The organism is Curtobacterium sp. MCBD17_019 (assembly GCF_003234555.1).
GTDB lineage: Bacteria > Actinomycetota > Actinomycetes > Actinomycetales > Microbacteriaceae > Curtobacterium.
On record NZ_QKTT01000011.1, the window covers coordinates 57,672 to 112,415 of the forward strand.

Here is a 54,744-nt window from a genome sequence, read left to right on the forward strand (position 1 = left end):
ACTGGATGGTGAAGTACCCGAAGAAGTCCCACGGTCGGAACACGTCCCCGCGCACGAGCACCACGAGCTGTCCCACCACCGCGGTCACGATCGCGATCGCGACGACGAGCCGGACGGCGGACACGACGGTGAGGCTGGTGCGCACGTGGCTCACAGTAGTGGCCCCGGCTGCTGCACCGGGCCTCCCGACAGCTGCCTGTGGACGTCTGCGGAGCGCGGGCGGTGCTGTGGGCGGACGGTCCCTGTCGGCGGATGGTCCCCGGCGGCTCGGACGGCGCAGGAACGCGGAACGGCCCACACCGCGTGCAGCGGTGTGGGCCGTTCGGGTCCTCCGGGACTCAGCCGATCGCGTTGACGTCGAGCGGGATGCCCGGGCCGAACGTCGTCGAGATGGCGCCCTTCGTGATGTAGCGGCCCTTCGAGGCGCTCGGCTTGAGGCGGACGACCTCGTCGAGTGCGGCGGTGAGGTTCTCGTTCAGCTGCTCCGGCGTGAACGAGGCCTTGCCGACGACGAAGTGCACGTTGGCGTGCTTGTCGACGCGGAACTCGATCTTGCCGCCCTTGATGTCGTTCACCGCACCCGCGACGTTCGGGGTGACGGTGCCCGTGCGGGGGTTCGGCATGAGACCACGCGGGCCGAGGACGCGGCCGAGACGACCGACCTTGCCCATGAGTTCCGGCGTCGCGACGGCGGCGTCGAACGAGGTGTAACCGCCGGCCACCTTCTCGATGAGCTCGTCGCCACCGACCTCGTCGGCACCCGCGGCGATGGCGGCCTCGGCCGCCGCACCCGTCGCGAAGACGATGACCCGGGCGGTCTTGCCGGTGCCGTGCGGGAGGATGACGGTGCCGCGCACCATCTGGTCCGCCTTGCGGGGGTCGACGCCGAGCTTCAGCGCGACCTCGACGGTCGAGTCGAACTTGCTCGAGCCGGTCTCGCGCGCGATGTCGACGGCCTCGGACGGGGTGTAGTACCGGTCGGCCTCGATCTTCGCGGCCGCGGCCCGGTAGGCCTTGGAATTCTTCGCCATGGTGGTTCTCCTAGTCGAGAGTGTGGTTGACGAGCCTGGCGAGGCTCTCCCACGGGGGTGTCGGAAGGGGTGCGGGGCCTCAGGCCTCGACGGTGATGCCCATGGAGCGGGCGGTGCCGGCGATGATCTTCGCCGCGGCGTCGACGTCGTTGGCGTTGAGGTCGGCCTGCTTCGTCTCGGCGATCTGACGGACCTGGTCCATCGAGATGCGCGCGACCTTGACCGTGTGCGGGGTCGCGGACCCCTTCTGGATCCCGGCGGCCTTCTTGATGAGCTCGGCGGCCGGCGGGGTCTTGAGGACGAACGTGAACGAGCGGTCCTCGTACACGGTGATCTCGACCGGGACGACGTTGCCGCGCTGGGACTCGGTCGCCGCGTTGTAGGCCTTGCAGAACTCCATGATGTTCACGCCGTGCTGACCGAGCGCGGGACCGATCGGCGGGGCGGGGTTGGCCGCGCCGGCGTTGATCTGCAGCTTGATCAGGCCCGTGACCTTCTTCTTCGGAGCCATGTCTCTTCCTTCTCCTGGGTTCGAACGCACGGGGACCCGTGCACTCTCCCGCTCGTCCGGCCGTTCCGGACCGCGGTGGCGAGCTCGGTCCGCGATACGGATCCGAGCCCAAACTCGAACAGTCTACTAGAGCTTCGTCACCTGGTCGAAGCTGAGTTCGACCGGCGTCTCGCGCTCGAACAGCGAGACGAGGACCGTGAGCTTGCCGCTCTCCGGCTTGATCTCGGAGATCGACCCCGGCAGACCCGCGAACGAGCCCTCCTTGATGGTGATCGTCTCGCCGATCTCGAAGTCGACCTCGGCGGGGGTGACGCGCTGTGCCGCGGCACCACCCTTCGCGCCGCCCTTGGCCGGGGCCACCTCGGCCACCTGCACCAGGCTCTTCAGCATGCCGAAGGCCTCGTCGAAGCGGAGCGGCGTGGGGTTGTGCGCGTTGCCGACGAAGCCCGTGACGCCCGGCGTGTGACGCACGACCGACCAGCTGTCCTCGTCGAGGTCCATGCGGACGAGCACGTAACCCGGGATCCGGACACGCGTGACGAGCTTGCGCTGGCCGTTCTTGATCTCGACGACGTCCTCCATCGGGACCTCGACCTGGTAGATCGCGTCCTCCATGGACATCGACACCATGCGGTTCTCGATGTTGGACTTCACACGACGCTCGAAGCCGGCGTAGGAGTGGATGACGTACCACTTGCCCGGCTTCATCCGGAGCTCGGTCTTGAACGCCTCGTACGGGTCGACCTCGACCTCGTCCTCGTCCTCGTCGCCCAGCGCGTCGGCGGCCTCCTCGGCGGCCAGGTCCGCGTTGGCGGCGACGAGGTCACCCTCGGCCTCCTCGGCCTCGAGCTCGAGCTCTTCCTCGTCCTCCACCGCCTCGACGGCGGCCTCGGCCTCTTCCGGCGTGTCGATCTCGAGCGCGTCGTCGACGATCGCGTCGGCCTCGGGGTCGCGCGACTCGGCGAGGGCGGCGAGCGCCTCGTCGAACGCGTCGCCGTCGGTCGCGCCGGTGGCGAGGGCCTCGTCCTCGTCCTCGACGGACATGGCGCGCTCCTCGGCGGACTCGATCGAGCGGCCTTCGGAGGTCTCGACGTTGCCTTCCTGGTTCTCCTCGACCTCGGAGCCCTGCTCGGCGGCGGTCGAGAGGTCGATGTCGTCGCGAGCGCGAGAGTTGTCAGACACTGTCGGTTCTTTCCGTTCGGTTGGCGGATCGGGTGTTCGTTCGGTCCGGTCCGGCGGTGCGGCGCGGCCCCGGGGAGCCGACGCGGATCAGGACTCCGGTCCGGAGCCCGTGGTGGTCGTCAGGAGGTCGCGCCGTTCCCGAAGACGTAGCCGACGCCCCACCCGAACACGAAGTCGAGCACGGACACGAGCACCATCATCACGACGACGAAGACGAGCACGACACCGGTGTAGCTGAACAGCTCCCGACGCGTCGGCGTGACGACCTTGCGGAGTTCAGCGATCACCTGGCGGATGAACAGCGCGACGGCGGCGACGGGACCGCGACGCTTCTCGCGGTCACGCTTCGCCTTGGTGACGACGTCGTCGGTCGTCGTCGTCTCCAGGTCTCTTCTCGCCACTTCACACCCTTCGGAGGCCAGATCGCAGACGGTGCGCCTGCTGACCCGTCGTCCGGTCCGCACCGGATCGTGCGGACCGAGCTGCAGGGCGGACAGGACTCGAACCTGCAACCTGCGGTTTTGGAGACCGCTGCTCTACCAATTGAGCCACCGCCCTTCGGAAGGGCTCGCCCTTCCGTCGGTGAGGGAATCCATCCGCTCGACCGTGTCACCCTACCGGGTGCCCGACCGAGGGGCGATCACACGGCGAAGAGGCGCGCGAGAGCGTGGCGGATTCCGACCACCGCGCATCAGTCTACGGGAGCGGCGGAGGCGGTGTCCACTCGGGTGCCTCCAGCCGGGCGGGGCGCCCCGGTAGGCTGACCGCGTGAGCACCGAAGCCCCCCGTTCCGCGCCCCGCATCGCCTCCCGTGTCGCCGCCATCGCCGAGTCGGCGACGCTCAAGGTCGACGCCAAGGCGAAGGCGCTCAAGGCCGAGGGGCGCCCGATCGTGTCGTTCGCGGCGGGCGAGCCCGACTTCGCGACGCCGCAGCACGTGGTCGACGCCGCCGTCGACGCCGCCCGCGACCCCCGCAACCACCACTACACACCGGCCGCCGGGCTGCCCGAGCTGCGGGAGGCGATCGTGGCGAAGACCCGGACCGTGTCCGGCGCGGACGTCACCGCCGGACAGGTGATCGTCACGAACGGTGGCAAGCAGGCGGTCTACCAGGCGTTCGCGACCCTCGTCGACGTCGGCGACGAGGTCCTCCTGCCCGCCCCCTACTGGACCACCTACCCCGAGGCGATCCGTCTCGCGGGCGGCGTGCCGGTCGAGGTCTTCGCCGGGAGCGACCAGGACTACCTCGTCACGGTCGAGCAGCTCGAGGCCGCCCGCACCGACCGCACGAAGGTGCTCCTGTTCTGCTCGCCGTCCAACCCCACGGGCGCCGTGTACTCCCCCGAGCAGACCCGCGCGATCGGCGAGTGGGCGCTCGAGCACGGCATCTGGGTGATCAGCGACGAGATCTACCAGGACCTCGTCTACGACGGCACGGTCGCGACGGGGATCCTCGCCGCCGTGCCCGCGCTCGCGGACCAGACGGTGCTCGTCAACGGCGTCGCGAAGACCTACGCGATGACCGGCTGGCGCGTCGGGTGGATGATCGGCCCGGCGGACGTCGTCCGCGCCGCCGGCAACCTGCAGTCGCACCTCTCATCGAACGTCTCGAACGTCTCGCAGCGTGCGGCGATCGCGGCGCTCACCGGGCCGCAGGAGCCGGTCATCGCCATGCGCGAGGCCTTCGCCCGTCGGCGCCGACTCATCGTCGACGGTCTCAACGCCATCCCCGGGTTCACCACGCCCACGCCGCAGGGCGCCTTCTACGCCTACCCGGACGTCACGGCGCTGCTGGGCCGCACCTGGCGGGGCGTGACGCCGACCACGTCCCTCGAGCTCGCGGACATGATCCTGGACGAGGCCGAGGTCGCTGTCGTGCCCGGGGAGGCGTTCGGACCGAGCGGGTACCTGCGCCTGTCCTACGCACTCGGCGACGACGACATCCGCGAGGGCGTCGCACGTCTGACGCGCCTGTTCTCCTGATCCACCGCGGCCCGCGCCCCGACGAACGGGTCGCCGGCCGGGAGGCCCGACACGTGCCCGGAACGTGCGTCCCGGCGAGCGGTCAGTCCGGCACCGAGTCGAGCAGGTCACCGACGACGACGGGTTCCGGCACGAGGGCGACGCCGAACCGGGTCATGACCATCGTCTGGACGTAGCGCGCGAGCTCGGCGACCTCGCTCGCGCTGGCGCCACCACGGTTCGTCAGCGCGAGCGTGTGCTTCGACGACACGGCGGCCCGCGACCCGGGCAGGGCGAACCCGCGGTGCACGCCGGCGTGCTCGACGAGCCAGGCCGCGCTGAGCTTCACCCGCTCGTCGGCGACCGTCGGGGGCGCCGCCGGAGCAGACCCGAGCGGGACGACCGCCGGAGCGGCGTCCGGTGCGACCGGCCAGCGCGGTGCGTCGAGCGGCAGGGTCGCGGCGAACGTGGGCGACACGATCGGGTTCGTGAAGAACGACCCCGCGCTCGCGGTGTCCGCGTCCGTCGGGTCGAGCACCATGCCCTTCGCGGCGCGGAGGCCGAGGACCGCCGACCGGACCGCGGTCGGGGCGACGGCCGCGCCGAGCTCCACGGCGAGCGCGGTCGCGAGCTGCGGGTACCGCACGGGGACGCCACGGTCGTCGGCGAGACCGAGGCGGAACTCGACGGTGAGCACGACCCCCCGGCGTCCGCGCTTGAACACGCTCGTGCGGTATCCCAGGCCCAGTTCGTCGACGGGGAGCCAGGCCCGCTCTCCGGTGTCGGCGTCGAGGAACTCCACCGCGGCGAGGACGTCGCCGACCTCGACTCCGTACGCGCCGACGTTCTGCACGGGACTGGCACCCGTCGTCCCGGGGATCCCGGAGAGCGCCTCGAGTCCGGTCCAGCCGCGTTCGACGGTCCGGGCGACCAGGTCGTCCCAGGGTTCGCCCGCCGCGACGCGGAGCCGGACGGCGTCCGAACCGTCCGGGACGACCTCGACCCCGCGGGTCCGGACCAGCAGGACCGTTCCGGGGAACCCGGCGTCGGCGGCGAGCAGGTTGCTCCCGCCGCCCACCACGAGCCAGTCGTCGCCGTCGGCCCAGGTCCGTCGGGCCGCCTCGACCAGCTCGTCCGTCGTCGCACACACGACGAGCCGGGTCGGACGGCCGCCGACGCGCAGGGTCGTGAGCTCCGCGAGTGCGGTCACCGACTCGGTCAGCGGAACACCACCCACACCTGGGCCTTGCCGAGCACGGTGACGCCCGCCGCGGTGACCGTGAGGTCGATGCGCTCCGGGCGGCCGTCGTCGTCGAGCAGCCCGATCGTCGCGACGACCGCGACGTCGGCGCCGCCCTCGGCGTCGACGACCACGGGACGGGTGAAGCGCACCCCGTACTCGCGGACCCACCCGCGGTCACCGAGCCACTCGGCGACCGGCTGCACGGCGAGCCCCATCGTGAGCATGCCGTGCGCGAGCACACCGGGGAGCCCGACCGCCGCCGCGACGTCGTCGCGGTAGTGGATCGGGTTGAAGTCGCCGGAGGCCCCCGCGTACCGCACGAGGGCATCGCGCGTCAGGTGCACCGTCCGCTCGGCCACGACGGCACCGACCTCGCTCGCGCCGGTGGTGTCGACCGCGCTCATGCGACGTCCCCCCGCACGACCAGGGTCGACGTGGCGGTCACGACGTGGGCTCCCGAAGCGTCGACGACGGCGGACTCCGCCGTGACCATCGCGTTGCCGCCGAGGGTCTTGACCCCCGTCACCGTCAGGGTGGCCGTGAGTTCGTCGCCGGCGACGATGGGTCGCTCGTAGCGGAAGCGCTGCTCGCCGTGCACGACCCGCGCGAAGTCGAGCCCCGCGTCCGGCTCGGCGAGGAGCTGCGCGAGCGTGGCCTCCTGCACGACGACCGCGAACGTGGCCGGCGCGACGACGTCGGGGTACCCGGCGGCGCGGGCGGCCGCGGCGTCGAGGTGGACGGGGGCGGTCGCGAATACGGCGCGAGAGAACTCACGGACCTTCTCGCGACCCACGAGGTACGGCGCTGCCGGCGGGAACGTCCTGCCGACGAGCTCGGGGTTCACTGACACCCGGGCAGTCTACCGAGGACCGCGTGCGCGGCACCCTGCCCGGCTCGGAGCCAGTGAACGAAGACGGTTGTCCCGTGCGCGCACGGCTTCTCCGCGTGCGCGCTCCCCGGCGGTCCCGACGTCCGTCCCGCTCCTAGGATTCCGGGGCAGGAAAGCGAGGGCGAGTGACGCAAGTGTCGGGGCAGCCCCGGTCGACGGAAGAGGACGGTGTCCCCACCGGTCGGCAGGCGAGCACGGACCACGTGGGGTCCGATCACGTGCGCGTGCTCCGTCTCCGCCACGTGGTCAGCCCCGAGGACCACGGGAGCGATCACCACCTCCTGCTCCTCCCGCCCGGCGATCACGATCTCCCCGCGACGCTCGACGTGCTCGAGGCGGTCTCGATCCAACTCGCCGTCCTGCACCGCGTGGCACGGACGACCACGGGCAACGAACGACTCCGGCTCCCCCGTCAGCCCGCGCGCCCCGTCGGCACCGCCCTGGCTCGCTACTGGGCCAGTGCCGCAGCACACGCCCGTGCCGCGGCAGCGCTGCCCGGCGTGGAGGCCGGCAGCATCGTCCGGACGACGGCCGAGGAGTCCCTGGCGGCGGCCACCATCGCGGCCTTCGAGCTCGCGCCGGTCGACGCCGGGCTGACCGAGGCCCCCTTGGCTGTCCGGCGCGCGGTGGCGTTCATGGAGGAGCACGCCGGCGCACCGATCACGATCACGGACGTCGCCGCGGCCGCGCACATGAGCGTCCGCGGACTCCAGAGCGCCTTCCGCCGCGCGCTCGGGTCGACCCCGCTCGAGTACCTGCGGTCCTACCGCCTCCGGAGCGCGCACGCCGACCTCGTGGCCGCGGATCCGTCCCGCGGCGACTCGGTGGCGGCGATCGCGACGCGGTGGGGCCTCATGCACGCCGGGCGGTTCTCGCAGCGCTACCGCGAGCGCTTCGGCGAGTCGCCGATGACGACGTTGCACCGCTGAACCAGCACGTTCGGGACCGTGGTGCCCGCACCACGCCTCGTCAGTGCCGCAGGGTCTCGCCCGGCGACCGGCCGTACTCCTCGCGGTAGGCACGACTGAACCGGCCGGCGTTGCCGAACCCCCAGTGCCCCGCGATCTCGGTGACGGTCGCGCCGGTCCCCGGATCCGCTGCCTCCAGTTCCTCGTGAGCGGCGGCGAGCCGAGCCCGCCGGAGATGGTCGAGCGGCGTCGTGTCGAGGTGCCGACGGAACGCGAGCTGCAGTCCGCGCACCGACATCCGGGCCTCCGCGGCGATGTCGGCCACGCTCATCGGACGGCCGGGGTCGTCCTCGATGAACCGGACGGCGCGCCGCACGGACGACGGGAGCGAACCCGTCCCGCGGACCGTGCCCGACACGACCTCGATCGGGAACGTGTGGAGCGCGGCACCGATGAGCGCGCGGAACGCCTGCTGCCGGACCAGGTCGAAGCCGCCCGACAACTCGTCCTCGCCATCGTCCATGACTCCGCTCGCAGCGAAGTCGACCACGCTGGACCAGAGCGCCGCCGCCGCGGCCGACACGGGCGCCGTGCCGTGGAACCGGACGACCGCCGTCTCGGCGCCGAGGTGCTCCGCGGCGAGCCGCTCGACCGCGGCCGTGGTGACGTTCACGACGAGGAGTCGCGAGTCCTCCGCGTGGCTGCGGACGGCGCCGTGCCACAGGGACGGGCCGGCGGTGGGTCCGGTGTCGACGTTGTCGTAGCGGCCCTCGAGCGTGTGGACGATGCTGAAGCCGTCCGTCAGATCGCTGGCGAGGTCCATGATCGATCCGAAGCGGATCCGGGCGAAGGTGACGTCCTGGTCTCCGTCGACGTGTTGGGTGAACCGGAAGCCACCTCCGGCGGGCACGTCCTGCACCCGCACCGTCGGGTAGACCGTGCGGAGCGCCGCCAAGGCCTCGTCCGGATCGCTCGTGTCGAAACGCGCGTGGATGAGGGCCATGATCCATCCTGCCTGTCGGTCGCACCGCGACTGCAGGGGATGGAGCGGCCGCGGCCAGGACCGGCCGGACCGACGCCAGCGGCGTCGACCGAGCCGGAGAACGGTAGCGAGGGCGGGACTTGAACCCGCGACACCACGATTATGAGCCGTGTGCTCTAACCAACTGAGCTACCCCGCCGCGGACACCGCGGCGCCGGGAGCGCTGCGGGTCGGAGCCCCGAGTCAGGATTGAACTGACGACCCCTTCCTTACCATGGAAGTGCTCTACCACTGAGCTATCGGGGCGTGGCCGCGGACGGGAACCCGGCGCGCGGCACCGTACGAGGATAGCAGAGCCGGCGCGCCGTGCGTGCACCGGTCACGCCCCCCGGGCGTGCCGAGCGTCAGTCCGCGTTGGCCCGGAGCCAGGCGATCGGGTCCACCGCGACGCCGTCGACGTGGACCTCGAGGTGCAGGTGCGGACCGGTGGAGTTACCCGTGCTCCCGACCAGGCCGAGTTCGTCCCCGACCGCGACGTGCTGCCCCTCGACCACCTCGAACGAGTCGTCCTCCATGTGACCGTAGACGCTCACGAACCGCTTGCCGTCGACGTCGTGCTCGACCCACACGTCGTTGCCGTACCCGCCGTCGTCCGCCTGCACCTTGGTCACGGTGCCCGCGGCGATCACCCGGATCGGCGTGCCCGCGCCCGGCGCGAAGTCCGCGCCCTCGTGGAACGTGGAACAGAACGAGCAGCCCTCGACGTTGCGGGCGCCGAATCCGCTCGTGATCGGCACGCCGGTCATGAACGGCCACTGGATGGTCCCGTTCGGGTCGTTCGTGAACGTGTCGCTCGTGTTCGCGGACGCGGCCGCGGGTTGGGAGACCGTGTAGCCGTCCCGACCGGTCTCGGCATCCGAGGCGCCGTCGCCGACGGTCAGGGACTGCGCGGTCGTGCCGGCGGCCGCGTGTCCCGGGAGGGGCATCGGGGACCAGGACGCCTGCGCCGGCAGGGAGGTCGACACGACGAGTCCTGCCACGAAGAGCAGCGCCACCGCACCGGTGACCCGCTCGGCCGCGCGCCGCAGCGCGCCGTCCGTGGCGACCCCGGCCCCGCGGCCCCGCCCGGCACGCCGGGGAGCCGCCACGGCCGCGCGACGCTGCGCCACGACCGGGACCGAGCCCGTCCTGCTCCCCCGCACCCGGGCCGACGTGGCCGCGGCGAGCGGGACACCCGCACCGCGGACGGGCGGGACGACGAGCGGCCGGTGGGCCGGCGTGACCGCCGGACCGTCGGCGGCCTCCGTGTGCGGAGCGGAAGCCGCTGGACGCGACGCGGATCGGACGCGAGCCGACCTGCGTCCACCGCTCCGGGCCTCCCGGCGTTCTGCGTCGATGCGCTGACGCCGGGTGGTCGGAGCGACCGGAGCGTCGGGACCGGTGACGGACGGGGCGGTTGCACTGGCGTCGAAGGGCATGGCGGCGTGGACGAGATCCTCAGGACGGGGCGGAACGCGCTCGCGGGGCGAGCAGTGACGGAACTGGAACGGTACCAGCGGCCGCAGAGGGCCCGCCAGTCACGCACCCCCGACCTGGGGACGGCCGCCGGAGTCCGAGGCCGCCGTCAGGCCGCGCCCTCGAGGCCCCGCACGAGGTCCACGAGCGCTCGGGCGATGACCGGCGCGGCGACGACGTAGCCCCGGGCGTCATCCGATTCCCAGCTCTCGACCGTCGCGCCGGCCTCCGCCGCGACGAGGGCGCCGGCGGCCATGTCCCACGGGTTGATCCCCCGCTCGTAGTAGGCGTCGACGGTCCCCGTGGCCACCGCGCAGAGGTCGAGTGACGCCGCTCCCCCACGTCGGATGTCCCGGATCTCGGTGATGAGTCCCGCGAGCACCCGGACCTGGTCGCGGCGGCGCTCGGCGGTGTACCCGAACCCGGTCGCGACGAGGGACTCGGCGAGCGACGCCGGTGCGCCGACGTGCAGCGGCCGCCCGTTCAGCCACGCTCCGCGACCGCGTTCGGCCCGGTGGACGTCGCCCGTGGCCGGCGCCACGACGACCCCGGCGAGCGCCGACCACCGCGCGGGGTGCGGCTCGCCCTCGACCACCGCGATGCTGACGCCGTACGACGGGCTGCCGTACAGGTAGTTGACGGTTCCGTCGATCGGATCGACCACCCAGGTCAGCCCACTCGACCCCACGCTCGTGCCGGTCTCCTCGCCGAGGAACCCGTCGTCCGGTCGCACCTCGGCGATCCGCCGTCGGATCATCGCCTCGACCTCACGGTCGGCCGCGGTCACGACGTCGACGAGGCTCGACTTGCGGTCGGTGACCTCGACCCCCTCGGTCCGCCGTCGATGCGCGAGGGCTGCGGCGTCGCGCCCGATCGACTCGGCGATGTCGGCGAGTTCCGGGACGCTGACGGTGGCGCTGGCTCCGGGCACGGGGGCCTCCTCGGGACGGACGGGGCCCGGGACGGACGGACCCGTCGGGACGACGAAGGGTCCGTCCGATGCGGACGGACCCTCGTCGCGTGGGTGGCGAGTGAGGGATTCGAACCCCCGAAGGCTACGCCGGCTGATTTACAGTCAGATCCCTTTGGCCGCTTGGGTAACTCGCCATGTGCGCACCCGACCCGTGTGATCACCGACCGGAGGCGCCGTACGAGCATACCGTGTCGGCGGTGCCGCTCGGGACCATCCGGGGCCCCGCCGCGTGGTGCCGCATTCGTTAGGCTGTCGGGCATGGCAGACAGCTCCTTCGACGTGGTCAGCAAGGTCGACAAGATGGAGGCGGAGAACGCCCTCAACCAGGCCGCCAAGGAGATCGAGCAGCGCTACGACTTCAAGGGCGTGGGCGCGTCGATCGCGTGGAGCGGCGAGGACGTCCTCATCAAGGCCAACTCCGAGGAGCGCGCCAAGGCCGTGCTCGACGTCTTCGAGTCGAAGCTCATCAAGCGCGGCATCAGCCTGAAGAGCCTCGACGCCGGCGAGCCGTACGCGTCGGGCAAGGAGTTCCGCATCGAGGCCGCGCTCAAGAACGGCATCGAGCAGGACGTCGCCAAGAAGGTCGGCGCGCTCATCCGCGGTGAGGCCCCGAAGAGCGTCAAGAGCCAGATCCAGGGCGACGAGATCCGGGTCTCGTCGAAGAGCCGGGACGACCTCCAGGCCACGATGGCCCTGCTGCGGGGGGCCGACTTCGACGTGCCGCTCCAGTTCGTCAACTTCCGCTAGCCGGCATCCCCCGACCGCCGAGACCGGAGGCCCGCTGTGGAGCACTGGCTCGACGTCGCCGTCATCGTCCTGCTCGTCCTGCTCGACCTCGCGATCCGCGCGTTCTCGATCATCTACGTGCCGATCAACCGCAAGCCACAGACGGCGACGGGGTGGCTGCTCGCGATCTTCCTGATCCCGTACCTCGGGTTCATCGTCTTCCTGCTCATCGGCTCGACGAAGCTGCCGAAGGCACGCCGCGAGAAGCAGGCCGAGATCAACCAGTACATCCTCGACCAGACCGAGGGCATGGACCGGGTGCGGCGGGAACCGAGCTGGCCGTCCTGGCTGCACGGCGTCAGTGAGCTGAACCGCAACCTCGGGTCGATGCCGCTCGTCGGCGGCAACTCCGCGGAGCTCTACCCGGACTACGAGGAGTCGATCGCCGAGATGACCCGTGCGGTCGACACCGCGCGGCGCTTCGTGCACGTCGAGTTCTACATCGCGACGCTCGACGAGACGACCGCCCCGTTCTTCGACGCCCTCGGGCGAGCGGTGCAGCGCGGTGTGACGGTCCGGTTCCTGCTCGACCACATCGCGAGCCGCGGCTACCCGGGGTACCGGGCGACGCTCGCGCGCCTCGACGAGATCGGGGCGCAATGGCATCTCATGCTCCCCGTGCAGCCCCTGCGCGGGAAGTACCAGCGTCCGGACCTCCGGAACCACCGCAAGCTCCTCGTCGTCGACGGCGGGCTCGGGTTCACGGGCTCGCAGAACCTCATCGACTCGAGCTACGACACGGGGATCAACCGCCGACGGGGTCTGCATTGGAAGGACCTCATGGTCCGGTTCGAGGGTCCGGTGGTCGCGGGGATCAACGCGCTGTTCGTGACCGACTGGTACTCGGAGACGGACGAGCTCCTCGTGCGCGAGAGCGACCCGGTCCACCGCGCCGACCGGCAGGACGCCCTCGACTGCCAGGTGGTCCCCTCGGGCCCCGGGTACGACGGCGAGAACAACCTCCGCCTCTTCAACGCGCTGCTCTACGCGGCGCAGGAGCGCGTCGTGATCACGAGCCCGTACTTCGTGCCGGACGAGTCGATGCTCTACGCGATCACGACGACGGCGCAACGCGGCGTTGCGGTCGAGCTCTTCGTCGGCGAGATCGGTGACCACGCCCTGACCTGGCACGCCCAGCGCTCCTACTACGAGGGGCTGCTGCGCGCCGGCGTCCGGATCTACCTGTACAACAAGCCGACGATCCTGCACGCCAAGCACTTCACGATCGACGACGCCGTCTCGGTCATCGGATCGAGCAACATGGACATGCGGTCGTTCAGCCTCAACCTCGAGATATCTGTCATGGTCCGAGGACACCGCTTCGTCGACGCGCTCCGCGAGGTCCAGGACGCCTACCGCCGTGACGCGTTCGAGATCACGCTCGACGAGTGGCTCGAGCGGCCCACCCGTTCGCAGGTGCTCGACAACGTCGCGCGGCTCACCGCGGCCCTGCAGTAGCCGCGGCGAGGAGCATCTCGAGCGGACCGCGCCGGAACCGGTGCCGCCAGAGCACGGCGACGAGCACGGCGCCGAGCAGGAACGAGGCCGCCACGGCGGGACCCTCGGTCGGCCCGAGGGTGTGCGCGAGCACGGCGATCGCGACGATGTGCAGCGCGTAGACGGACAACGGCATGCTGCCGACCGCCACCGCGGGCCACACGATCCGCGCCAGCCGGGCTCGGCGTTCGGTCAGGAGCAGACAGGCGCCGAGGACCGCGACGGCCACCCCGGTCGAGCCGAGGACGTCGACGACCGACGACGAGTGGGCCCGCGGCGACAGCCACTCCTGCACGACCGCTGACGGTCCCGTCGCGCCGTCGGCCGAGGGCACCCCGGTGACGACGGCCACCGCGGGGTCGACCGGCGCGACGACCGCACCGACCGTGTACGCGGCGACGGCGAGCGCCGTCCCCATGACGACGAGCAGCATCTGCGTCCGGCGAGCGGGGAGGTCGCTCCGCCCCACCGCGAGTCCGACGAGCAGGAACCCGAGGAACGTGAGGACCGGGTACGTCCGGCCGAACTGCGCCGTCGCGGCGTCCGCGTGGGCGAACAGCGCGGCGGTCGCGAGCGCGACCGGGACCGACAGCGCGACCGCCCCCGCGGCGAACGACAGCAGGACCGACCGGGGACACCGCAGGACCGGGACGACCAGCAGGAACAGCGCCCCGTACGTCGGCAGGATCACGGCCACGGACGTGCCGAGTGCCACGAGCAGCACCCCGAGCGCGACCAGGAGGACCGCCCGGACCACCAGCCGGATCCGGGCGGCGGCCATCGCGGGCGGAGCGAACGGGCGCGTCCGACCCGTGACGAGCGCGACCGACACCCCCGCGAGCAGCGCGAAGAGTGCGGAGGAGCGCCCGTTCACGACGGCGGACCAGGTGGACGGGTCCGACCACGCCACGGTCTGGGGCACCGCCCCGACGTGCGCCACGACCATGCCGGCGAGCGCGAGTGCCCGCGCGAGGTCGACCCCCACGAGGCGGCCGCCGGACGGCGCCACGGGTCGGTCAGACCCGCTGTGTGGCGCCCCGGCGGAGCGAGACGTCCACCATGTCCTCGCGCGGGACCACCTTGACGCGCGCACGCCCCGCCGGCTCGCCGAGCGCGATCTCGTGCGCGTCGAGGGCGTGCCAGCCGTCGAGGTCCGTGTACTCGACGCCGCGCTCGCGGAGCAGGGCCGGGACGGCCTCCTCCGACGGGTCCTCCGGACTCCACCAGCTCGCCTGGTCGGTGACGAGGTGCTGGACGGTCTCCATCGCGTCGGACTTCGTGTGCCCGATCAGTCCGACCGGTCCGCGCTTGATCCACCCCGTCGCGTAGACACCCGGCATCTGCTGGTTGTCGTCGTCGAGCACCTGACCCTCGTGGTTCGGGATGACGCCGTGGCGCTCGTCGAACGGGACACCGGGCACCGGCGACCCGAAGTAGCCCACCGCGCGGTACACGGCCTGCACCGGGACCTCGCGGAACTCGCCGGTGCCCTCGACGCCGCCCTGACCGTCGGGCCGGGTGCGCTCGTACCGCAAGGCGGTCACCTTGCCGTCGGCACCGACGATCTCGACCGGCCGCGCGTGGAAGTGCAGGTGCAGCCGGCGTGACGCCGTGCCGGGCTCGCGCTTGCGCCACTGCTGCAGGACGCGGTCGATCACCATGACCTGCTTGTTCGTCGCCACGGCGGCCTTGGACGCCTCGTCGTAGTCGAAGTCCTCGTCGTACACGACCATGTCGACGTCCGGCACCTCGCCGAGCTCGCGGAGCTCGAGCGGCGTGAACTTGACCTGCGCGGGGCCGCGGCGCCCGAAGACGTGCACGTCGGTGACGGGCGACGCCTTGAGGCCCTCGTACACGTTGTCCGGGATCTCCGTCGGGAGCAGGTCGTCCGCGTGCTTGGCGAGGATCCGCGCGACGTCGAGCGCCACGTTGCCGTTGCCGATGACCGCGACGCTCTCGGCCTCCAGCGGCCAGGTGCGCGGGACGTCGGGGTGGCCGTCGAACCAGCTCACGAAGTCCGCGGCGCCGAACGAGCCCTCGAGGTCGACGCCCGGCACGTCGAGCTCGGCGTCCTTGATCGCCCCGGTGGAGAACACGACCGCGTTGTAGTGCCGCTTGAGGTCGTCGAGGGTGATGTCCTGGCCGAACCGGACGTTGCCGAACACGCGGACGGCACCGCCGTCGAGGACGTCGCGGAGTGCGTTGATGATGCCCTTGATCCGGGGATGGTCCGGTGCGACGCCGTACCGGACGAGGCCGTACGGCGCGGGGAGCTGCTCGAACAGGTCGATCGAGACGTCGAACCCGCGTGCCTCGCGCTTGAGGATGTCGGCGGCGTAGATGCCGGCGGGGCCTGCACCGACGATCGCGAGTCGGAGAGTGGTCACCGTGTGCTCCAGTTCTTGTTCGGCGTGCGACGAGCGTCGCGGGTCAGCGGGTGCGGTCGACGACCGACTCCGCGAAGCGGGTGAGGGCGCGCTTGACCGGCCCGGACGGCAGCGGTGCGATGGCCGCGACGGCCTCGTCCGCCCAGCGGTGCGCGACGGCGCGGGTGGCCGCGGTGGCCTCGTGCTCGCGGAGGTCCGTGACCGCCGACAGGTACGGCGCGCTCGTCACCGCGTCGTCCGCGGCACCGGTGACGTCGCGTTCGATGCGCCGGACGAGGTCCGCCGCCGCGGCGTCCGTCGCCGCGGCGCGCCGCAGGTGCAGGAGCGGCAGCGTGACGACACCGGCGCGGAGGTCGTTGCCCGTGATCTTGCCCGTGCGGTCACCGGCGGGGGCGAGGTCGATGACGTCGTCGACGAGCTGGAAGGCGACCCCGACCTTCTCGCCGAACTCCGCGACGGCCGGCAGGTACGTCCGGTCGGCTCCGGAGAACATGATCCCGGCGCGGGCAGCGGTGGCGATGAGGGACCCCGTCTTGTCGCTCAGCACCTGGATGTAGTGCGCGACCGGGTCGTCGTCCGGGCCGGGGCCGGTCGTCTCGTGGAGCTGCCCGAGGCACAGGCGGGCGAAGGTCTCGGCCTGCATGCGGATGCCCTCGACGCCGAGCTCGGCCGTGATGAGGCTCGCGCGGGCGAAGAGCAGGTCACCCGTCAGGATCGCGACGTTGTTGCCGTAGGTCACGTGGGCGCTCGGCACACCCCGTCGGACCGGCGCCTCGTCCATGACGTCGTCGTGGTACAGCGAGGCGAGGTGGGTCATCTCGACGCTCACGGCGGCACGGACCACGGCGTCGGTCACGCCCTCGCCGAGCTGCGCGATGAGCAGGGTCAGGGTGGGGCGGATGCGCTTGCCGCCAGCCGACAGCAGGTAGCGGCTCGTCGTGTCGGCGAGGGTGTCGGCCGACCGCATGGCCTCGTCGAGCTGTTGTTCGACGAGTTCGAGCCCGTCGTCGATCCGGCCGACGAACCGGCGCTCCGCGGGGGTCGCGAACATCCGCTCACCGACGCCGAGCGAGGCACGCAGGCTGGGCGCGCGTCGGGCGACGGGGACACTCGGGTTCACTGCTGCTCCGTACTGGGGACTGGGTCCGACGCGGACCGTTCGTCGTGGACCGGATCGGTGGGCTCGGCCGCGGGGCTGGCCCCGGCGGTCACGCTCCCGGTCGTTCCGCCGCGGGCGCGTCCGGCTCCGTCCCGACGCGGGGCTGCTCCCCCGTCGGCTGGTGGGCACGCCGTGCCTTCGCCCGGCGTGCGGCGGACTCGCGCACGGCACCCGCGACCGGCTTGCGACCGCGGTGGAGTGCCACGATACCGGCGGTGAGGTTCCGGTACGCCACCATCGTGAACCCCACACCGCGCAGCCACTGGCTCAGCACCTGCTGGTCGGGCCACGCGGAGATCGACTCGGCGAGGTACCGGTACGCCGCCGGGTTGCTGCTCGACAGCCGCGCGATGCCCGGCAGGACCCGCTTGAGGTAGGCCGTGTACGACAGGCGCAGGACGGCGAGCGGCGGGGTCGAGAACTCGCAGATGACGACGCGGCCCCCGGGCTTGAGCACCCGGTACATCTCGGCGAGCGCCACGGACGGCTCGTTGACGTTGCGGAGCCCGAAGGAGATGCTGACGGCGTCGAACGAATCGTCCTCGAAGGGGAGTTGCTCGGCGTCACCGTGGACGAAGGTGATCTCGGGGTGACGCTGTCGGCCGACCTCGATCATGCCCGCGGACAGGTCGAGCGCCGTGACCTCGGCGCCGCGCTTGGCGAACGCGACCGAGCTCGTCCCGGTGCCGGCGGCGAGGTCGAGCACACGTTCGCCGGGCCGGGGGTCCACCGCGCGGGTCGTCGCCACGCGCCAGAGCGCCGCGTTGCCCGCCGAGAGGATGTCGTTCGTCAGGTCGTACCGTGCCGCGACGTCGTCGAACATCGCCGCCACCTCGTCCGGCCGCTTCTCCATGTCCGCCCTGCTCACGAGGAGCCATCCTAGTTGGTCGACGCCGGACGGCAGCCGTACGACGGCGGGCCCGCGGAGGCCGGACGCGTACCATCGTGGGGTGCCCCTGACCGCCGTCGAGACCCCCCGTCTGACCGTCGCGACCCGCATGCTGGACGACCCGGGGGACGTGCTGGCCGCGACGCTCCCCGACCGTCCCCTCGCCTTCGTCCGGCGCGGTGACGGCATCGTCGGCATCGGCGAGGCCGTGCGGTTCGTGTTCACCGGCCCGGCCCGGATGCGCGACGCCTCCGCCACCTGGCGCCGCCTCGTGGAGCGCGCCACCGTCGAGGACGGCCTCCGGGTCCGCGGGACCGGACTCGTCGCGTTCGGGGCCTTCGCCTTCGCCGACGACTCCGCCGCCCCGAGCGTGCTCGTCGTGCCGCGGATCGTCATCGGTCGCCGTCACGGGCGGGCGTGGATGACGACGATCGACCCCGAGCCCCTCGACGGTGACGCGTTCCCCGCGGTCGTGGCGGACGTCGTCCCGACCACCGCGACCGCGTCGATCACCCTGCCCACCCCGGCGCCCGCCCACCTCTCGGCCGCGTTCGGTCCCGGTCGCATCGACGAGGACGCCTACGCGGCCGCGGTCGCCGAGGCCGTCCGGGTGATCCGCGCCGGCGGGGTCGAGAAGGTGGTGCTCGCCCGTGACCGCGTGGCGCGCCTCCCGGCCGACGCCGACCGCCGGGGCGTCCTCGTCGACCTCGCCGCGGCGTACCCGGACTGCGTGACGTTCGCGGTCGACGGCCTCGTCGGCGCGACGCCGGAGACACTCGCCCGTACCGACGGGCGGACGCTCACCGCGCGGGTGCTCGCGGGTAGTGCCGCGCGCGGTGCGGACGCCGAGTCGGACCGCCTCGCCGCGGAGTCCCTGGCCGCCGACCCGAAGGACCTCGAGGAACACGCCTTCGCGCGGGCGAGCCTCGTCGAGGCGCTCGGCACGGTCGCCACGGACGTGCGGGCCGATCCCGCACCGTTCCGCCTGCAGCTCCCGAACCTCTGGCACCTCGCCAGCGACGTGTCGGCCACGCTGCCCGAGGGCACGACCGCCCTCGACGTCGCCGACGTCCTCCACCCCACCGCGGCGGTGGCCGGGACGCCGCGAGCGGCTGCGCTCGACCTCATCGCCCGACTGGAGGGCACGGACCGCGGCCGGTACGCCGGACCCGTGGGATGGATGGGTGCCTCCGGCGACGGCGAGTGGATGCTCGCGCTGCGGAGCGCGCAGATCGACGACGACGGCACCGTGACCGCGTGGGCCGGTGCCGGGATCGTCGCCGGGTCCGTACCGGACCGCGAGGTCGCGGAGACGGCGTTGAAGCTCCGGCCCGTCACCGACGCGCTCGCCTGAGCCGGACCTCCCGGCCACCCCAGGAGGCGGTCAGACCTGGAGCGGCACCTCGATGACGAGTCGGTCGGCCGGATCCGTGAGGACCTGCTCGAGCTCGGCCCAGGTGGCGGCGCGACGGTACTCCCACCCGAGGCCACGGACGACGGGCTCGATCTCGACCACCTGCGGTGTCGCCATCATCCGGCGCATGTCCGCCGGGTCGGTCGTCGCGGCGACCTCGAGCCCGCCGAAGATCGCACCCCCGCCGTCGTTGCCGACCACGATCTGGAGGCGCTGGCGCCGCTCCTCCACGCCCGTCACCAGCCCGCCGAGGTCGTGCAGGAACGTCAGGTCGCCGACGAGGACGCGGGTCGTGCCCCCCGTCGCGCCCGAGGCCTCGACTCCGGCGGCGATGCCGAGCGCGGTCGAGATCGTGCCGTCGATGCCCGCCAGCCCGCGGTTCGCGTGCACCCGCACCTTCTTGCCCGGGACGCGGCCGTCCGCCACCCGGATGAGCAGCGACGCACCGAACACGAGGCGGTCGTGCGGCCAGGTGGCACCCCAGACCGCGTCGACGAGCATCGCCCGGTCCACGGGACGCCGCCGCACCGCGAGCTCGTCGCGGAAGAACTGCGCCCGTTCCGCGCGGTCGGCGGACCGCTTGGCGTCGAGATCGGGGGCGGTGTCCCCGTCGCCGAGGAGGGCACGGCTCGCACCCACCCAGGTGCCCACCCATGCGCGGTGCTCCGGCCCCGGGCGCCCGTCGACGCGGATGCCCGGGACGACGACGGCCGGGTGCGGAGGACGGGCGGCGCTGCCGGGGTCGTACGCCTCGGCCGCTGCGCCCCGCACCACGACGACCTCGACGTCCGCGCGCTGGAGGAGCGCCGGGACCTCACGACTGAGCGTCGGGTGCCCGAGCACCACCGCGCGGCGGACGCGACCGCCGAAGGCGGGGTCACGGAGCAGCTGACGGTAGGCCACGACGAGGTTGCGACCGAAGTGGGCGCCGCTCGAGACCTCGGCCAGGAGGGAGGCGCCGAGCTCCCACGCGATGCGCTCGGCGTCCGCGCCGGCGTCGTGGCCCGCGACCACCACCGTGGCGGGGTCGGCGTCGACGACCAGGTCGTGGTCGCGCTCGGGTGCGGGTCCGGTGCGACGGGTGGCGAAGTCGGCGTCGACCTCGTGCGGCTCGGGGGCCGTCACGGCCCCGACCGCGGCCGAGAGCGGCTCGCGGAAGGCGAGGTTCACCTGCACCGGCCCGGGAGGCCCGTCGTGACCGGCCGCCGCCGCGACGGCCTGGCGGACGAGTGCCCGGAGCGTGGCCCGGGTGGAGTCGTCCACTCCGTGGGTGGTCGGCGCCTCGACGTCCCGGACGAACCGCGTGGCGGCGCCGAAGACCCCCGGCTGGTGCGTGGTCTGGTTGCTGCCGATGCCACGGAGCTCGTCGGGTCGGTCGGCGCTCACCACGATCATCGGGACGCCCGAGTGGTGGGCCTCGAGCACGGCCGGGTGGAGGTTCGCCACGGCCGTCCCGGACGTCGTGACGACCGCGGCCGGCCGTTGCGTCTCGACCGCGAGTCCGAGCGCGAAGAACGCGGCGGTCCGCTCGTCGAGCCGGACGTGGACCCGGAGGGCACCGGCGCGCTCGACGGCGGCCGCGGCCAGGGCGAGGGCCTGCGACCGCGACCCCGGGCTCACGACGACGTCCGTGACGCCGGCGCGGGCCAGCTCGAGCAGGAACGCCACCGCGAAGTCGGTCGCCGGGCTCCCGGATCCTGCGGGCCGGATCGGGGAATCGCTGCCGGGACTACCGGTCAGGGCGGTCGCCGCCGGGGCCGCCGCTGGCGCCGGGGTCGTCGTCGAGGTCGGCGAGCTGTTGTTCGAGGTGCCGGAGGGTTGCGTCGCTCTGCTCTTTCTCGCTGCGGGTCATCCCGGCGCGCGCGGTGGCGCCGAGGAAGTCCGGGTCGTCGTCCGGCCCACGGTACCGCTGCCGGGGCACCGCCCGTGCCGGGGCCCGCCCGAGCAGGTACCAGAGCACGGCGCCGATGATCGGCAGGACGACGACGAGGACGATCCACAGGGGCTTGTTGAGGGCACGGACCCGATCGCGCGGCACCCATGCACAGTCGATGACGGCGTACACGGTGAACGCAACGGCGGCGACGACGACGCCGATGAGGAACTTCACCATGGACGGAGTGTAGGTCGCTCCGGCTGGGACGCGCCGGGACGTGCACACCGGTCGCCGGACGCTCAGCTCCCGCGTCGTCGCCCGACCGTAGAATCATCGGGTGAAGTCGTGGCTGGTGTACTCCCTGGCGAGGATCGGGATCTTCGCGGTCCTGCTCGCGGTCTTCCTCGTCATCCGGCTGCCGTGGCCCGTGGCGACGATCGGCGCCGCGCTCGTCGGGCTGCTCATCTCGTACATCGCGCTGCCGAAGCTGCGGTGGCAGGTGGCGACCAGCTTCGCCGAGCGGCGACGCGGGCCCGACCACGACGAGGACACCGACTTCGAGGACGACTTCGTCGACGCCGAGGACTCCGCTGCTCCGTCGGTCGACCCGGCCCGGAGCGCTGAGCCGGGCGTCGTCGAGCGTCCCGCGTCGCCCCGCGCCGACGCCTGATCCCGCTGACGCCTGATCCCGCCGGGGCCTGATCCCGCTGGAGCCCGGCCCCCGCTGCCGCAGACCTCCTGGCGGAGGCAGCCGCCCTGGCAGCGACGTCGCGATCGCTGTCCGCCCTAGGGCTGCAGCGCGAGCGCGATGCCGAGCACGATGCCGTACGCGAGCGCCGAGAACGACGACAGCTGCAGCGCCGTGATGAGCTCTCGCGGGCGGTTCGACGTCGCGCCGATGATCGCGGCCGGCAGCGCCAGGAGCAGCGTGAAGTACGTGTAGCCCGTGCGGAAGTACAGCACGACGAACCACACGAGCACGACGTACGGCAGGACGAGGAACAGGACGTACAGGGTCCGCGCGGCGCGGCTGCCGAGCACGACCGCCAGGGTGCGCTTGCCCGCCAGACGGTCCTCGTCGATGTCCCGGATGTTGTTGACCATGAGCACGGCGCATGCGAACAGCCCGGCGGCGACCGCCGCGGCCCAGGCGTTCAGGGTCACGTGGTGGATCTGGACGAACTCGGTCCCGAGCACCGCGACGAGGCCGAAGAACACGAACACGAAGACCTCGCCGAGCGCGTTGTACCCGTACGGCCGCTTGCCGCCCGTGTAGAACCACGCGGCCAGGATCGCCGCGGCGCCGACCGCCAGGAGCCACCAGAGCCCGGTGAGCACGACGATCACGACACCCGCGACCGCCGCGAGCCCGAAGAACGTCAGCGCGACGGTGAGCACCGTCCGCGGACGCGCTCTGCCGGAGCCCGTGAGCCGCGCCGGGCCGACGCGGTAGCGGTCGGTGCCGCGGACGCCGTCGGAGTAGTCGTTGCTGTAGTTCACCCCGATCTGCAGGAACAGGGCGACCGCGAGGCACAGCAGCGCGATGCCGAGGTCGTACCCACCGTCGACGTACGCGACGGCGGTCCCGAGCACGACCGGGACGACGCCGAGCGTGAGGGTGCGGAGCCGGGCGCCGCCGATCCAGTCGCGTGCGGTCGCCTTCTGAGGGCGCCCGACCGGTCGGCCACCGGGCCGTCCGGATCGGCGCTTCGACGTCGGTCGGGGTCCCTTGCCTCGTTGTGCCACGGCCACCGATCGTATCGTCAGGTGTCCATCGAGCCGCTGGGAGCGGCGTCGGCGGCGAGCCGCTGCACCGCGCGTCGGTCCGGCTTGCCCGTCGGGAGCATGGGCACGGCGTCGACCACCACGACGGCGGCCGGCCGGGCGGCACGACCGAGCACGGCGCCGACGCGCTCCCGGAGCACCGCGACCTCCACCGCGACGTCGGTCACGACGACGGGCACCTCGCCCCAGCGGTCGGAGGCGCGGCGGGTGACGACCGCGCCGGACTGGCCCGGGGCCTCCCGGACGACCCGTTCGACCGCGCCGAGCGCGACCTTCTCGCCGCCGGAGATGACGACGTCGTCGAGGCGGCCGACCACACGCACCGTGCCGTCGGCCGCGATCTCGGCGGCGTCCGCGGTGCGGTACCAGCGGAGCCCGTCGCCCTCGACGAACGCGGCGGCGGTGCGCTCCGGGTCGTCCAGGTACCCCTCGGCGAGCATCGGACCGGACAGTTCGAGGCCGCCGTCGACGAGCCGCGTGCGGACCGGGCCGAGCGGGACACCGTCGTACACGCAGCCGCCGCTCGTCTCGCTCGCGCCGTAGGTGGTGACGATCCGGGCACCGGCGGCACGCGCGCGGTCGCGCAGCGCGATCGGGGTCGCCTGTCCCCCGACGAGCACCGCGTCGAGCCCGGCCAGCGCGGCGGTCGCACGGGCATCGTCGAGCACGCGTGCCAGCTGCGCCGGGACGAGCGACGTGTACCGGCGGTCGGCGTGCAGGCGGTCGACCGCGTCGGCGAACGCCGTCGGGTCGAAATGCCCGGGCGGCACGACGACGGGGCTGGTGCCCGCGGCGACGGAGCGGGTGAGGACGTTGAGACCGGCGATGTAGTGCGTCGGCAGCGCCAGCACCCAGCCGCCCGGGCCGCCGAGCGCCGCGTCCGCCGCCGCGGCGCCGGCCAACAGCGCCTCGGACGACAGCGCGACCCGCTTCGCGGCGCCGGTCGATCCGCTCGTCTCGACCACGAGGGCGACCCGACGCGGCACGACGGCGGGCGGTGTGGAGGACGTCGGGTCCGACGACGACGGCACCGACACCGACCGGGGCGACGGCGTCCGCGGCAGGATCGCCGGCCCGCCCGACAGCGCGGACTCGAGCGCCCGCAGCACGTCGAACGGGTCGTCGGTGGGGACCGGGAGGAGCGGCCGCGTCATCGGTGTCGGCTCACCGCCGTCACGCCCCACCGATGCATCAGTAGTGCCACGGGTACGCGGTCCACTCCGGCGTGCGCTTCGCGAGGAACGCGTCACGCCCCTCCACGGCCTCGTCCGAGGCGTACGCGAGCCGCGTGGCCTCGCCGGCGAACACCTGCTGCCCGACCAGGCCGTCGTCGACCGCGTTGAACGCGTACTTGAGCATCCGGATCGCGGTGGGTGACTTGCCGAGGATGGTCTCGCCCCACTCGATCGCGGTCCGCTCGAGGTCCGCGTGCGGGACCACGAGGTTCACCGCGCCCATCTCGTAGGCACGCTGGGCGCTGTACTCCCGGGCGAGGAAGAAGACCTCGCGCGCGGCCTTCTGGCCGATCTGCCGGGCGTAGTAGGCGCTGCCGTACCCGCCGTCGAACGAGCCGACGTCGGCGTCCGTCTGCTTGAACCGGCCGTGCTCCGCGCTCGCGATGGTCAGGTCGCACACCGCGTGCAGGGAGTGCCCACCGCCGGCCGCCCAACCGGACACGACCGCGATGACGACCTTCGGCATCATCCGGATGAGGCGCTGGACCTCGAGGATGTGCAGGCGGCCCATCGACGCCTGTGCCGCCGCCGGGTCCACGCCCTCGGGCGGGGCGCCCTCGTCGCCGACGTACTCGTAGCCGCTGCGGCCGCGGATGCGCTGATCGCCGCCGGAACAGAACGCCCAGCCCCCGTCCTTCGGGCTCGGTCCGTTGCCGGTCAGGAGCACGCAGCCGACGCGGGGGTCCTGCCGGGCGTCGTCGAGCGCGCGGTACAGCTCGTCGACCGTGCGCGGTCGGAACGCGTTCCGGACCTCGGGACGGTCGAAGGCGATGCGGACGATCCCGCCCGACACGTGCTTGTGGTACGTGATGTCCGTGAACGACGCGGCGATCGGCGCCGCGTCCCAGACGTCGGGATCGAAGGTGTCGGAGACGGGTGCAGCCATGCTCCGAGCCTATCCGGCGGCCCCGACCGGCTTCAGCCTCGGCCTCGGTCAGCTGCCGAACTGCGTGAGCACCTCGGGCGCCGCCACGACGAGGACGACCACGATGACGACGGGGTTCGCGGCGAACGCGATGAACACCGCCACAACGCCGTACCAGCGGCCGAGACCGCCCACCGCGGCGACGAACCCGAGCACCGCGGCGATCACGGTGAGGAACACCACCACGAAGCAGATCCCGCCCGCGAAGTCGACCTCGCCGCCCATGAAGACGGCGAACGCACTCGCGTCCACCGCCACACTCGCCACGGCCAGGGCCAGCCCGACCTTGCCGACGACCGGGCTCCGGCGGGCACGACTGGGCGACCGGTCGACGTCGACCGTGTTCGTCCGCAGCAGCTGCGCGAACTCGTCGGACCGGTCGACGGCCCGCACCCCACGGCCGCCGTCGGGAGCGACACGACGCGTGGACGAGGCGGGTCGACGGCCTCCGGTGCGCTGCTGCGACTTCGGCGTCACCGGCTCTCCCCGCGTCATCTCCGACCGTTCCCGGTCGTTCCCGTCCCTGGTTCGCGCGACCCGGCGGCCGCTCGACCTGAGGATGCTAACGGCCGGAACTGGCGGTCGCCTCCGAGCCCACGGCGCGGCACCTGAGCGCGCCTGGGAGGATCGGGGGGTGACGACCGTGACTCCCCCACCCACCGCTCCGATCCCCTCGATCGACGAGCTCCTGGCCGCCGCGCACGTCGTGGCGCTGCCCATGCGTGTCCGGTTCCGCGGGATCACGGTGCGCGAGGCCATGCTGCTGCGTGGCCCCGAGGGCTGGACCGAGTTCTCGCCGTTCGTCGAGTACGACGACGCCGAGGCGGCCGCATGGCTCCGCGCCGCCGTCGACTTCGGCTGGCGACCGCATCGGGCGGACGCCGACACCGTGCCCGTCAACGCGACCGTGCCCGCCGTGCCCGCGGACGCGGTCCCCGACGTGCTCGCCCGCTACCCCGGGTGCCGGACGGCCAAGGTCAAGGTCGCGGAGCCGGGCACCGGCCTCGCCGACGACGTCGCCCGGGTCCGTGCGGTCCGGGCCGTGATGGGCGACGACGCCGCCGTGCGCGTCGACGCGAACGGACTGTGGTCGGTCGACGACGCCGCGCGGGCGCTCGAGGCCCTCGCGCCGTTCGGCCTGCAGTACGCCGAGCAGCCGTGCGCGACCGTGCCGGAACTCGCGGCGCTGCGACGGCGTCTCCAGGGGCTCGGCGTCGCGATCGCGGCCGACGAGAGCGTGCGCAAGGCAGAGGACCCGCTCGCCGTCGCGCGCGCGGGTGCCGCGGACGTCCTCGTCGTCAAGGCGCAGCCCCTCGGAGGGATCACCGCGGCGGGGCGCGTCGTCGCCGAGGCCGGGCTGCCGTGCGTCGTCTCGAGCGCGCTCGACACGTCCGTCGGGATCAGCATGGGCGCGCACCTCGCCGCAGCGGTGGCGGCTGACGGGTTCGCCTCGGGACTCGGCACCGCCGCGATGTTCCGGGGCGACGTCACGGCCCGGCCGATCCTGCCGCAGGACGGGAGGATCGCGGTCCGTCGCGTCGACGTCGCGCCGGACCTGCTGGAGCGCCACGCAGCCGCGCCCGACCGCCGCTCCTGGTGGATCGAGCGGCTGCGTCGGACGCACGCAGTCCTCACCGCGTGACGGGACGGGCAGGCGTCCCGCGCTGCCTCACAGTCCGGAGTAGCTGTGCAACCCCTTGAAGAACAGGTTGACGACCGAGAAGTTGAACATCACGGCCGCGAAGCCGATGAGGGCCAGCCAGGACGACCGCGCACCCCGCCATCCACGGGTCGCGCGCGCGTGGATGTACCCGGCGTAGATCACCCAGATGATGAAGGTCCAGACCTCCTTGGTGTCCCACCCCCAGTAGCGGCCCCAGGCACGCTCGGCCCAGATCGCGCCCGCGATGAGGGTGAAGGTCCAGAGCACGAACCCGACGAGCAGCACGCGGTAGGTCATGACCTCGAGCCGGTCGGCGTCGGGGAGGGTCTCCATGAAGCGGAGCTGCTTGACGTCGCCGCCGCGGCCCTGCCGGTAGGTCTGCACGAGCTGCGACACCGCGAGCCCGGCGCCGAGGGCGAAGAAGCCCGTGCCGCAGATCGCCACGAACACGTGGAGGACGAGCCAGTACGACTGCAGCGCCGGCGGGAGCGGCACGACGTCGACGTAGAAGTTGACGGTCGCGATGCCGAGCAGGATCAGGACGAGTCCGCTGACGAACACGCCGAGGAACTTCAGGTTCTGCCAGAACTGCACGGCGAGGAAGATCGCGACGATGATCCCGGTGCCGGTGAGCGAGAACTCGAACATGTTCGCCCACGGCACGCGGTGCGCGGCGACACCGCGGAGCACGATCGACCCGACGTGGATCACGAGCCCGAGCACCATCATCGCCATGCCGACGCGCTCGAAGCGGCTGCCCGACCGGGGCCGGTCGACCGGCGCCTCGACCCGCTCGAGCACGACCGTGCCGCCCTGGACCGTCGCGACCGTCCGCGCCTCGGCCCGCTGTTCCTGCCGCGCCGAGCGCTCGAGCTGCACGTCCCCGGACCGCTTGGCGACGTCGAGGATGAACGAGATGAACGCGATGAGGTACACGGCCATCGCCGAGTACACGAGGACGACCGAGTACTGCGCGAGGTCCGAGGTCATGTCGTTCACGCCCTGATGGTACCGCGCGCCCCTGACCCTGCCGGGGCCGGGGCGGTCGAGCGGCCGCAGTCTGAGCGGATCCGCACCGCGGGCGTCCCCCGGTTCACACCGCTCCGGTCGACAGCTCGGGCCGCCGCGTCTGCGCCTCGCCCTCCGGGGGTTCCGCGAGCAGGTACAGGCCCGTCCCGCTGCCCGCCGCGTCGTCGAGTGCCGCGATCCACGCCCGGTTGAGGCGCGGAGGTCGGCCCCCGATGAACTTGAAGTGCAGCTCGCAGTACGGGTGCAACCAGATCGTGGTGCGGCCGTCGCCGACGCGGACGTCGTCCTTCCACGAGAACGCGAAGCTGTCCCCGCGTCGCAGCCGGTTCACGATCACGACCTGCAGGTGCGCGAGCGTGCGGTCCTCGATCTCCATCCCGAGGCGCATCGCGCCGTACGTCAGATGTCCCATCGATCAGACCTCCTCGTCGCCCGGGGCGACGATGTCCTCGAGTCGTGTCGTGATGGGCTGCGGCTCGCGCAGGAGCATGATCCGCCGGCGGATCTCCGTCACCGTCTCGTCGTCGACGAGTTCCTCGCCGTCCGCGTCCGGGACGTCCGAGAGCACGATCTCGCTCGCCGGCCCGACGAGGAGCGACACGTGCACCACCGACCCGTCGGCGGCTCGGGCCGGGATCCGCACGGGCTCGGCCGTGGCCTGGTGCGCCAGCTCGGCCGCGTAGTCCACGACGGCATCGGCGATGGCGTCCCCCGTCAGCACGTGGGCGTCGCTGTAGTCGATCGAACGCATCGGGCCTCCTCCGGGTCGATGCAACCAGGACCCGCCCGTGCGCCGGTACGGGCCGAGCACGACCCGCACCGCCGGCGTCCCGATCGGGACGCCAGCGCGCGTCAGGTCAGCGAGGCCGCCGCCGTCGGCGCCACCCCGAGTCCGGCCGTGTGCCGCTCGGCGATCTCGTCCACCGCGCGCTCGAGGTTCGGGTCCTCGCCGCGCGCCAGACCGGCGTACTCGAGGTCGAAGCCGTCCTCGCCGGGGCGGCCGACGGCCTTGACCCACACCCGCCGACGCGGCACGAACAGCGAGGTGAGGAGTCCGGCGACCGCGAGGATCGCGAACCCGGCGACCCACAGCTGCGAGGCGTCGTGGTGGACGTCGAGCGAGACGTACCGCTTGACGCCGTTGAAGGTGATCGAGCCGGTGCCGTCGGGCAGTCGCTTCGTCTGGCCCGGCTCGAGCTCGATCGCGCCGTGCGCCGCCGTCGTCCCCGCGATCTGCCGCAGCCCCTTCGTCGAGAGCTGGTACACGGAGCGCGGGACGCCGTCGTCGAGGCCGAGGTCGCCCGTGTAGACCTGCAGGCTCAGCAGCGGGTTCTCGGTGTCCGGGTAGTTCGACGTGTAGGCGCCCGTCGCCTGCTTGACCGCGGTGGGGTAGAAGAACCCGACCATGCCGAGCTGGTCCGGCTGCGCGTCCGGGACCTTGACCACGCCGAGCGAGGTGTAGTTCGTGTCCTGCGGCAGGAACGGGACCACGTCCTCGAACGCCACGTGCCCGTCGCCGTCGCGCACGGTGACGTCCATCGCGTACCCGTTGCCGAGCAGGTACACGTTCGTCCCGCCGATCGACAACGGGTCGTTCACCTTGATGGTGCGCTTGGTCGCCGCACCGCCCTTGGTCCGGGCGGTCACGACGGCCTTGTAGTCCGTCGCCTGACCGAGCGCGTTGAGGTTCTTCTGCTCGTACGTCGTCGTGAAGTCGTCGAGCGTCAGGTTGTAGCCGTGCAGCTGCGACTGGCTGAACCAGCGCCCCGGGTTGAACGAGTCGTACGAGCCGAGCACGTTCGAGAACGTCTGGCCCTCGACGAGGAGCCGCTGCCCCGTGTAGCTGAACCCACCACCGATGCCGACCGCGAGCAGGACACCGACGAGCGCGGTGTGGAACACGAGGTTCCCGGTCTCGCGCAGGTAGCCGCGCTCGGCGCTCACCGAGTCACCGAAGCGCTCCACCCGGTAGCCGGACCGCTTGAGGAGCGTCATCGCGCTCGTCACGGCGGTCTCGGCGGTCGGGAGGGCCGGAGCCGGGCCCGTCGCGGACCCCCCACCCGTGACCGTGGTCGGGTCGACCGCGATGCGCTGGTACCCGGCGAGGCGCCCGAGGCGGACCGGCGTGCGGGGCGGGCGGGTCCGGAGGGCCTGCCAGTGGTGGCGTGTCCGCGGGATGATGCAGCCGATCAGGGACACGAACAGCAGGAGGTAGATCGCGGAGAACCACACCGAGGTGTAGGTGTCGAACACCTGCAGCTTGTCGAGGACCGGGTACAACGTCGGGTGGTCGACCTGGTACTGCGTCACGCCGTTCGGGTCGGCCGTGCGCTGTGGCACGAGCGACCCGGGGATCGCGGCGAGCGCGAGCAGCATGAGCAGGAACAGCGCCGTGCGCATGCTCGTCAGCTGGCGCCAGAAGAACCGGACGTAGCCGAGGAACGACAGCGCGGGCTGGTTCACCCCGCCGTCGTCGCCGCCCCCACCGCCACCGCCGCCGGTACCGCCACCACCGGTGCCGCCCGACGTGGGGGCGGCGTCGACGTGGTCGGACGGGCGCATCGGATCGCCGACGATCGTCGTGCCGTCGGCCTCGTCCATGCCGGCGGAGGCAGCCGTGGACGTGCGGTCCGTGACCGGAACCGCTGCGGCGATCCGGTCCTCCCGGGTGTCAGACGAGCGGGACATAGCTCTGGATCACCGCCCCGACGCTCGACATGATGGCCGACCAGAGTCCGGTGACCATGAGCAGACCGATGACGATCAGGATCGCTCCTCCGATGACGTTGACGAGGCGGATGTGGCGCCGGACCGTGCGGAGGGCGCTCGACGCCCACCCGGCGCCGAGCGCGACGAGCAGGAACGGGATGCCGAGTCCGATGCAGTAGGCGACGCCGAGCCACATGCCCTGCCACGCGCTGCCGGCCTGCACGCTGAGCAGGTTGATCGCGGCGAGCGTCGGGCCGAGGCACGGGGTCCAGCCGAGGCCGAACACGACGCCGAGCAGCGGCGCCCCGACGAGGCCCGTGGCGGGCGACCAGGACGGCTTGACGGTGCGCTGCAGGAACGTGAACCGGCCGACGAACACCAACCCCATGGCGATGACGGCGACCCCGAGCACCTGGGTGATGAGGTCGCGCCAGCGCACGAGCCAGAAGCCGAGCGCGCCGAACACGGTCGTGTACGCGACGAAGACGACCGTGAACCCGAGCACGAAGAACAGGACGCCGAGCAGGACGCGGCCACGACGTCGCCCGACCTCGGTGACGCCACCGACGTAGCCGAGGTACCCGGGCACGAGCGGCAGCACGCAGGGCGACAGGAACGACACCAACCCGGCGAGCGCCGCGACGGGCAGTGCGACGGCCATCTGACCGCTGAGGATCGCGTCGGAGAAGGGGTTGCCGCCGGTCACGGGTCAGGCGTTCCCGTTGAGCTCGTCGCTCACGAGGGTGTCGATGATGCTCGACGAGTCGACCGCACCGAGGACGCGCGCGGCGACGCGTCCCTGCTTGTCGAGCACGATCGTGGTGGGGACGGAGTTCGGGGCGATCGTGCCCGAGAGGGCGAGCTGCATGGTCCCGTGGTCGGCGTCGAGGACCGAGCCGTACGCCGTCCGGAAGGTGCGCTCGAACGCCTGGGCGGTCGGCTTCCGGTCGCGCACGTTGACCCCGACGAACGCGACGTCCTTGCCCTGGAACGTCCCGTACGACTGGTTGAGGTACTTCGCCTCGGCGCGACAGGGCGGGCACCCGGCGTACCAGAAGTTGAGGACGACGACCTTGCCCTTGAGCGCGGCACTCGACACGTGGTCGCCGTCGTCGGTGGTGGCCGAGAAGGTCACGGGCGCGCTCCGCTTGTCGGCGGCGACCTCGGTCACCGCACCGTCGCCGGAGATGTAGTTCTGCGTGGTGCCCTTGCCGTACTGGTTCGTCAACTGGTCGTTCGAGCTCGACGAGCAGCCTGCGAGCGCGAGGGCCGCGACGACGGCACCGGTGATCGCGACGGCGAGGCGGGCGCGGGTCGAACGGCGCCGCGGTTGGACGGTCGTGCTGGTGGTGATCACACTGCTCCCATGTCGACGGCTCCGGCCCGGAGCGGACCCGCGGGATCGGCGTAGCCGACCTCGACGAAGCGCCCGCCACGGCGTTCCACGCTCGTGATGCTCGACAGCGCGCACCGACGGGCACGCGGGTCGTGCCAGAGGTGCTCGCCGGCCAGCCGGCGGTGCACCGTCCAGATCGGGAGCTGGTGGCTCACGAGGACGACGTCACCCCCGTCGATGCTCCCCCACGCGGTCTCGAGCGCGGCCGTCATGCGGTTCGCGATCGACGCGTAGGCCTCGCCCCAACTCGGCCGCAACGGGTTGGCGATCCACGGCCACTCCGTCGGCCGGGCGACCGACCGCCGCGTGAAGCCGGGCGGCTGGCCCTCGTAGCGGTTCGTCGGCTCGATGAGCCGCTCGTCGAGCCGGACGTGGAGGTCGTACGCCTCGGCCCACGGCGCGGCCGACTCCTGCGTCCGCTGCAGGGGCGATGCGACGACCGCACGGACGTCCACACCGGCGTCGACGAACGACCGCGCGGCGGCCTCGGCCATGCGTCGGCCGAGCTCGCTCAGCCGGAACCCCGGCAGGCGTCCGTACAGGACGCCATCAGGGTTGTGGACCTCGCCGTGACGAACGAGGTGCAAGCGGGTCGCGGGCATGGCCTCCAGTGTAGGTCGGGCGGCGCGTCCACCTCCCACCCAGTTCCCGCACGGGTATGCGGAACCGCTCAGCAGCGGCGTCCGGGAGGCCCGGGCGGGCCCGTCAGGACAGGTGGCCCGACAACCGCGTGTGGATCCGCAGCGACCGGGTGTCGAGCCCCACCACCTCGACGGTCGCACCGTGCATCGCGTACCGCTGCTCGATCGCGTCCAGCGCGGCGACCGTCGACGCGTCCCACACCTGGGCGCCGGCGAGGTCGATCTCCACCCGTGCCGGGTCCTCGGCGTACGAGAACCGCGTGGGCAGATCGCTCGACGAGGCGAAGAAGAGCGCGCCGTGCACGCGGTAGCGGACGAGGTCGCCACGGACCTCCCGCTCGACGGACACGACGTGGGCGACCCTCCGGGCGAACACGAGCGCGGACACGACGACGCCGATGAGCACTCCGGTGGCGAGGTTGTCGGTGAACACGACGACCACGACCGTGATCACCATGACGCCCGTCTCCCCGAGCGGCATCCGGCGGAGGGTCCGCGGACGGACGCTGTGCCAGTCGAACGTCGCGACGCACACCATGACCATGACGGCGGTGAGCGCCGCCATCGGGATCTCGGCGACCACCCCGCGCAGGGTCACCGTCAGCACGAGCACCGAGACGCCGGCGACGAAGGTCGAGACGCGGGTCCGGGCCCCGGCCGTCTTCACGTTGATGACCGTCTGGCCGATCATCGCGCAGCCGCCCGTGCCGCCGAAGAACGCACTGACGACGTTGGCGATGCCCTGCCCCCACGACTCGCGCCACCCGCTCGACCGGGTGTCCGTGAGCGCGTCGACGAGCTGTGCGGTGAGCAGGGTCTCGATGAGCCCCACGACCGCCATGCCGAAGGCCGTCGGGGCGATGATCCGCAGCGTCTCGAGGTCGAGCGGCACACGGATCCCGGCGAAGGTCGGCAGCGACGACGGCAGCGCGCCCTTGTCCCCGACCGTCGGGACGTCGACGTGGAACAGCAACGTGAGCGCGGTGACCACGATCACCGCGATGAGCGGGGCGGGCACCGCCTTCGTCAGGAGCGGGAACGCGATGATGATCGCGATGCCGAGCGCCGTGAGCGGCCAGACGACGAACGGCACGCCACGACCGAACAGGTTCGGCAGCTGTGCGGTGAGGATGAGGATCGCGAGCGCGTTGACGAACGCGACGTTGACGCTCCGCGGGATGAACCGCATGAGACGAGCGACGCCGAGGAAGCCGAGCACGAGCTGGAACACACCGCCGAGGACGATCGTCGGCACGAGGTACGCGATGCCGTGGTCCCGGATGAGCGGCGCGACGACCAGCGCCACGGATCCGGCCGCCGCGGAGACCATGGCAGGACGACCGCCGACGAACGCGATCACGACCGCGATGACGAACGACGAGAACAGGCCGACCGCCGGGTCGACCCCGGCGACGATCGAGAACGAGATCGCCTCGGGGATCAGGGCGAGCGCCGTCACGACGCCAGCGAGCACCTCGCGCGTGAGCAAGCGCGGCGACCGCAGCGCCTGCAGCACGGAGTGGGCGACGGGTGCCGACGGACCGGACTGGACAGCTGCGGAGGTCATCGGCGACCACCTTACGGGCGGGCGTGAGCGCTCACCACGGCGTCCGACGCGGGACGGGGGCCGCCCGCTAGACTCGACCCCCGTGATCGAACGCACCCGCATCGCCGACCTCGCCGCACTCCCCGACGGTCCCGTGACCGTTGGCGGATGGGTCGAGACCGTCCGTGACCAGAAGAAGGTGCAGTTCGTCGTACTGCGCGACGAGACGGGCGCCGTCCAGCTCGTCAATCCCGCCGTCCGCGCCGTCGACGACGACGCCGACGACAGCGCACGTGCGGCGCTGACCACGACCGAGACGATCTCCGGGCTCGCGCACGGGACCTTCCTGGTGGCCCAGGGCACCCTCAAGCACGACGAGCGCGTCAAGCTCGGTGGCATCGAGGTCAAGATCGACCGCCTCGACGTCGTGACCGCCGCGCTCCCCGAGACGCCGATCGCCGATGACTCCTCGCTCGACAAGCGCCTCGACTGGCGGTTCCTCGACCTCCGGAACCGCAAACAGAACCTCGTGTTCCGGATCCAGACGACCCTCGAGCACGCGTTCCGGACCTACTGGGTCGAGCGCGACTTCATCGAGATCCACACGCCGAAGCTCATGGCGTCTGCGTCCGAGTCCCGCGCCGAGCTGTTCGAGCTGCCGTACTTCGACACGACGGCGTACCTGGCGCAGAGCCCGCAGAACTTCAAGCAGATGGCGCAGCCAGCCGGATTCGGCGCGGTGTTCGAGATCGCGGACGCGTTCCGGGCCGACCCGTCGTTCACCTCCCGGCACGCGACGGAGTTCACCAGCGTCGACGCCGAGATGAGTTGGGTCGAGTCCCACGAGGACGTCATGGCCATGCACGAGGAGCTCCTCGTCGCCGGCATCACCGCCGTGCAGGCCAAGTACGGCGTGGAGATCAGCGAGGTCTTCGGCTTCGAGCTCCAGGTCCCCACCGCGCCGTTCCCGCGCATCCCGCTCGCCGAGGCCCGCCGGATCGTCGCGGAGGGCGGCTACGATATCCCCCGCGCCGACGGCGACCTCGACCCCGAGGGCGAGCGCCGGATCTCGGCGTACGCCAAGGAGCAGTTCGGCTCGGACTTCGTGTTCGTCACCGACTACGACGCCACGATCCGGCCGTACTACCACATGCGTCACGAGGACGACCCGACGCTCACGAAGAGCTACGACCTCATCTACAACGGTACCGAGATCTCCACGGGCGCCCAGCGCGAGCACCGCGTCGACGTCCTGACGCAGCAGGCGGTCGAGAAGGGCCTGGACCCCGCCGAGCTCGAGTGGTACCTCGACTTCTTCCGCTACGGCGTCCCCCCGCACGGTGGCTTCGGCATGGGCCTGGCCCGGGTGCTCATGCTCATGCTCGGCCAGTCGTCGATCCGCGAGGTCACGTACCTGTTCCGCGGTCCCACCCGCCTGCTCCCGTAGCGGTTCCCGACCGCACGACAGGAGGCGCTGCTCCCCACCGGGGCAGCGCCTCCCGCGTGTGCGGCAGCGACGGCCGGGAGGCGCGGCTCAGGCCTCCCAGTCGATGGCGGTCCGCCCCGTGACCATTCCGCGGACGGTGTCGGCGGCGGCCTGGTGCTCGGGGTGGACCTGGTAGGCCTCGAGCCCGGCGAGGTCGTCGAACGTGGCGACCACCGCGACGTCCGCGTTGCTGCCGGGGTACGCCACGTTGTCGACCACGCGGATGGAGCGGATCGACGGCACGACGCCGTCGAGGCCTTCGAGCACGGCGCGGATGTGGGCGATCGCCTCGTGACGGACGACGTCGTCGCGCAAGCGCCAGGCGACGACGTGGTGGATCACGCGCGGGCCTCGGCCGCGGCGAGCGCACGCTCGAACCGCTCGGCGTCGACGCGCCAGGTGCTGTGGACCCGGCCGTCGACGATGACCACGGGGATGTCCTCCGCGTACTCCTCGCGCAGGGCGTCGTCCTGGAGGATGTCCCGCTCCTCGAACACGACGTCGGGGTGGGCGTCGAGCACGGAGCGGACGATCGGACGGGCGTCGTCGCACAGGTGGCATCCGGGCTTGGTCAGGAGCGTCACGGTGGGCACCCGTCCAGCGTAGTGCGGAGACGACGAAGCCCCGGCCGGTGATCGGTCGGGGCTCTCGTGGTGAGCAGGTCCGGTAGGACCTACTTCTTGTTGCGACGCTGGTGGCGCGTCTTGCGCAGCAGCTTGCGGTGCTTCTTCTTCGCCATGCGCTTGCGGCGCTTCTTGATGACAGAACCCATACGGCCCTCCTACGGCTGATGTGGACACCGGGTCGGAGACCGCGGAAAAATACCTCGTGCGACATTACCGGAGCCGACCGGTGTTGTCGAACGGCGTGGGCGTGGCGCGCTCAACCGACGTCGGCGACACCACCGCGGAGCATCTCCGCGACGGCGGACTCCGGGACCCGGAACGACCGGCCGAAGCGGATGGCGGGGAGCTCCCCCGCGTGCACCATGCGGTAGACCGTCATCTTCGAGACGCGCATCATCTCGGCGACCTCAGCGACCGTGAGGAACCGCACGTCGTCGAAGTTGCCGGCCATGCTCTGCCTTCAGGAGGGGCCCGGCGCCTCCGGACCATGGTGTGACCTGCGTGGTCTCTGGCAACCATAGGGGCGGCCGTGGCGCGGTGTCCAGCCCGCCCGCTGCCCCGGGAACGGGGGTCAGTCGTCGTCCTCGCCGGCACGCCGCTGGAGCCGACGCCGCACCGGGTCGACCACGCGCTCCCAGCCCGTCTGCGCCCCCGAGATCGCCGTCGTGGCGCGGAAGGACGCCTCGGCCATCACCCGTCCGAGTTCGGTGCCGACGTCCACCCGAGACCGTCCCGCGGCGCCGCGGCGCACCGACACGGGGCGGCCGTCGGGAGTCCACGCCGTGGTCGCCGGGACCTCCTCGGCAGCGACGACACCGGTGAACGGTGCGAGCCATTCCTCGACGCCGACGAGGGGCTCCGGGTCGAGGCGGTAGTAGCGGTGCTGGCCCTCGTCGCGCGTGCGCACCAGGCCGGCGTCGCGGAGCACCCGGAGGTGTTTCGACACCGTCGGTTGACTGATCCCGAGGCGCGTGACGAGCGCACCCACGCTGAGTTCGCCGACGGACCCGGCCGCGCCGTACTCCTCGAGCAGGGTTGCGAGCAGTCGGCGCCGCGTGGGGTCCGCGATCACGCCGAAGATGTCGGGCATGCGCTCAGGGTAACGGGGCGCGCGCGGCGAGGGCCATCCGGACGCCCTCGGGGTGCCCCAGGGCGCGTGCGTCAGAGCGCGGCGAGCTCCGCGGCTCGGGCGATGGCGGCATCGGCGGCACGGCGGAGGGTCCCCTCGAGGTCCGCGTCCTCGAGGACCGCGATCGCCCGCTCGGTCGTGCCCTTCGGACTCGTCACCGCGCGCCGGAGGGCCTCGGGGCCGTCGTCCGACGTGGCGAGGAGCTCGACCGCGCCGCGGAGCGTGCCCTCGACCATGACCCGCGCCTGCTCGCGGTCGAACCCGAGCGACTCGGCCGCACGCCGCCACTGTTCGACGAGCAGGAACACGTAGGCGGGCCCGGACCCGGACACCGCGCTGAGGGCGTCGAGCTGGGCCTCGGGGACCTCGAGCACATCGCCCGAGACCGCGAAGAGGGACGAAGCGAGCGCGACCGCCGTCGCGTCGGCGCGACTGCCCCCGCTGACCCCGGTGACACCGCGGCCGACGCGCACGGGGGTGTTCGGCAGCGCCCGGACGACCCGCACGCCCTCCGGCACCAGGGACTCCATCGTCACACTCGTCACCCCGACGGCGACACTCACCACCACCGCGTCCGGCTCGAGGTCGGCCCGCACCTCGCGTAGCAGGTCGGCGACGAGGAACGGCTTGACCCCGACGACGACGAGCCCCGCCCCGCGCACGGCGCGCCGGTTCGCCTCCGGGTCGGTCTCCACGGCGACGGCGTCGAGGCCCCGGACGCGGAGCGCCTCGGCGGACGGCTCCGACCGGTTGGTGACGGCGAAGCGATCCGCGGGGACGCCTGCGGCGACCAGGCCGTCCAGGACCGCTCCCGACATGGATCCGACGCCGAGCATCGCGGTACGTGGCAGATCGAGGACCATCCGGCCATCCTAGGATCTGACCGACCGCACAGGAACGAGAGCAGGGCTGGGCACCATGAGCGCATCCGGAGGCAACAGGGCGATCGTCGCGGCCCTCGGCGCGAACGTCGGCATCGCCGTGGTCAAGTTCATCGCGGCCGCGATCAGCGGATCGGCGTCGATGCTCGCCGAGGGCGTCCACTCCCTCGCCGACTCGGTCAACCAGGTCCTGCTCATCATCGGCGGCCGACGGTCGAAGCGGGCGGCGGACGAGGAACACCCGTTCGGCTACGGCCGCGAACGGTACGTGTACGCCTTCGTCGTGTCGATCATCCTGTTCTCGATCGGCGGCGTGTTCTCGCTGTACGAGGGCATCGAGAAGCTCGAGCACCCGCACCCCCTGGAGACCTGGTGGCTCCCGCTGGCGGTGCTCGCGATCTCCATCCTGCTCGAGGGCTTCTCGCTCCGCACGGCGTTGCGGGAGGCCCGGTCCGACCGCGGGGACCAGTCCCTGGTGCAGTACATCCGTCGGGCCAAGGCACCCGAACTCCCGGTCGTCATGCTCGAGGACACGGCGGCGCTCACCGGGCTCGTGTTCGCGTTCCTCGGCGTCGGTCTGACGGCGCTCACCGGCAACGGCGTCTTCGACGCGATCGGCACGATCCTCATCGCCCTCCTGCTCGTCGCCGTCGCGGTCGTGCTCGGTGTCGAGACGAAGAGCCTCCTGCTCGGCGAGGGGGCGACGCCCGCGGACCTGCAGGCGATCAAGCGGGCGATCCTCGACGGCCCGGAGGTCGACTCGATCATCCACATGAAGACCCTGTACCTCGGCCCGGACGAGCTCATGGTGGCGGCGAAGGTCGCGGTGGACGGGGACCGTCGCCTGGGGGACGTCGCGGCGGGCATCGACGCCCTGGAGGCCCGGGTCCGGTCCGTCGTGCCCGTCGCCCGGGTCATCTACATCGAGCCCGACGTCCGGCACGACGCCCCGCGGCCGCCGACCGAGGCGATCATCATCCGCGCGGCCGACTGACGCGTCCTCCCCCGGTCGGGAGGCCGAGCGACCGTCCACAGGGAAGGCACGCCTTCGTGGCGGAGCCGGCCGGGCCTCCGCCACGATCGGAGCATGTCCGTGTTGCAGAACGTGTTCCTGGCTCTCCACTTCATCGGTCTCGCCGCCGTGATCGGCGCCTTCCTCGCGCAGGTCCGGCGCAAGGAGCACATCGAGACCCAATGGCTCGTCATCGGCCTCGTGACGCAGCTCGTGACCGGTCTGGCACTCATGGGCATCATCGACGCGACCACCCACGGCGGGTCGAACCACGTCAAGCTCGGGGTCAAGCTCGTCATCGCGCTGATCGCCCTCACGACGGCGTTCGTGGCGCGGTCGCGGCAGCGCCGGGCCGACGCGGGGACGGCCGGACCGAAGGCGGCGCTGCCGTTCTTCCACACGACCGGAGCGCTGGCGATCGTCAACGTGCTCATCGCCGTGTTCTGGCACTGAGGCGCGTCCGGCCGTCGAGCGGCCTCAGCGTCTCGCGGCGAAGAACGTGTCGAGCATCGCGGCACAGGGCTGTTCGAGCACACCGCCGACGACCTCGGCCCGGTGTGGGAGTCGTCGATCGCGCGCGATGTCGTAGACGCTGCCCGACGCACCCGCCTTCGGATCCCACGCGCCGAACACGATCCGGGGTACCCGAGCGGCGAGCACGGCGCCGGCGCACATCGGGCACGGCTCGAGCGTGACGACGAGGGTGTGCTGCTCGAGGTGCCAGTCCCCCGTGCGTGCCGCGGCGGCGCGGAGTGCGAGCACCTCGGCGTGCGCGGTCGGATCCTGTCGGGCCTCCCGTTCGTTGCGCCCCGTGGCGACCACCGCACCGGTCGCGTCGAGCACGACCGCGCCGACCGGGACGTCCCCCGTCGCGAGACACGCGCGGGCCTCGTCGAGCGCCCGTTCCATCGCGGCCACCCACGGCCGGGCCGCCGGGTGCTCGCCCCGGTCCGCTCCGCCGCCGATGCCCGAGGGTCCGGGGCCGACCGGCCCGGGTCCGTGCTGCCGGTGCTCCACTCGCCCTCCTCGTCCGCCGCGGTGGCGCCTCCGTGGCCGGTACCCTTGAGCGTATGCGAGTCCACGTCGCCGACCACCCGCTCATCACGCACAAGTTGTCGGTGCTCCGCGACCGCACGACGCCCGCACCGACGTTCCGCGCTCTGACCGAGGAGCTCGTGACGCTCCTCGCGTACGAGGCGACGCGCAACGTGCGAGTGACCGCGACCGCGATCGAGACCCCCGTCGCGAACACCGTCGGCGTCGCCATCGCCAAGCCGCGTCCGCTCGTCGTGCCGATCCTCCGAGCGGGCCTCGGGATGCTCGAGGGCATGGTCAAGCTCGTGCCGACGGCCGAGGTCGGGTTCCTCGGCATGGCGCGCAACGAGGAGACCCTCGAGCCCCAGACGTACGCCGAGCGCCTGCCCGAGGACCTGTCGAACCGGCAGTGCTTCGTCCTCGACCCGATGCTCGCGACCGGTGGCTCCCTGACGGCCGCGATCGAGTTCCTGTTCGACCGGGGCGCCGTGGACGTCACCGCCGTCTGCATCCTCGCCGCGCCCGAAGGGCTCGCCGCGGTCGAAGAGGCCACCGCGGGCAAGGACGTCACGATCGTCCTCGGTGCCCTCGACGAGCGACTCGACGACCGCGGGTACATCGTGCCCGGACTCGGCGACGCGGGCGACCGGTTGTACGGACTCGCCGAGTAGCCCCTTCCACCGCCCTCGCAGGCTCGGTCGACGCTGGCGTCGCGCGGCGCTGGCGCGCCGCCTCAGCTCCAGCGCGCGGACTCGCCGAGTAGCCCCTTCCACCGCCCTCGCAGGCTCGGTCGACGCTGGCGTCGCGCGGCGCTGGCGCGCCGCCTCAGCTCCAGCGCGCGGACTCGCCGAGTAGCCCCTTCCACCGCCCTCGCAGGCTCGGTCGACGCTGGCGTCGCGCGGCGCTGGCGCGCCGCCTCAGCTCCAGCGCGCGGACTCGCCGAGTAGCCCCTTCCACCGCCCTCGCAGGCTCGGTCGGCGCTGGCGTCGCGCGGGCGCACGTCCGCACGTCCGCCGGGACAGTTGACAGCCCCCTGGTATACCGCCGATACTCGCCCCATGACTGTTTCCTCGTCCACCCGCGTCCTCATCGAGGTCCAGGGGACTGCCGGCATGATGATGCCGGGCATGGCGGTCATGTGTTGTCGAATGTGTGCCTGACCGGCACCCGTTCCAGCCGGACCCACCCCGACGGCGACCCCGTCCTGTGTGCGGTCCCCGGGATCCGGCGCCGACGACCATCGTGATCGTCGACGCGGAGGCACCCGCTCCCCTCGGTCCGTCCCGCCCTCGAACCCCCTCGCCGGGGTCCGGGCAGCGCGGCCGCCGCGACCGAGGACGCATTCGACGCACCGGCGCTCCGAGCGCCACAGCCAGGAGGACTCCCATGTCACTCACCATCGATCGCCCGCGACACACCACCGCCGACACCGCGCTCGCCAGCGCTGCCGCGCCGACCCATGCCGGGCCGGCTCTCCCCGCGGCCCAGCACGCCCGCGCTGCTGCGCCCGTGCGTACCCCCGCTGCCGGCACCGCCCTGCCCGCCCGTGCCGCACGGCCTGCGCCCGCTGCCGAGGACGTCCCGACGAGTCCCGTCGTCGCTCCCGCCCGGAGCCGCGCCCTGCCCGAGGGCACGGAGGCACGCGGATTCGCCCTCTACGTCGGGATCGACGAGGCGAAGGCGGCTGCGGCCGGCACCTCGCTCGCGGCCATCGTCGAGCAGCTCAAGGCCCTGACGGCCCAACTCGCCCCCGCCGCCGAGACCTACGCGGCGGTCGCGGTGGCGGCCGAGGGCTCCGGGGGCCGCGACGTCGAGGTCGTGCGCCTCGCGCTGCAGGACCGATCCGCGGTCGCGGCGCGGAAGCAGACCTCGCCCGCGGAGCCCGAGGAGACCGGCGTCGTGATCGACATCTCGCGCAAGCGGGTCGTGCTCGACGGCGAGACCGCACCGCTGACCTACAAGGAATTCGAGCTCCTCCAGTTCCTGGTGCTCCGCGAGGGCCGGACGGTCGACCGCCAGGCGATCATCGAGGGACTCTGGGCGGACGGCGAGGACGAGACGCCGAACGAGCGGACCATCGACGTGCACGTCCGACGCCTCCGCTCGAAGCTCGGTGCCTTCGAGGAGATCGTGCGGACGGTCCGGGGTGTCGGCTACCGGTTCGACCGGCACGCGGACGTCGCCGTGCGGTACGCCTCCACGCCGTCCCCCGACCTCTTCTGACGGCCGCGGGGGCTCCCGGCGTCGGCATCGGGCGCTCTGGGTGAACTCGCAGTGAAACAACGATCCGGTACCTACCGCTCGTTACCACCTCGTTATATTCTGACGGAGCAGTCGCTGTTTGCTGTGGCAGCGGTTGCGGAATGTGATTGCAGGACACTCTTGGGTGCAAGGGAGGAGGGCGGCCACCACGCCTCTGGTGGCCGCCCTTCGTCGTGTCCGAGCCGGTCGGGCGTCCGACCCCGTCGATACAGTTGGCGGAGGTCGGAAGGAGCCGCAGTGAGTGACACATCGAAGGCCGTCGCCGCGTGGGAGGCCCTGTTCCGCGCGCAGGTCACCGTGATGCGCAACCTCAACACCGCGTTCCCGTCGTCCGACATCTCGTTCAACGAGTACGACGTCTGCTACAACCTGTCCAAGCAGCCCGGACGGCGCCTCCGGATGCGGGACCTGACCGGCCAGCTCCTGCTGACCCAGCCGAGCATCAGCCGCCTCGTCGAACGACTGGCGGCCCGCGGCGTCGTCGAGAAACTCCCCGATCCGACGGACGCCCGCGGTGTGATCGTCGCGTTGACGACACACGGCTTCGACCTCTACCGCACCGTGGCGAAGCAACACGCCGCCACCATCGCCGAGCAGGTCGGCGCCGGACTCGACGACGACGAGCTGGGCGAGCTCGAACACCTGTGCACGAAGCTGCGCACGGCCGCCGCTGCCGCCACCGATGGCACCACGGCGCACCCGGCGCTCCGCGCGAACCCGGACCCGTCGGCCTCCGATCTGGCCTCCGACACCGTGCCGAGCGTGTGAGCGGCGCGCTCGTCTGGCTGCGGGACGACCTGCGCCTCCACGACAACCCCGCCCTGCACGCCGCCGTCACGGCCGGCGGCCCGGTCACCGTGGCGTACGTCCTCGACGACCAGTCGGAAGGCCTCCGTCCGTTCGGTGGCGCCGCGCGCTGGTGGCTGCACGGGTCGCTCGCCGCGCTCGACGCCGACCTCCGGGCCCGCGGGAACCGCCTCGTCCTGCGCCGGGGTGCCGCGGCCACCGTGATCGACGAGCTCGTGCGCGACACCGCGGCGGACACGGTCCTCTGGAACCGTCGGTACGGCGCCGCGGAACGCGCGATCGACACGGGGATCAAGCAGTCGCTCATCGACCGCGGTCACGTCGTGCACAGCGCGGCGGCGGCGCTGCTCTGGGAGCCGTGGACGCTCGCCACCGGCCAGGGCCAGCCCTACCGGGTGTTCTCGCCGTTCTGGCGGGCGGCGCAGGCGATGCCGACACCCCGCGAACCGCTCCCGCGGCCCGTGACGGTGCCGGCCGGGCCGTCTGTGGCGAGCGACGCCCTCGACGACTGGGGTCTGCTGCCGACCCGACCGGACTGGGCCGGCGGCCTGCGCGCGACCTGGACCCCCGGCGAGGCCGGAGCCGCGGCCCGGTTGCGGCACTTCCTCGAGCACGGTCTCGAGGACTACGACCAGCGTGACCAGCCGTCGGCCGACGCCGCGAGCGGACTGAGCCCGCACATCCGCTGGGGCGAGATCAGCCCGTACCAGCTCTGGCACCGTCTGCACGGCGAGCTCACGCCCGCGCAGCGTCGCCAGGCGCCGTCGTTCCTCCGACAGCTGGCCTGGCGCGAGTTCAACTGGCACGAGCTGTACCACGAGCCGGACATGGCCACCGTGAACGTCCGCCCCGAGTTCGACGCCTTCCCGTGGCGCTCCGCGTCGTCGGACGAGCTCGACCGCTGGCGGTACGGCCGCACCGGCATCGACCTCGTGGACGCCGGCATGCGGGAGCTCTGGCACACCGGCGCGATGCACAACCGCGTCCGCCTGGTCGTCGGGAGTTTCCTCGTCAAGAACCTGCTCGTCGACTGGCGCGTCGGCGAGCAGTGGTTCTGGGACACCCTCGTCGACGCCGACTCCGCGAACAACGCCGGCAACTGGCAGTGGGTGGCCGGTTCCGGGTTCGACGCCGCCCCCTTCTTCCGCGTCTTCAACCCGCAGCTCCAGGCGGACAAGTTCGATCCCCACCGGAGCTACATCCGGCAGTGGATCCCGGCGGACGAGGTCCGGCCGGAACCGATGGTCGACCTCAAGTCGAGCCGCGCCCGAGCCCTCGACGCCTACCAGCAGATGCGGGCCGTGTGACCAGCGCATCCTCGTCGGACGCCGCTCCCGACAACGCCGCCTCCGCCAGGGCTCCACGACCCGCGGACCGACTCCCCGCGGACGTCCTGAGCCGCATCGACGACCTGTTCCGGCAGCGTGTGGAGCGCGGTGTCGCGCCGAGTAGCGCGTGGGGCGTGTTCGACCGCCAGGGCCTCGTCGCCAGTGGCGGCCACGGGGACCGCGGTGACGGACGAGCTCCCGACCAGGACACGGCGTACCGGATCGCCTCGTGCACGAAGAGCGTCACCGCCGCGGCCCTGCTGCTCCTCACCGAACGGGGCCTGCTCGACCTCGACGACCCGGTGACCGCGTTCGTGCCCGCATTCGCGTCGGTCGCACTGCCCCGCCCGGACGCCCCCGTCCCGACGCTGCGGATGCTGCTGACGATGTCCGCCGGCTTCCCGACCGACGACCCCTGGGCCGACCGGCAGGAGTCCCTGTCCGACGACGCGTTCGACGGCGTGCTCCGCGGCGGCCTGCTCTTCGACCGGGTGCCGGGAACGGGCTTCGCCTACTCGAACCTCGGTTACGCACTGCTCGGCCGTGTCGTGGCGCGGGTGAGCGGTCGGCCGTACCAGCGCTTCGCGACCGAGGAGCTGCTCGACCCGCTCGGGCTCACCCGGACGGCGTTCACCGCGCCCGACGGGGCCGCGCTCGCCTCCGGGTACCGCTCGGGCCCGGACGGCTGGGAACGGCTGCCGTTCACCGGCCCGGGTGCGTTCTCGAGCATCGGCGGTCTGTTCTCGACGGTCACGGACCTCGCGGCGTGGGCGCGGTTCCTGGCCGCCGCGTTCGACGGCATCGGCGTCGGGACGACCGGGGCGGCGGCGGCGTGGTCCGGGTCGGCGCCACTGTCGGCAGCCGACCGTCGTGCCATGCAGCAGGCGTCACGGACGATCCCGGGCGGGACGGGCCTCCCGGGTCTGCGGGATCGCCCTGCCGGGTACGGCTTCGGGCTGTTCGTCGAACAGGACCCGGTCGTCGGGACGATCGTGTCGCACTCGGGCGGCTACCCGGGCTTCTCCGCACACATGCGATGGAGCACGGCCGACGGCGTCGGCGTGGTCGCGTTCGAGAACGCGACCGGGGCTCGGGTGCCGATGGCCGCGACGGAGGCGCACGACCTCCTGCTGTCCGCACGACCCGCACCCCCTGCGGACCCGGTGCTCGACGTGACGCGACGCGCGCAGGCGGCCGTGACGCGCCTCCTGGCCGACGGGTTCCCCGACGACCTCGCCGACGCGGTGTGCACACCGAACGTCGCGATGGACGTGCCCTACGAACGCCGCCGTGCAGCCGTCCGGGAGGCCCTGTCCGCGTCCGGCGCGGACCTCGCGGCCCGCCCCGTGCGCGAGGAGACGCGGTCACCCACGCACCTGGTGTGGTGGCACCCGGGGAGCACCGGTCTGCTGCGGGTCGAGATCCGTCTCGCTCCGATCGCGGCCGGACTCGTGCAGACGCTCACGGTCCGGGTGGAGGACGCACCTCCGGTCTGACCGGCTGCGGACGCCTGTGGAACGTGCACGGGCACACGACCACCTCCAGTAGCATTCCACATGCCAGTCGACCTCGACGACACCGGAGGACAGGACCGCCGTGCCACGCAGACCCGATCCCAGCATCAAGCCCGCGATCGTCGAACGCGTCGCCGCGCATCTACGGGCCACACCGATCGAGGCCGTCACGCTGCGCGGCGTGGGTCGGGCCCTCGGCACCAGCGCGTACCCGCTCGTGTACCACTTCGGATCCCGGGACGCTTTGGTGGACGCCGTGGTGGAGCACCTCGAGCGGACGTGCGACCACGTGGAGCTCGATTCCTCCGCGACGCCGACGGACCTCCGCAGCTGGTTCCGGGAGCAGTTCGGCAACCTCGGCGATCCCGACCGGTACTTGGCCGCGCGGTTGACGTTCGAGCTCGGCGCGACCGAGCCGCTCCGCGGCGGATGTCGGCACCGCCCGCGGCACGACCGCCAGGTCGCGTCCGTCGTCGCGTGGTGCCGGCATCACGACGTCACTGATCCCGAGCGACGGGGGCGCGAGGCCGTCCTGTACGCGCGGGGCGTGCAGTGGGGCGGTGTGCTCGACGGCGACCAGCAGGCGGCGGACCAGGCGCTGCACCGGATCGCACGCACGTTGGCCCTCGCCGCCGGACGTGCCGATGCGGCGGTGGGGCCGATCGACACCACGGGGCCGGACGCCGAGCACGACGAAGGCCGCCCCGAACGGGGCGGCCTCCGTGTCGAACCTGATCGCGATCGCAGCGTCGTGCCGGACCGCGACGGTCAGGTCAGAGCGTGACGAACGACTGCGCCTTGGCGTTGGCGAAGCGCGCGGCGACGTTCTCCCAGTCGACGATGTTCCACACGGCCTTGACGTAGTCCGCCTTGACGTTGAGGTAGTCGAGGTAGAACGCGTGCTCCCACATGTCGAGCATGAAGATCGGGACGAGCCCGAACGGGATGTTGCCCTGCTGGTCGAACAGCTGGAACGTCGTGAGCTGCTGCCCCACGATGTCCCAGGCGAGCACCGACCAGCCCGAGCCCTGGATGCCCGTGGCGACCGCGGAGAACTGGGCCTTGAACTGGTCGAACGAGCCGAAGAACTCGTCGATCGCCGCGGCGAGCTCACCCTCGGGCACCTTCGTGTCCGGGCCGAGGTTCGTCCAGAAGATCGAGTGGTTCACGTGGCCACCGAGGTTGAACGCGAGGTCCTTCTCGAGCTTGTTGACGTTCGCGAGGTTGCCCGACTCACGGGCCTCACCGAGCTGCTGCAGGGCGGTGTTCGCCCCCGCCACGTAGGTCGCGTGGTGCTTGTCGTGGTGGAGCTGCATGATCTTGCCGCTGATGTGCGGCTCGAGCGCGGCGTAGTCGTACGGCAGTTCCGGAAGGGTGTACTCAGCCATCGGATGTCCTTTCGTGTTGGGTTGGACGTGCGGGCCCCGCGGCCGGATGGACCAGCCGGGAACGATCGGTGAGGGAGTGGAACTCCCGGTTGTGGTAGACGAGCGGCTCACCCTGCTCGAGGCCGAGCACGATGTCGAGCACCTCGGCGACGACCACCGTCGAGCTGCCGATCGGCGTCGTCGAGAGCGGACGGCACCGCAGGACCGATGCCGCCGCGGGCAGGTACCAGTCGCCGGAGGGCAGGCGCTCCCAGATGCCCGGCTCGTCGACGGACGGACTCCCCGTGGAGGCGAAGCGCCGGGCGAGCTCCACGCCGCCCGCGTGCATCAGGTGCACCACGAACAGCGGCGCACCGAGCACCGCACCGGCCGACCCGGAGTTCGTCGACAGCGAGAACACGAGGACGGGCGGGTCGACCGCCACCGACGCCACCGACGACGCCGTGAGCCCGGTCGGACCGTCCGGTGTGTCGGCCGTGATGACCGCGACCCCCGCAGGGTGTCCGCGGAACGCCGCCTTGTAGGCGTCGGTCAGGTCACCGGGGGTGCCGGGCACGGACTGGGGGGTGTCGACCTGGGGCATCAGTCGGGCTCGTTCTCTTCCTCTTCGGGCGCGACCCGTCAGGGCCACGTCCCAACGTAGGACTTCGAGCGCCGTTGAGGTCAAGATCCACAGCAATCGCGTGCGGTCGGGCGTGGCACGGGCGGCCGAGGCGTCCCCCTGCGCGGCGGGCCCGACCTGCGCGGCGGGCGCGACCGGCGCGGCGGGCGCGACCGGCGCGGCGGGCGCGAGGGTCAGCGGACGCGCCGGAGCGTGAACCAGGCGCCGACCGCAGCTGCGACCATGAGCACCGCGGCGACGCCGGCGGTCGTCGTGACGCCCGAGTCGAACGCGGCGCGCGCCGATGCGAGCAGTTCGGCGCCCGCGTGGCCGCCGAGGGACCGGGCGGCGGCGACCGCCCCGCCGAGCGTCTGGCCGGCGGCGACGTGCTCGGTCGATGACAGCCCCGCCGGCACGACGACGTGCGCGCGGTACGCGGCGGCGAGCACGGTCCCGAGCACGGCCGTGCCGAGCACGGCGCCGATCTCGTAAGCCGTCTCCGACAGCGCCGACGCCGCACCCGACTTCGCGGCGGGCACCGTCGACACGATGAGGTCGTTCGTCACGGTCTCGGACGCGCCGATCCCGACGCCGAGGAGCACGTACGCCAAGGCGAGCGCCCGGATGTCCGCACCGTGTCCGAGCGCGGCGACCAGGGCGTACGCGGCGGCCGAGGACAGCAGCGACACCGCGACCACCCATCGCGGAGCGATCCGGGCGACGACCGGGACGACCACGAGCCCGGCGACGACCGACAACACCGTGCCCGGCAGCAGGACGAGTCCGGCGGTGAACGGGTCGAGCCCGGCGACGAGCTGCAGGTGCTGCGAGATGAAGTACAGGAACCCCGTGAGCGAGAACATCGCCGTCATGTTCGTGACGATGCTGCCCGTGAACGGCACGCTGCGGAACAGCCGGACGTCCAGCATCGGCACACGCGCGGTGAGCTGGCGCCGGACGAAGGCGACGCCGCAGACGACCCCGACCGCGAGTGCGGCGAGCGCGGCACCCCGGGTGTCCGGATCGGCCAGCGACTTGATCGCCCACGCCGTCGGGGCGAGCGCCGCGAGCGACAACGCCATGCTCACGAAGTCCACGGGACCCGGAGCGGGATCACGGGACTCGGGCACGAGGAACGGCGCGGTGAGGAGCAGCAGGACGAGGATCGGCACGGCGAGGAGGAACACGCTCCCCCAGGCGAAGTGCGCGAGGAGGACGCCACCGACCAGGGGCCCGAGCGCGCCGCCTGCGGAGAACGTGCAGGACCACACCGCCAGCGCGAGGCGTCGCTCTGCACGGTCCTCGAACACGTTGCGGATGAGCGACAGCGTCGACGGCATGAGCATCGCGCCGAAGACGCCCATCGCGACCCGGGCGGCGACGAGCATCCAGGCATCGGTCGCGAACGCGGCGGCGACCGAGAACGCGGCGAAACCCGTCGCGCCGACGAAGAGCAGGCGGCGGCGCCCCCACCGATCGCCGAGGCTGCCCATGACGACGAGGAGCCCAGCCAGGACGAGGGGGTACGCGTCGACCACCCAGAGCAGCGTGGTGGCGGCGGGGTGGAGGTCGGCGGAGATCGCCGGGAGCGCGAAGCTCAGCACGGTGTTGTCGACCGCGATGAGGAGCACGGGGAGCATGAGGACCGCGAGGGCGGCGAACCGTCGGGTGCGTGTCGACGCGGACGGACGGCGGACGGGGGCGAGGAGCAGGGACATCGGTGGTGCTTCCGGGACGGCGGTGGTGCTGCGCAGGCGACGGCACGCGTCGCGGCGAGGTTGACCGATCTACTGTACCGACCGGACGGTACATGCTGCAAACGCCGGCTCGCGCACCGCGCTCCCTAGACTGAGGAGATGACCAGCGCGCGGGACCGCATCCTCGACAGCTTCGTCGGCATCGTGTGCGACGACGGCGAGCGCGTCGCCACGCTCGATGCCGTCGCGGCCCGCGCTGGGGTGTCGAAGGGCGGATTGCTCTACCACTTCGGGTCCAAGGCGGCGCTCGTCGCGGGCCTGTGCGAGCGGCTCTCGGACCTCGGGGTCGCCGACGTCGAGCGGATGCGGGCGGCGACGGACGGCCCGGCGCGGTACTTCGTCCGCAACTGCGAGTTCGTCGGCAGCGAGCTCGACCTCGCACTCCTCGCCGCGTCACGGCTGCAGCAGGCCGGCTACGAGGAGGCCGGTCGCACCCTCGACGAGGTCGAAGGTGCCTGGCTCGCGGCGCTCGTCGACCACCTCGGCGACGTCCCCACGGCCCAGGCGATCAAGCTCATGGGCGACGGCCTGTACCACGCCGCGGCGCTCGGCGCGGTCGCGGGCGGGCGCTCCCGTGCCGAGGGCGTCGTGATGGAGGACATCCTCGGCGTCGTCGACCGACTCGTCGCCACCCGCCCCGACGCCTGAACGACCGCGGCCGTCACCGGGGACTAGACTGGGCGTCGTTCAACCGCTCGTCACCGGAGGTACCTCGTGGGCCGCGTCTTCCTCGCCCTGTTCTCGATCGCACTGTTGGTCGTCGCGATCTACCTGTTCGGTGTCGCGTTCCAGGTCTCCAGTGGGCAGGGCTTCATCTTCTTCGGCGGCATCCTCCTGATGTGCCTGTCGTTCGGACTGCCGATCCACGCCTTCTCCAAGCGCTAGCGTTCCTCGACGGAACGGAACGGCCCCGCATCCCATCGGATGCGGGGCCGTTCGCCGTCCCGGCGGCAGTGTCGATCGCGTGCGGGGCCGTTCGCCGTCCCGGCGACAGTGTCGAGCGCGTGCAGGGCCGTTCGCCGTCCCGGCGACAGCGGCCGGTCGCGGGTCGGTCAGGCGCGACGGTGGAGACCGCGCAGCGCCACGGCAGTCGAGACCGCCGCGTGCAGCGCCTCGGCGCCCTTGTCCTCCTTCGAGCCGGGCAGCCCGGCACGGTCCAGCCCCTGCTGCTCGTCGTCGAGGGTGAGCACCCCGAAGCCGACGGGCTTGCCCGTGTCGAGCGCGACCCGGACCAGGCCGCTCGTCGCGGCGTCCGACACGTACTCGAAGTGCGGTGTGCCGCCACGGATCACGACGCCGAGGGCGACCGCCGCGTCCGCCCCGGCCACGAGCGCGGCCTTCGCCACGACCGGCAGCTCGAAACTGCCGGGGACGTGGATCACCTCGGTGCTCGCCCCGAGCCGCTCGGCCTCACGCAGGGCGCCCTGGAGGAGCCCCCCGGCGATCGTCTCGTGCCAGCGCCCGGCGACGATCGCCACGTGGACACCCGTTCCGTCGACCTCGTCACGCTCGGCCGCTCCTGCTCCGCTCATCCGTCCTGTCCTCTCCAGGACCGTCCGGCCCCGTCCCGCGCCGTCAGCCACGCGCTGAGCTCGGCGATCGTGATGACCGGGACGCCTTCGCGCGCCCCGAGTTCCAGCAGCGCCGGCAGGCGCATCATCGCGCCGTCGTCGCCGACGATCTCGCAGATCGCTGCGGCAGCGCGGAGGCCGGCCGCCGTCACGAGGTCGATCGCCGCCTCGGTGTGCCCCGGGCGCTCGCGGACGCCGCCGGGACGTGCCCGGAGCGGGACGACGTGACCCGGTCGGTGGAGGTCCCCGCGCTGCGATCGCGGATCGGCGAGCACGCGGAGGGTCCGTGCACGGTCGGACGCCGAGATGCCGGTCGTGATCCCCGCGGCGGCGTCGACCGTCACCGTGTAGGCGGTGCCGCGGACGTCCTCGCTCCGCTCGACCATCGGCGGCAGGTCGAGGGCGTCGGCGATCGCGGCGCTCACTGGCGCGCAGATGAACCCGGACGAGTGCCGCACCGTCCACGCGATCCACTCCGGAGTCGCGAGTTCCGCGGCGAGGACGACGTCGCCCTCGTTCTCACGCTGCTCGTCGTCCGCCACGATGACCGGGCGGCCGGCGATGAGCGACCGGAGGGCCTCCTCGACCGACGCGAGCCCCGCCGGCGGTGCGTCGGCGCCGGTGGCGGTCATCGTGCCTCCAGGCGGAGCATGCGGCGGACGTGCCGGGCGAGCACGTCCGTCTCGACGTTCGCACGGTCGCCGGTGCGCAGGGCGCCGAGCGTCGTGGCGGCGAGGGTCTCCGGGATGAGCGAGACCTCGAACCACGCTGCGTCCGGGGCGACGGCCTCGTCCGAAACGGCGCTGACGGTCAGGCTGACGCCGTCGAGGGCGACGGACCCCTTGTCGACGACGAGGGGCGCCAGTCCCGGGGTCAGGGCGAAGCGGACCCGTCGCCAGCCGTCGCCGTCCTCGGTGGCGAGCACGGTGGCCGTCCCGTCGACGTGCCCCTGCACGATGTGACCGCCGAGTCGGTCGCCGACGCGCGCCGCCCGCTCCAGGTTCACGCGGTCACCGGCCCGCAGGCCGCCGTGCACGCTCATGTCGAGCGTCTGCCGCATGACGAACGCCGTGAACGACGACGCGTCGTGTTCCACGACGGTCAGGCAGACGCCGCTCACCGCGATCGAGTCGCCGTGCCGGACGCCCTCGACCGCGACGGGCCCGGTGACGGTGAGCGCGATGGAGTCCCCGCGGTCCTCCACGCGGTCGACGTGGCCGAGTTCCTCGATGATGCCCGTGAACACTGGTGTCCTGTCTGTCGGGACTCCGGAGGGTTCCACGGGAGGACGCCACGGACGGCCCACGACGGTGGACCGCCCAGCGCTTCCTCCCGTCCGGACTCTCACCGTCGGTCCCGGAGTTCCACCGGGTCGACCACGGTCGGACATCGGTCCGCCCGCAGCTCGTGGACTGTCACCACCGGTTCGGAATTGCACCGACCCCGGAGCGCTGTACGTGGACGGAACATTACCGCACCGGCCCCGCCCGTAGAGTGGACGACGGCCGCCACCCGGAGCGGCCGGTTCGCATCGCCCCACGACGGGCGGCAGGAAGGACACCGTGGCCTCGATCTTCAGCGCCCCGACCCGCAACCTCGACGTCGTCACGCTCCACGAGATCCTGCGGCTGCGGCAGGACGTGTTCGTCGTCGAGCAGGAGTGCGCCTACCCGGACATCGACGGCCGCGACCTCGAGCCCGGGACCGTGCAGTGGTGGAGCGGCAACGGATCGGTCGACGCCACGCTCCGGGTGCTCCACCAGCCGGACGGCACCGAGCGCATCGGCCGGGTCGCCACCGCCCGCGGGGCGCGGGGCACGGGGCTCGCGTCGGAGCTCATCCGCGCCGCGATCGACTCGTGCCGCAGCGGCAGCATCGCCATCGACGCCCAGTCCCACCTGCGCGACTGGTACGCCCGGTTCGGCTTCGTGCAGACCGGTGACGAGTTCATCGAGGACGGCATCCCGCACGTCCCGATGACGCTGACGCGCTGACGCGTCGCTACGCCTGCCAGCGCCGGAGTTCCCCGAACGAGCGCGCCTGCCGGGGTCGCTCGGCGACGAGCCGCTCGAACACGATGTTCGTCTGCGTCGTCGCGACCGACGGGTCGCCGCTCAGCTCGTCGGCCACGAAGTCCCGCAGCTGCTCGGTCGAGGTGCACGCGATGTGCACGAGGAAGTCCTTGTCGCCGGCGAGGAACGACACGTCGAGCACGACCGGGATCGCGAGCAGTCGTTTGGCGAACTCCCGGAGTTCTCGGCGTGCCGCGGCGTGGACCCGCACGGAGACCATCGCCTCGATCGCGAACCCGAGGCGTGCGATGTCGACGTCGGCGCGGTACCCGCGGACGATGCCCGCCTGCTCCAGGGCCCGGACCCGGGTCAGGCAGGTGGACGGAGCGACGCCGACCTCGGCCGCCAACCGGTTGTTGGGGATCCGAGCGTCGGACGCCAGGACCCACAGGATGCGCTCGTCGACCTCGTCGAGGCGGACGGACCAGCTGTCGGCGCGGGTGGCCGGAGTCGAACGATCGAGCACGGGCGGGCCTCCTGGTCGAATCATCCGGCGATGGTGTCCCTGATCGTCGCACGACGGGGCAGCCGGCACCACCCGTCACATCATGAGCGTCATGCCGACGACCGCGACCGTCATCGCGAAGACCTCGCCGCTCCGCACCGCACGGCGGTCCTCCCGGCCCCACTCGTACCGCAGCAGCCACCCGCTGAACGCGCAGTACCCCACGACACCCGCACCGAGCACCGCCGTGAGGACGAGCGTGTGCGCCATCGGATCGGCCGACGCGGCACCCAGCACCGCCGACGCGGTCGAGCCGTGCCCCGCCCCGCTCGTCGTGACGCCGCTCGCGCCGCTCGATCCGGCACCGCTCATCGCACCGCCCATCGCGCCACTCATCGCACCGAGCAGCAGCATCCCCGCCATGACGACCGCGGAGAGCGCCCGGTGCACGTCCATCGGGTCCGCGCGCCGGGCCTCCCGGCCGTCCTCGGCCCGTCCTGGTGCGCCGGCCGCCCGAGCGCGCGACCCGATGACCGGAAGGGGCGCCACGAGCAACAACGCCGCCCCGGCCACGAGGGACCAGCCGGTCCCCACGCCGAACGCCGGGAGCAGCATGGCCACGAGCATCACCAAAGCCGGTACGACCACCGCCGGCCGGGGCCGGTACCGGTCGCCGACGACGCAGCAGACCGACGCG

The 54,744-nt window shown here is 72.4% G+C and carries 63 protein-coding genes, 4 tRNA genes and 1 riboswitch (2 of these 68 running past the window's edge); of the genes, 19 read left to right on the top strand and 48 right to left on the bottom strand.

Annotation, left to right across the window (positions count from 1 at the left end; translation table 11 throughout):
• The 6 genes from DEI82_RS11245 to DEI82_RS11270 all read right to left on the bottom strand — a co-directional run.
• A protein-coding gene (locus DEI82_RS11245) for a Pr6Pr family membrane protein (RefSeq protein ID WP_111009444.1) crosses the window boundary here: on the bottom strand, positions 1–145 show its 5' portion. Its footprint begins 482 nt before the window's first position; the window shows 145 of its 627 coding nt (coding positions 1–145); it begins with the start codon at positions 143–145; its stop codon lies off the left edge, out of view.
• A gap of 193 nt (positions 146–338) precedes the next feature.
• Entirely contained in the window at positions 339–1,031 is a 693-nt protein-coding gene (rplA, locus tag DEI82_RS11250; protein WP_111013533.1) for a 50S ribosomal protein L1, read from the bottom strand.
• A gap of 79 nt (positions 1,032–1,110) precedes the next feature.
• Positions 1,111–1,542, bottom strand: a complete 432-nt coding sequence (gene rplK / locus DEI82_RS11255; RefSeq protein WP_111009442.1) for a 50S ribosomal protein L11 — start codon at positions 1,540–1,542, stop codon at positions 1,111–1,113.
• A gap of 126 nt (positions 1,543–1,668) precedes the next feature.
• Complete coding sequence (gene nusG, locus DEI82_RS11260; RefSeq protein WP_111036806.1) at positions 1,669–2,724, bottom strand: transcription termination/antitermination protein NusG; 1,056 nt, start codon at positions 2,722–2,724, stop codon at positions 1,669–1,671.
• A gap of 119 nt (positions 2,725–2,843) precedes the next feature.
• Complete coding sequence (gene secE, locus DEI82_RS11265; protein ID WP_111009440.1) at positions 2,844–3,125, bottom strand: preprotein translocase subunit SecE; 282 nt, start codon at positions 3,123–3,125, stop codon at positions 2,844–2,846.
• Between the two features lie 84 nt (positions 3,126–3,209).
• Positions 3,210–3,282, bottom strand: a tRNA-Trp gene (locus DEI82_RS11270).
• Between the two features lie 210 nt (positions 3,283–3,492).
• Between DEI82_RS11270 and DEI82_RS11275 the strand changes: the two genes are divergently transcribed.
• Positions 3,493–4,707, top strand: a complete 1,215-nt coding sequence (locus DEI82_RS11275; RefSeq protein WP_111036807.1) for a pyridoxal phosphate-dependent aminotransferase — start codon at positions 3,493–3,495, stop codon at positions 4,705–4,707.
• Positions 4,708–4,789: 82 nt separating this feature from the next.
• Here DEI82_RS11275 and DEI82_RS11280 read toward each other — a convergent pair whose 3' ends face one another.
• Genes DEI82_RS11280 through DEI82_RS11290 form a run of 3 tightly spaced genes read right to left on the bottom strand, consistent with a single transcriptional unit; the run spans position 4,790 to position 6,779 of the window.
• Positions 4,790–5,896, bottom strand: a complete 1,107-nt coding sequence (locus DEI82_RS11280) for a UDP-N-acetylmuramate dehydrogenase (RefSeq protein ID WP_258372044.1) — start codon at positions 5,894–5,896, stop codon at positions 4,790–4,792.
• Positions 5,897–5,904: 8 nt separating this feature from the next.
• Positions 5,905–6,333, bottom strand: coding sequence for a MaoC/PaaZ C-terminal domain-containing protein (locus DEI82_RS11285; RefSeq protein ID WP_111036808.1), 429 nt, complete (start codon positions 6,331–6,333; stop codon positions 5,905–5,907).
• Entirely contained in the window at positions 6,330–6,779 is a 450-nt protein-coding gene (locus DEI82_RS11290) for a MaoC family dehydratase N-terminal domain-containing protein (RefSeq protein ID WP_111036809.1), read from the bottom strand. The genes DEI82_RS11285 and DEI82_RS11290 overlap by 4 nt, the downstream gene beginning before the upstream one ends.
• A 164-nt stretch (positions 6,780–6,943) precedes the next feature.
• Here DEI82_RS11290 and DEI82_RS11295 point away from each other — a divergent pair, with 164 nt between their 5' ends.
• Positions 6,944–7,747: a helix-turn-helix transcriptional regulator gene (locus tag DEI82_RS11295; RefSeq protein ID WP_146242899.1), complete on the top strand. Its 804-nt coding sequence runs from the start codon at positions 6,944–6,946 to the stop codon at positions 7,745–7,747.
• A 40-nt stretch (positions 7,748–7,787) separates the two neighbouring features.
• Here the strand turns inward: DEI82_RS11295 and DEI82_RS11300 are convergent, their stop codons facing one another.
• From DEI82_RS11300 to DEI82_RS11325, 6 genes are all read right to left on the bottom strand, one after another.
• Positions 7,788–8,729 carry an AraC family transcriptional regulator gene (locus DEI82_RS11300; protein ID WP_111013539.1) on the bottom strand — a complete coding sequence of 314 codons (942 nt, stop codon included), beginning with the start codon at positions 8,727–8,729 and terminating at the stop codon, positions 7,788–7,790.
• Between the two features lie 104 nt (positions 8,730–8,833).
• A tRNA-Met gene (locus tag DEI82_RS11305) sits at positions 8,834–8,907 on the bottom strand.
• A gap of 35 nt (positions 8,908–8,942) precedes the next feature.
• Positions 8,943–9,014 (bottom strand) — tRNA-Thr (locus tag DEI82_RS11310).
• 98 nt (positions 9,015–9,112) lie between these two features.
• Positions 9,113–9,877: a M23 family metallopeptidase gene (locus DEI82_RS11315; RefSeq protein ID WP_181434849.1), complete on the bottom strand. Its 765-nt coding sequence runs from the start codon at positions 9,875–9,877 to the stop codon at positions 9,113–9,115.
• Between the two features lie 455 nt (positions 9,878–10,332).
• The gene (locus DEI82_RS11320) at positions 10,333–11,154 is read right to left on the bottom strand and encodes an inositol monophosphatase family protein (RefSeq protein ID WP_111036811.1); all 822 of its coding nucleotides are present in this window, start codon (positions 11,152–11,154) and stop codon (positions 10,333–10,335) included.
• Positions 11,155–11,248: 94 nt separating this feature from the next.
• Positions 11,249–11,330, bottom strand: a tRNA-Tyr gene (locus DEI82_RS11325).
• Positions 11,331–11,454: 124 nt separating this feature from the next.
• Between DEI82_RS11325 and DEI82_RS11330 the strand changes: the two genes are divergently transcribed.
• Positions 11,455–11,943: a YajQ family cyclic di-GMP-binding protein gene (locus DEI82_RS11330; RefSeq protein ID WP_111013542.1), complete on the top strand. Its 489-nt coding sequence runs from the start codon at positions 11,455–11,457 to the stop codon at positions 11,941–11,943.
• A gap of 36 nt (positions 11,944–11,979) precedes the next feature.
• The gene (cls, locus tag DEI82_RS11335) at positions 11,980–13,440 is read left to right on the top strand and encodes a cardiolipin synthase (RefSeq protein WP_111036812.1); all 1,461 of its coding nucleotides are present in this window, start codon (positions 11,980–11,982) and stop codon (positions 13,438–13,440) included.
• Here cls and DEI82_RS11340 read toward each other — a convergent pair.
• From DEI82_RS11340 to DEI82_RS11355, 4 genes are all read right to left on the bottom strand, one after another.
• Positions 13,421–14,488, bottom strand: coding sequence for a DUF418 domain-containing protein (locus tag DEI82_RS11340; protein WP_111036813.1), 1,068 nt, complete (start codon positions 14,486–14,488; stop codon positions 13,421–13,423). The genes cls and DEI82_RS11340 overlap by 20 nt on opposite strands.
• A 7-nt stretch (positions 14,489–14,495) precedes the next feature.
• A complete protein-coding gene (locus DEI82_RS11345) occupies positions 14,496–15,866 on the bottom strand; it encodes an FAD-dependent oxidoreductase (RefSeq protein WP_111036814.1) in 1,371 nt (456 codons plus the stop codon).
• Positions 15,867–15,909: 43 nt separating this feature from the next.
• The gene (locus DEI82_RS11350; RefSeq protein WP_111036815.1) at positions 15,910–16,986 is read right to left on the bottom strand and encodes a polyprenyl synthetase family protein; all 1,077 of its coding nucleotides are present in this window, start codon (positions 16,984–16,986) and stop codon (positions 15,910–15,912) included.
• Between the two features lie 88 nt (positions 16,987–17,074).
• Positions 17,075–17,893 (bottom strand): demethylmenaquinone methyltransferase, encoded by an 819-nt coding sequence (locus DEI82_RS11355; protein WP_111009427.1) that lies wholly within the window; start codon positions 17,891–17,893, stop codon positions 17,075–17,077.
• 88 nt (positions 17,894–17,981) lie between these two features.
• Here DEI82_RS11355 and DEI82_RS11360 point away from each other — a divergent pair, with 88 nt between their 5' ends.
• Positions 17,982–19,268, top strand: coding sequence for an isochorismate synthase MenF (locus DEI82_RS11360; RefSeq protein WP_375334628.1), 1,287 nt, complete (start codon positions 17,982–17,984; stop codon positions 19,266–19,268).
• A 30-nt stretch (positions 19,269–19,298) separates the two neighbouring features.
• Here DEI82_RS11360 and menD read toward each other — a convergent pair whose 3' ends face one another.
• Positions 19,299–20,996, bottom strand: a complete 1,698-nt coding sequence (gene menD / locus DEI82_RS11365; RefSeq protein ID WP_258372046.1) for a 2-succinyl-5-enolpyruvyl-6-hydroxy-3-cyclohexene-1-carboxylic-acid synthase — start codon at positions 20,994–20,996, stop codon at positions 19,299–19,301.
• A 61-nt stretch (positions 20,997–21,057) separates the two neighbouring features.
• Positions 21,058–21,441 (bottom strand): PLD nuclease N-terminal domain-containing protein, encoded by a 384-nt coding sequence (locus tag DEI82_RS11370; protein WP_111036817.1) that lies wholly within the window; start codon positions 21,439–21,441, stop codon positions 21,058–21,060.
• Positions 21,442–21,541: 100 nt separating this feature from the next.
• Here DEI82_RS11370 and DEI82_RS11375 point away from each other — a divergent pair, with 100 nt between their 5' ends.
• Positions 21,542–21,874: a DUF4229 domain-containing protein gene (locus DEI82_RS11375; RefSeq protein WP_111013548.1), complete on the top strand. Its 333-nt coding sequence runs from the start codon at positions 21,542–21,544 to the stop codon at positions 21,872–21,874.
• A 116-nt stretch (positions 21,875–21,990) separates the two neighbouring features.
• Here the strand turns inward: DEI82_RS11375 and DEI82_RS11380 are convergent, their stop codons facing one another.
• Genes DEI82_RS11380 through DEI82_RS11395 form a run of 4 tightly spaced genes read right to left on the bottom strand, consistent with a single transcriptional unit; the run spans position 21,991 to position 25,644 of the window.
• Positions 21,991–22,950: a 1,4-dihydroxy-2-naphthoate polyprenyltransferase gene (locus tag DEI82_RS11380; RefSeq protein WP_181435191.1), complete on the bottom strand. Its 960-nt coding sequence runs from the start codon at positions 22,948–22,950 to the stop codon at positions 21,991–21,993.
• 17 nt (positions 22,951–22,967) lie between these two features.
• A complete protein-coding gene (locus DEI82_RS11385; protein WP_111036819.1) occupies positions 22,968–24,143 on the bottom strand; it encodes an AMP-binding protein in 1,176 nt (391 codons plus the stop codon).
• A gap of 37 nt (positions 24,144–24,180) precedes the next feature.
• Positions 24,181–25,110 carry a 1,4-dihydroxy-2-naphthoyl-CoA synthase gene (locus DEI82_RS11390; protein ID WP_111036820.1) on the bottom strand — a complete coding sequence of 310 codons (930 nt, stop codon included), beginning with the start codon at positions 25,108–25,110 and terminating at the stop codon, positions 24,181–24,183.
• Positions 25,111–25,158: 48 nt separating this feature from the next.
• Positions 25,159–25,644 carry a hypothetical protein gene (locus tag DEI82_RS11395; RefSeq protein ID WP_146242900.1) on the bottom strand — a complete coding sequence of 162 codons (486 nt, stop codon included), beginning with the start codon at positions 25,642–25,644 and terminating at the stop codon, positions 25,159–25,161.
• 139 nt (positions 25,645–25,783) lie between these two features.
• Here DEI82_RS11395 and DEI82_RS11400 point away from each other — a divergent pair, with 139 nt between their 5' ends.
• Positions 25,784–26,791, top strand: coding sequence for an o-succinylbenzoate synthase (locus DEI82_RS11400; RefSeq protein WP_258368507.1), 1,008 nt, complete (start codon positions 25,784–25,786; stop codon positions 26,789–26,791).
• A gap of 27 nt (positions 26,792–26,818) precedes the next feature.
• Here the strand turns inward: DEI82_RS11400 and ccsB are convergent, their stop codons facing one another.
• The 8 genes from ccsB to DEI82_RS11440 all read right to left on the bottom strand — a co-directional run bounded on the left by ccsB (position 26,819) and on the right by DEI82_RS11440 (position 34,154).
• The gene (gene ccsB, locus DEI82_RS11405; RefSeq protein ID WP_111027036.1) at positions 26,819–27,802 is read right to left on the bottom strand and encodes a c-type cytochrome biogenesis protein CcsB; all 984 of its coding nucleotides are present in this window, start codon (positions 27,800–27,802) and stop codon (positions 26,819–26,821) included.
• A gap of 103 nt (positions 27,803–27,905) precedes the next feature.
• Entirely contained in the window at positions 27,906–28,253 is a 348-nt protein-coding gene (locus DEI82_RS11410; protein WP_111009419.1) for an ATP-dependent DNA ligase, read from the bottom strand.
• A 3-nt stretch (positions 28,254–28,256) separates the two neighbouring features.
• A complete protein-coding gene (locus DEI82_RS11415; RefSeq protein WP_111009418.1) occupies positions 28,257–28,592 on the bottom strand; it encodes a hypothetical protein in 336 nt (111 codons plus the stop codon).
• Between the two features lie 101 nt (positions 28,593–28,693).
• Entirely contained in the window at positions 28,694–30,442 is a 1,749-nt protein-coding gene (locus tag DEI82_RS11420) for a cytochrome c biogenesis protein ResB (RefSeq protein WP_375334629.1), read from the bottom strand.
• A gap of 70 nt (positions 30,443–30,512) precedes the next feature.
• The gene (locus tag DEI82_RS11425; RefSeq protein WP_111036864.1) at positions 30,513–31,211 is read right to left on the bottom strand and encodes a cytochrome c biogenesis CcdA family protein; all 699 of its coding nucleotides are present in this window, start codon (positions 31,209–31,211) and stop codon (positions 30,513–30,515) included.
• A gap of 48 nt (positions 31,212–31,259) precedes the next feature.
• Positions 31,260–31,907 carry a TlpA disulfide reductase family protein gene (locus tag DEI82_RS11430; protein ID WP_258368505.1) on the bottom strand — a complete coding sequence of 216 codons (648 nt, stop codon included), beginning with the start codon at positions 31,905–31,907 and terminating at the stop codon, positions 31,260–31,262.
• Positions 31,904–32,548 (bottom strand): histidine phosphatase family protein, encoded by a 645-nt coding sequence (locus DEI82_RS11435; protein ID WP_111036822.1) that lies wholly within the window; start codon positions 32,546–32,548, stop codon positions 31,904–31,906. The genes DEI82_RS11430 and DEI82_RS11435 overlap by 4 nt, the downstream gene beginning before the upstream one ends.
• 103 nt (positions 32,549–32,651) lie before the next feature.
• Positions 32,652–34,154, bottom strand: coding sequence for a SulP family inorganic anion transporter (locus tag DEI82_RS11440; protein WP_111036823.1), 1,503 nt, complete (start codon positions 34,152–34,154; stop codon positions 32,652–32,654).
• Positions 34,155–34,236: 82 nt separating this feature from the next.
• Between DEI82_RS11440 and aspS the strand changes: the two genes are divergently transcribed.
• Positions 34,237–35,580, top strand: a complete 1,344-nt coding sequence (aspS, locus tag DEI82_RS11445) for an aspartate--tRNA(Asn) ligase (protein WP_111036824.1) — start codon at positions 34,237–34,239, stop codon at positions 35,578–35,580.
• 87 nt (positions 35,581–35,667) lie between these two features.
• On the opposite strand, the gene DEI82_RS16240 is transcribed toward aspS, so the two are convergent.
• From DEI82_RS16240 to proC, 6 genes are all read right to left on the bottom strand, one after another.
• Entirely contained in the window at positions 35,668–35,961 is a 294-nt protein-coding gene (locus DEI82_RS16240) for a Dabb family protein (RefSeq protein ID WP_181434852.1), read from the bottom strand.
• Entirely contained in the window at positions 35,958–36,212 is a 255-nt protein-coding gene (locus tag DEI82_RS16245; protein ID WP_111009414.1) for a glutaredoxin family protein, read from the bottom strand. Before DEI82_RS16245 ends, DEI82_RS16240 begins: the two co-directional genes overlap by 4 nt.
• Positions 36,213–36,292: 80 nt before the next feature.
• Positions 36,293–36,391 carry a 30S ribosomal protein bS22 gene (locus DEI82_RS11460; protein WP_003792170.1) on the bottom strand — a complete coding sequence of 33 codons (99 nt, stop codon included), beginning with the start codon at positions 36,389–36,391 and terminating at the stop codon, positions 36,293–36,295.
• Positions 36,392–36,501: 110 nt separating this feature from the next.
• Positions 36,502–36,696, bottom strand: a complete 195-nt coding sequence (locus DEI82_RS11465) for a helix-turn-helix domain-containing protein (RefSeq protein ID WP_111009413.1) — start codon at positions 36,694–36,696, stop codon at positions 36,502–36,504.
• A 120-nt stretch (positions 36,697–36,816) separates the two neighbouring features.
• Entirely contained in the window at positions 36,817–37,335 is a 519-nt protein-coding gene (locus tag DEI82_RS16615; RefSeq protein WP_111009412.1) for a helix-turn-helix transcriptional regulator, read from the bottom strand.
• Between the two features lie 71 nt (positions 37,336–37,406).
• The gene (gene proC / locus DEI82_RS11475) at positions 37,407–38,237 is read right to left on the bottom strand and encodes a pyrroline-5-carboxylate reductase (RefSeq protein ID WP_111036825.1); all 831 of its coding nucleotides are present in this window, start codon (positions 38,235–38,237) and stop codon (positions 37,407–37,409) included.
• Between the two features lie 55 nt (positions 38,238–38,292).
• Here proC and DEI82_RS11480 point away from each other — a divergent pair, with 55 nt between their 5' ends.
• Positions 38,293–39,249, top strand: coding sequence for a cation diffusion facilitator family transporter (locus DEI82_RS11480; RefSeq protein WP_111036826.1), 957 nt, complete (start codon positions 38,293–38,295; stop codon positions 39,247–39,249).
• A 93-nt stretch (positions 39,250–39,342) separates the two neighbouring features.
• The gene (locus tag DEI82_RS11485; RefSeq protein WP_111013558.1) at positions 39,343–39,720 is read left to right on the top strand and encodes a hypothetical protein; all 378 of its coding nucleotides are present in this window, start codon (positions 39,343–39,345) and stop codon (positions 39,718–39,720) included.
• 24 nt (positions 39,721–39,744) lie between these two features.
• Here the strand turns inward: DEI82_RS11485 and DEI82_RS11490 are convergent, their stop codons facing one another.
• Complete coding sequence (locus DEI82_RS11490) at positions 39,745–40,176, bottom strand: nucleoside deaminase (protein WP_111009606.1); 432 nt, start codon at positions 40,174–40,176, stop codon at positions 39,745–39,747.
• A gap of 161 nt (positions 40,177–40,337) precedes the next feature.
• Here DEI82_RS11490 and upp point away from each other — a divergent pair, with 161 nt between their 5' ends.
• The 6 genes from upp (at position 40,338) to DEI82_RS11520 (ending at position 46,997) form a co-directional block, all read left to right on the top strand.
• Positions 40,338–40,973, top strand: a complete 636-nt coding sequence (gene upp / locus DEI82_RS11495; RefSeq protein ID WP_111009408.1) for a uracil phosphoribosyltransferase — start codon at positions 40,338–40,340, stop codon at positions 40,971–40,973.
• A 715-nt stretch (positions 40,974–41,688) separates the two neighbouring features.
• Positions 41,689–42,525, top strand: a complete 837-nt coding sequence (locus DEI82_RS11500; RefSeq protein ID WP_111036827.1) for a winged helix-turn-helix domain-containing protein — start codon at positions 41,689–41,691, stop codon at positions 42,523–42,525.
• A gap of 276 nt (positions 42,526–42,801) precedes the next feature.
• The gene (locus DEI82_RS11505) at positions 42,802–43,332 is read left to right on the top strand and encodes a MarR family winged helix-turn-helix transcriptional regulator (RefSeq protein ID WP_309146556.1); all 531 of its coding nucleotides are present in this window, start codon (positions 42,802–42,804) and stop codon (positions 43,330–43,332) included.
• On the top strand, positions 43,329–44,678 hold the full coding sequence (locus DEI82_RS11510) for a deoxyribodipyrimidine photo-lyase (RefSeq protein WP_111036828.1): 1,350 nt from the start codon (positions 43,329–43,331) through the stop codon (positions 44,676–44,678). The genes DEI82_RS11505 and DEI82_RS11510 overlap by 4 nt, the downstream gene beginning before the upstream one ends.
• Positions 44,675–46,195: a serine hydrolase gene (locus tag DEI82_RS11515; RefSeq protein WP_181435192.1), complete on the top strand. Its 1,521-nt coding sequence runs from the start codon at positions 44,675–44,677 to the stop codon at positions 46,193–46,195. Before DEI82_RS11510 ends, DEI82_RS11515 begins: the two co-directional genes overlap by 4 nt.
• A 100-nt stretch (positions 46,196–46,295) precedes the next feature.
• Positions 46,296–46,997: a TetR/AcrR family transcriptional regulator gene (locus tag DEI82_RS11520; RefSeq protein ID WP_111036830.1), complete on the top strand. Its 702-nt coding sequence runs from the start codon at positions 46,296–46,298 to the stop codon at positions 46,995–46,997.
• Here the strand turns inward: DEI82_RS11520 and DEI82_RS11525 are convergent.
• The 3 genes from DEI82_RS11525 to DEI82_RS11540 form a co-directional block, all read right to left on the bottom strand.
• Positions 46,987–47,601, bottom strand: coding sequence for a superoxide dismutase (locus DEI82_RS11525; protein WP_111009403.1), 615 nt, complete (start codon positions 47,599–47,601; stop codon positions 46,987–46,989). The genes DEI82_RS11520 and DEI82_RS11525 overlap by 11 nt on opposite strands.
• Positions 47,594–48,184 carry a flavin reductase family protein gene (locus DEI82_RS11530; RefSeq protein ID WP_111013561.1) on the bottom strand — a complete coding sequence of 197 codons (591 nt, stop codon included), beginning with the start codon at positions 48,182–48,184 and terminating at the stop codon, positions 47,594–47,596. Before DEI82_RS11530 ends, DEI82_RS11525 begins: the two co-directional genes overlap by 8 nt.
• Positions 48,185–48,396: 212 nt before the next feature.
• Positions 48,397–49,920, bottom strand: a complete 1,524-nt coding sequence (locus DEI82_RS11540) for an MFS transporter (RefSeq protein ID WP_111036831.1) — start codon at positions 49,918–49,920, stop codon at positions 48,397–48,399.
• 138 nt (positions 49,921–50,058) lie between these two features.
• On the opposite strand from DEI82_RS11540, the gene DEI82_RS16620 reads away from it, so the two are divergent.
• Together DEI82_RS16620 and DEI82_RS16250 are read left to right on the top strand one after the other, a co-directional pair.
• Positions 50,059–50,607 (top strand): TetR/AcrR family transcriptional regulator, encoded by a 549-nt coding sequence (locus DEI82_RS16620; protein ID WP_111013563.1) that lies wholly within the window; start codon positions 50,059–50,061, stop codon positions 50,605–50,607.
• 66 nt (positions 50,608–50,673) lie between these two features.
• Positions 50,674–50,844 carry a hypothetical protein gene (locus tag DEI82_RS16250; RefSeq protein ID WP_181434856.1) on the top strand — a complete coding sequence of 57 codons (171 nt, stop codon included), beginning with the start codon at positions 50,674–50,676 and terminating at the stop codon, positions 50,842–50,844.
• A gap of 167 nt (positions 50,845–51,011) precedes the next feature.
• On the opposite strand, the gene ribH is transcribed toward DEI82_RS16250, so the two are convergent.
• The 3 genes from ribH to DEI82_RS11560 are packed head-to-tail and all read right to left on the bottom strand — an operon-like array spanning position 51,012 to position 52,776.
• Positions 51,012–51,491: a 6,7-dimethyl-8-ribityllumazine synthase gene (gene ribH, locus DEI82_RS11550; RefSeq protein WP_111009399.1), complete on the bottom strand. Its 480-nt coding sequence runs from the start codon at positions 51,489–51,491 to the stop codon at positions 51,012–51,014.
• Entirely contained in the window at positions 51,488–52,162 is a 675-nt protein-coding gene (ribB, locus tag DEI82_RS11555) for a 3,4-dihydroxy-2-butanone-4-phosphate synthase (protein WP_111036832.1), read from the bottom strand. The genes ribH and ribB overlap by 4 nt, the downstream gene beginning before the upstream one ends.
• Positions 52,159–52,776, bottom strand: a complete 618-nt coding sequence (locus DEI82_RS11560; RefSeq protein WP_111036833.1) for a riboflavin synthase — start codon at positions 52,774–52,776, stop codon at positions 52,159–52,161. The genes ribB and DEI82_RS11560 overlap by 4 nt, the downstream gene beginning before the upstream one ends.
• A 72-nt stretch (positions 52,777–52,848) precedes the next feature.
• A riboswitch (FMN riboswitch) is annotated at positions 52,849–52,986 on the bottom strand.
• 106 nt (positions 52,987–53,092) lie between these two features.
• On the opposite strand from DEI82_RS11560, the gene DEI82_RS11565 reads away from it, so the two are divergent.
• Positions 53,093–53,524: a GNAT family N-acetyltransferase gene (locus DEI82_RS11565; protein ID WP_111009396.1), complete on the top strand. Its 432-nt coding sequence runs from the start codon at positions 53,093–53,095 to the stop codon at positions 53,522–53,524.
• Between the two features lie 7 nt (positions 53,525–53,531).
• Here the strand turns inward: DEI82_RS11565 and DEI82_RS11570 are convergent, their stop codons facing one another.
• Positions 53,532–54,068, bottom strand: a complete 537-nt coding sequence (locus tag DEI82_RS11570) for an Lrp/AsnC family transcriptional regulator (RefSeq protein WP_111036834.1) — start codon at positions 54,066–54,068, stop codon at positions 53,532–53,534.
• 75 nt (positions 54,069–54,143) lie between these two features.
• Positions 54,144–54,744 carry the 3' portion of a hypothetical protein gene (locus DEI82_RS11575; protein ID WP_111009394.1) on the bottom strand. The gene runs 44 nt beyond the window's last position, so only the last 601 of its 645 coding nucleotides appear in the window; its start codon lies off the right edge, out of view; its stop codon occupies positions 54,144–54,146.

Bases quoted from the DNA above. Each gene is read 5' to 3' on its own strand.
- DEI82_RS11500 (WP_111036827.1), top strand. From the start codon at position 41,689: ATGTCACTCACCATCGATCGCCCGCGACACACCACCGCCGACACCGCG.
- DEI82_RS11300 (WP_111013539.1), bottom strand. From the start codon at position 8,729: ATGGCCCTCATCCACGCGCGTTTCGACACGAGCGATCCGGACGAGGCC.
- ccsB (WP_111027036.1), bottom strand. From the start codon at position 27,802: ATGACCTCGGACCTCGCGCAGTACTCGGTCGTCCTCGTGTACTCGGCG.
- DEI82_RS11330 (WP_111013542.1), top strand. From the start codon at position 11,455: ATGGCAGACAGCTCCTTCGACGTGGTCAGCAAGGTCGACAAGATGGAG.
- ribH (WP_111009399.1), bottom strand. From the start codon at position 51,491: ATGAGCGGAGCAGGAGCGGCCGAGCGTGACGAGGTCGACGGAACGGGT.
- DEI82_RS11435 (WP_111036822.1), bottom strand. From the start codon at position 32,548: ATGCCCGCGACCCGCTTGCACCTCGTTCGTCACGGCGAGGTCCACAAC.
- DEI82_RS11415 (WP_111009418.1), bottom strand. From the start codon at position 28,592: ATGCGTTCGATCGACTACAGCGACGCCCACGTGCTGACGGGGGACGCC.
- DEI82_RS11385 (WP_111036819.1), bottom strand. From the start codon at position 24,143: ATGACGCGGCCGCTCCTCCCGGTCCCCACCGACGACCCGTTCGACGTG.
- DEI82_RS11440 (WP_111036823.1), bottom strand. From the start codon at position 34,154: ATGACCTCCGCAGCTGTCCAGTCCGGTCCGTCGGCACCCGTCGCCCAC.
- DEI82_RS11410 (WP_111009419.1), bottom strand. From the start codon at position 28,253: ATGGGACATCTGACGTACGGCGCGATGCGCCTCGGGATGGAGATCGAG.
- DEI82_RS11490 (WP_111009606.1), bottom strand. From the start codon at position 40,176: ATGGAACGGGCGCTCGACGAGGCCCGCGCGTGTCTCGCGACGGGGGAC.
- DEI82_RS11395 (WP_146242900.1), bottom strand. From the start codon at position 25,644: ATGACGCGGGGAGAGCCGGTGACGCCGAAGTCGCAGCAGCGCACCGGA.
- DEI82_RS11460 (WP_003792170.1), bottom strand. From the start codon at position 36,391: ATGGGTTCTGTCATCAAGAAGCGCCGCAAGCGCATGGCGAAGAAGAAG.
- DEI82_RS11480 (WP_111036826.1), top strand. From the start codon at position 38,293: ATGAGCGCATCCGGAGGCAACAGGGCGATCGTCGCGGCCCTCGGCGCG.
- rplA (WP_111013533.1), bottom strand. From the start codon at position 1,031: ATGGCGAAGAATTCCAAGGCCTACCGGGCCGCGGCCGCGAAGATCGAG.
- DEI82_RS11285 (WP_111036808.1), bottom strand. From the start codon at position 6,333: ATGAGCGCGGTCGACACCACCGGCGCGAGCGAGGTCGGTGCCGTCGTG.
- DEI82_RS11485 (WP_111013558.1), top strand. From the start codon at position 39,343: ATGTCCGTGTTGCAGAACGTGTTCCTGGCTCTCCACTTCATCGGTCTC.
- DEI82_RS11420 (WP_375334629.1), bottom strand. From the start codon at position 30,442: ATGGACGAGGCCGACGGCACGACGATCGTCGGCGATCCGATGCGCCCG.
- DEI82_RS11465 (WP_111009413.1), bottom strand. From the start codon at position 36,696: ATGGCCGGCAACTTCGACGACGTGCGGTTCCTCACGGTCGCTGAGGTC.
- DEI82_RS16620 (WP_111013563.1), top strand. From the start codon at position 50,059: ATGACCAGCGCGCGGGACCGCATCCTCGACAGCTTCGTCGGCATCGTG.
- DEI82_RS16615 (WP_111009412.1), bottom strand. From the start codon at position 37,335: ATGCCCGACATCTTCGGCGTGATCGCGGACCCCACGCGGCGCCGACTG.
- DEI82_RS11370 (WP_111036817.1), bottom strand. From the start codon at position 21,441: ATGGTGAAGTTCCTCATCGGCGTCGTCGTCGCCGCCGTTGCGTTCACC.
- proC (WP_111036825.1), bottom strand. From the start codon at position 38,237: ATGGTCCTCGATCTGCCACGTACCGCGATGCTCGGCGTCGGATCCATG.
- DEI82_RS11425 (WP_111036864.1), bottom strand. From the start codon at position 31,211: ATGGCCGTCGCACTGCCCGTCGCGGCGCTCGCCGGGTTGGTGTCGTTC.
- DEI82_RS11530 (WP_111013561.1), bottom strand. From the start codon at position 48,184: ATGCCCCAGGTCGACACCCCCCAGTCCGTGCCCGGCACCCCCGGTGAC.
- DEI82_RS11540 (WP_111036831.1), bottom strand. From the start codon at position 49,920: ATGTCCCTGCTCCTCGCCCCCGTCCGCCGTCCGTCCGCGTCGACACGC.
- upp (WP_111009408.1), top strand. From the start codon at position 40,338: ATGCGAGTCCACGTCGCCGACCACCCGCTCATCACGCACAAGTTGTCG.
- rplK (WP_111009442.1), bottom strand. From the start codon at position 1,542: ATGGCTCCGAAGAAGAAGGTCACGGGCCTGATCAAGCTGCAGATCAAC.
- ribB (WP_111036832.1), bottom strand. From the start codon at position 52,162: ATGACCGCCACCGGCGCCGACGCACCGCCGGCGGGGCTCGCGTCGGTC.
- DEI82_RS11525 (WP_111009403.1), bottom strand. From the start codon at position 47,601: ATGGCTGAGTACACCCTTCCGGAACTGCCGTACGACTACGCCGCGCTC.
- DEI82_RS11390 (WP_111036820.1), bottom strand. From the start codon at position 25,110: ATGGCTGCACCCGTCTCCGACACCTTCGATCCCGACGTCTGGGACGCG.